At 31.8% G+C, this 57,671-nt stretch carries 50 protein-coding genes and 1 tRNA gene (2 of these 51 cut by a window edge); 41 read left to right on the top strand and 10 right to left on the bottom strand.

Going from position 1 to position 57,671, the window contains the following annotated elements; genetic code table 11:
- The 19 genes from HNQ90_RS10105 to HNQ90_RS10015 all read left to right on the top strand — a co-directional run.
- Positions 1-145, top strand: the 3' portion of a protein-coding gene (locus HNQ90_RS10105; protein WP_144115677.1) for an efflux RND transporter periplasmic adaptor subunit. 989 nt of this gene lie to the left of the window's left edge; only the last 145 of its 1,134 coding nucleotides appear in the window; the start codon falls outside the window, past its left edge; the stop codon is at positions 143-145.
- Positions 146-147: 2 nt separating this feature from the next.
- Positions 148-3,345 (top strand): efflux RND transporter permease subunit, encoded by a 3,198-nt coding sequence (locus tag HNQ90_RS10100; RefSeq protein WP_144115676.1) that lies wholly within the window; start codon positions 148-150, stop codon positions 3,343-3,345.
- A complete protein-coding gene (locus tag HNQ90_RS10095) occupies positions 3,335-4,654 on the top strand; it encodes a TolC family protein (protein ID WP_144115675.1) in 1,320 nt (439 codons plus the stop codon). Before HNQ90_RS10100 ends, HNQ90_RS10095 begins: the two co-directional genes overlap by 11 nt.
- A gap of 188 nt (positions 4,655-4,842) precedes the next feature.
- The gene (locus HNQ90_RS10090; RefSeq protein ID WP_144115674.1) at positions 4,843-5,667 is read left to right on the top strand and encodes a leucine-rich repeat domain-containing protein; all 825 of its coding nucleotides are present in this window, start codon (positions 4,843-4,845) and stop codon (positions 5,665-5,667) included.
- A gap of 66 nt (positions 5,668-5,733) precedes the next feature.
- The gene (locus tag HNQ90_RS10085) at positions 5,734-5,916 is read left to right on the top strand and encodes a CPXCG motif-containing cysteine-rich protein (RefSeq protein ID WP_144115673.1); all 183 of its coding nucleotides are present in this window, start codon (positions 5,734-5,736) and stop codon (positions 5,914-5,916) included.
- A 119-nt stretch (positions 5,917-6,035) separates the two neighbouring features.
- Positions 6,036-6,108 (top strand) — tRNA-Met (locus tag HNQ90_RS10080).
- A gap of 226 nt (positions 6,109-6,334) precedes the next feature.
- Positions 6,335-9,403 (top strand): type I restriction endonuclease subunit R, encoded by a 3,069-nt coding sequence (locus HNQ90_RS10075; protein WP_144115672.1) that lies wholly within the window; start codon positions 6,335-6,337, stop codon positions 9,401-9,403.
- Positions 9,404-9,458: 55 nt separating this feature from the next.
- Positions 9,459-10,448, top strand: a complete 990-nt coding sequence (locus HNQ90_RS10070; RefSeq protein ID WP_144115671.1) for a virulence RhuM family protein/type II toxin-antitoxin system death-on-curing family toxin — start codon at positions 9,459-9,461, stop codon at positions 10,446-10,448.
- A 33-nt stretch (positions 10,449-10,481) separates the two neighbouring features.
- Positions 10,482-10,835: a four helix bundle protein gene (locus HNQ90_RS10065; protein ID WP_144115670.1), complete on the top strand. Its 354-nt coding sequence runs from the start codon at positions 10,482-10,484 to the stop codon at positions 10,833-10,835.
- Between the two features lie 76 nt (positions 10,836-10,911).
- The gene (locus HNQ90_RS10060) at positions 10,912-12,540 is read left to right on the top strand and encodes an HsdM family class I SAM-dependent methyltransferase (RefSeq protein ID WP_144115669.1); all 1,629 of its coding nucleotides are present in this window, start codon (positions 10,912-10,914) and stop codon (positions 12,538-12,540) included.
- The gene (locus HNQ90_RS10055; protein ID WP_144115668.1) at positions 12,530-13,975 is read left to right on the top strand and encodes a restriction endonuclease subunit S; all 1,446 of its coding nucleotides are present in this window, start codon (positions 12,530-12,532) and stop codon (positions 13,973-13,975) included. Before HNQ90_RS10060 ends, HNQ90_RS10055 begins: the two co-directional genes overlap by 11 nt.
- Positions 13,972-14,649 (top strand): hypothetical protein, encoded by a 678-nt coding sequence (locus tag HNQ90_RS10050; protein WP_144115667.1) that lies wholly within the window; start codon positions 13,972-13,974, stop codon positions 14,647-14,649. The genes HNQ90_RS10055 and HNQ90_RS10050 overlap by 4 nt, the downstream gene beginning before the upstream one ends.
- Before the next feature lie 180 nt (positions 14,650-14,829).
- Complete coding sequence (locus HNQ90_RS10045) at positions 14,830-15,609, top strand: DUF4339 domain-containing protein (RefSeq protein ID WP_144115666.1); 780 nt, start codon at positions 14,830-14,832, stop codon at positions 15,607-15,609.
- Between the two features lie 219 nt (positions 15,610-15,828).
- The gene (locus HNQ90_RS10040; RefSeq protein WP_144115665.1) at positions 15,829-18,552 is read left to right on the top strand and encodes a KAP family P-loop NTPase fold protein; all 2,724 of its coding nucleotides are present in this window, start codon (positions 15,829-15,831) and stop codon (positions 18,550-18,552) included.
- A 57-nt stretch (positions 18,553-18,609) separates the two neighbouring features.
- Entirely contained in the window at positions 18,610-19,335 is a 726-nt protein-coding gene (locus HNQ90_RS10035; protein ID WP_144115664.1) for an AbiV family abortive infection protein, read from the top strand.
- A complete protein-coding gene (locus tag HNQ90_RS10030) occupies positions 19,328-19,687 on the top strand; it encodes a DUF6979 family protein (protein ID WP_144115855.1) in 360 nt (119 codons plus the stop codon). The genes HNQ90_RS10035 and HNQ90_RS10030 overlap by 8 nt, the downstream gene beginning before the upstream one ends.
- A gap of 107 nt (positions 19,688-19,794) precedes the next feature.
- Entirely contained in the window at positions 19,795-20,988 is a 1,194-nt protein-coding gene (locus HNQ90_RS10025; protein WP_144115663.1) for a PD-(D/E)XK nuclease family protein, read from the top strand.
- A gap of 48 nt (positions 20,989-21,036) precedes the next feature.
- Positions 21,037-21,309, top strand: coding sequence for a hypothetical protein (locus HNQ90_RS10020; protein WP_144115662.1), 273 nt, complete (start codon positions 21,037-21,039; stop codon positions 21,307-21,309).
- Positions 21,310-21,619: 310 nt separating this feature from the next.
- Positions 21,620-22,759 carry an SH2 domain-containing protein gene (locus tag HNQ90_RS10015; protein WP_144115661.1) on the top strand — a complete coding sequence of 380 codons (1,140 nt, stop codon included), beginning with the start codon at positions 21,620-21,622 and terminating at the stop codon, positions 22,757-22,759.
- Between the two features lie 48 nt (positions 22,760-22,807).
- Here the strand turns inward: HNQ90_RS10015 and HNQ90_RS10010 are convergent, their stop codons facing one another.
- The 8 genes from HNQ90_RS10010 to HNQ90_RS09975 form a co-directional block, all read right to left on the bottom strand.
- On the bottom strand, positions 22,808-23,446 hold the full coding sequence (locus HNQ90_RS10010) for a hypothetical protein (RefSeq protein ID WP_144115660.1): 639 nt from the start codon (positions 23,444-23,446) through the stop codon (positions 22,808-22,810).
- 398 nt (positions 23,447-23,844) lie between these two features.
- Complete coding sequence (locus tag HNQ90_RS10005; RefSeq protein ID WP_144115659.1) at positions 23,845-24,294, bottom strand: hypothetical protein; 450 nt, start codon at positions 24,292-24,294, stop codon at positions 23,845-23,847.
- A gap of 209 nt (positions 24,295-24,503) precedes the next feature.
- Entirely contained in the window at positions 24,504-25,877 is a 1,374-nt protein-coding gene (locus tag HNQ90_RS10000; RefSeq protein WP_144115658.1) for an MBL fold metallo-hydrolase RNA specificity domain-containing protein, read from the bottom strand.
- Positions 25,878-25,889: 12 nt separating this feature from the next.
- Complete coding sequence (locus HNQ90_RS09995; protein ID WP_144115657.1) at positions 25,890-26,729, bottom strand: ATP cone domain-containing protein; 840 nt, start codon at positions 26,727-26,729, stop codon at positions 25,890-25,892.
- Positions 26,730-26,858: 129 nt separating this feature from the next.
- Positions 26,859-27,707 (bottom strand): universal stress protein, encoded by an 849-nt coding sequence (locus tag HNQ90_RS09990; protein ID WP_144115656.1) that lies wholly within the window; start codon positions 27,705-27,707, stop codon positions 26,859-26,861.
- Positions 27,708-27,840: 133 nt separating this feature from the next.
- Complete coding sequence (locus tag HNQ90_RS09985; protein WP_144115655.1) at positions 27,841-28,680, bottom strand: universal stress protein; 840 nt, start codon at positions 28,678-28,680, stop codon at positions 27,841-27,843.
- 89 nt (positions 28,681-28,769) lie between these two features.
- Positions 28,770-29,822: a response regulator gene (locus tag HNQ90_RS09980; RefSeq protein WP_144115654.1), complete on the bottom strand. Its 1,053-nt coding sequence runs from the start codon at positions 29,820-29,822 to the stop codon at positions 28,770-28,772.
- Entirely contained in the window at positions 29,819-31,324 is a 1,506-nt protein-coding gene (locus HNQ90_RS09975; protein ID WP_144115653.1) for a sensor histidine kinase, read from the bottom strand. Before HNQ90_RS09975 ends, HNQ90_RS09980 begins: the two co-directional genes overlap by 4 nt.
- A 126-nt stretch (positions 31,325-31,450) precedes the next feature.
- Here HNQ90_RS09975 and HNQ90_RS09970 point away from each other — a divergent pair, with 126 nt between their 5' ends.
- The 15 genes from HNQ90_RS09970 to HNQ90_RS09900 all read left to right on the top strand — a co-directional run bounded on the left by HNQ90_RS09970 (position 31,451) and on the right by HNQ90_RS09900 (position 48,830).
- Positions 31,451-31,843: a hypothetical protein gene (locus HNQ90_RS09970; RefSeq protein ID WP_241678334.1), complete on the top strand. Its 393-nt coding sequence runs from the start codon at positions 31,451-31,453 to the stop codon at positions 31,841-31,843.
- Between the two features lie 82 nt (positions 31,844-31,925).
- Positions 31,926-32,222, top strand: a complete 297-nt coding sequence (gene trxA, locus HNQ90_RS09965; protein WP_144115651.1) for a thioredoxin — start codon at positions 31,926-31,928, stop codon at positions 32,220-32,222.
- 134 nt (positions 32,223-32,356) lie between these two features.
- The gene (locus tag HNQ90_RS09960; protein WP_144115650.1) at positions 32,357-33,439 is read left to right on the top strand and encodes an efflux RND transporter periplasmic adaptor subunit; all 1,083 of its coding nucleotides are present in this window, start codon (positions 32,357-32,359) and stop codon (positions 33,437-33,439) included.
- Positions 33,436-34,698 carry an ABC transporter permease gene (locus HNQ90_RS09955; RefSeq protein ID WP_144115649.1) on the top strand — a complete coding sequence of 421 codons (1,263 nt, stop codon included), beginning with the start codon at positions 33,436-33,438 and terminating at the stop codon, positions 34,696-34,698. The genes HNQ90_RS09960 and HNQ90_RS09955 overlap by 4 nt, the downstream gene beginning before the upstream one ends.
- A 1-nt stretch (position 34,699) precedes the next feature.
- Complete coding sequence (locus tag HNQ90_RS09950) at positions 34,700-35,374, top strand: ABC transporter ATP-binding protein (protein WP_144115648.1); 675 nt, start codon at positions 34,700-34,702, stop codon at positions 35,372-35,374.
- Positions 35,375-35,456: 82 nt separating this feature from the next.
- On the top strand, positions 35,457-35,669 hold the full coding sequence (locus HNQ90_RS09945) for a hypothetical protein (RefSeq protein WP_144115647.1): 213 nt from the start codon (positions 35,457-35,459) through the stop codon (positions 35,667-35,669).
- A complete protein-coding gene (locus HNQ90_RS09940; protein ID WP_144115646.1) occupies positions 35,669-36,553 on the top strand; it encodes a DnaJ C-terminal domain-containing protein in 885 nt (294 codons plus the stop codon). Before HNQ90_RS09945 ends, HNQ90_RS09940 begins: the two co-directional genes overlap by 1 nt.
- A gap of 1 nt (position 36,554) precedes the next feature.
- Positions 36,555-36,851 (top strand): chaperone modulator CbpM, encoded by a 297-nt coding sequence (locus HNQ90_RS09935; protein WP_144115645.1) that lies wholly within the window; start codon positions 36,555-36,557, stop codon positions 36,849-36,851.
- A gap of 9 nt (positions 36,852-36,860) precedes the next feature.
- Entirely contained in the window at positions 36,861-37,772 is a 912-nt protein-coding gene (locus tag HNQ90_RS09930; protein ID WP_144115644.1) for a mechanosensitive ion channel family protein, read from the top strand.
- Between the two features lie 125 nt (positions 37,773-37,897).
- Positions 37,898-39,865: a heavy metal translocating P-type ATPase gene (locus tag HNQ90_RS09925; protein ID WP_144115643.1), complete on the top strand. Its 1,968-nt coding sequence runs from the start codon at positions 37,898-37,900 to the stop codon at positions 39,863-39,865.
- A 152-nt stretch (positions 39,866-40,017) separates the two neighbouring features.
- On the top strand, positions 40,018-40,473 hold the full coding sequence (locus tag HNQ90_RS09920; protein ID WP_144115642.1) for a pyridoxamine 5'-phosphate oxidase family protein: 456 nt from the start codon (positions 40,018-40,020) through the stop codon (positions 40,471-40,473).
- A gap of 88 nt (positions 40,474-40,561) precedes the next feature.
- The gene (locus tag HNQ90_RS09915) at positions 40,562-41,440 is read left to right on the top strand and encodes an RsiV family protein (RefSeq protein WP_144115641.1); all 879 of its coding nucleotides are present in this window, start codon (positions 40,562-40,564) and stop codon (positions 41,438-41,440) included.
- Between the two features lie 397 nt (positions 41,441-41,837).
- Entirely contained in the window at positions 41,838-45,035 is a 3,198-nt protein-coding gene (locus tag HNQ90_RS09910; RefSeq protein ID WP_144115640.1) for a SusC/RagA family TonB-linked outer membrane protein, read from the top strand.
- Between the two features lie 19 nt (positions 45,036-45,054).
- Entirely contained in the window at positions 45,055-46,383 is a 1,329-nt protein-coding gene (locus HNQ90_RS09905) for a RagB/SusD family nutrient uptake outer membrane protein (protein WP_144115639.1), read from the top strand.
- A gap of 230 nt (positions 46,384-46,613) precedes the next feature.
- Positions 46,614-48,830 (top strand): FUSC family protein, encoded by a 2,217-nt coding sequence (locus HNQ90_RS09900; RefSeq protein ID WP_144115638.1) that lies wholly within the window; start codon positions 46,614-46,616, stop codon positions 48,828-48,830.
- 16 nt (positions 48,831-48,846) lie between these two features.
- Here the strand turns inward: HNQ90_RS09900 and HNQ90_RS09895 are convergent, their stop codons facing one another.
- The gene (locus HNQ90_RS09895; RefSeq protein WP_172625831.1) at positions 48,847-49,869 is read right to left on the bottom strand and encodes a LacI family DNA-binding transcriptional regulator; all 1,023 of its coding nucleotides are present in this window, start codon (positions 49,867-49,869) and stop codon (positions 48,847-48,849) included.
- A gap of 152 nt (positions 49,870-50,021) precedes the next feature.
- Between HNQ90_RS09895 and HNQ90_RS09890 the strand changes: the two genes are divergently transcribed.
- The 6 genes from HNQ90_RS09890 to HNQ90_RS09865 all read left to right on the top strand — a co-directional run bounded on the left by HNQ90_RS09890 (position 50,022) and on the right by HNQ90_RS09865 (position 56,586).
- Positions 50,022-51,068: a sugar kinase gene (locus HNQ90_RS09890; RefSeq protein ID WP_144115636.1), complete on the top strand. Its 1,047-nt coding sequence runs from the start codon at positions 50,022-50,024 to the stop codon at positions 51,066-51,068.
- Between the two features lie 125 nt (positions 51,069-51,193).
- Positions 51,194-52,411, top strand: a complete 1,218-nt coding sequence (locus HNQ90_RS09885; RefSeq protein WP_144115635.1) for a 6-phosphofructokinase — start codon at positions 51,194-51,196, stop codon at positions 52,409-52,411.
- Positions 52,412-52,438: 27 nt separating this feature from the next.
- Positions 52,439-53,107 (top strand): bifunctional 4-hydroxy-2-oxoglutarate aldolase/2-dehydro-3-deoxy-phosphogluconate aldolase, encoded by a 669-nt coding sequence (locus HNQ90_RS09880; RefSeq protein ID WP_144115634.1) that lies wholly within the window; start codon positions 52,439-52,441, stop codon positions 53,105-53,107.
- Positions 53,108-53,280: 173 nt separating this feature from the next.
- Positions 53,281-53,982, top strand: a complete 702-nt coding sequence (locus tag HNQ90_RS09875) for a BamJ family beta-barrel-assembly machinery protein (RefSeq protein ID WP_144115633.1) — start codon at positions 53,281-53,283, stop codon at positions 53,980-53,982.
- Positions 53,983-54,105: 123 nt separating this feature from the next.
- Entirely contained in the window at positions 54,106-54,987 is an 882-nt protein-coding gene (gene era, locus HNQ90_RS09870) for a GTPase Era (RefSeq protein WP_144115632.1), read from the top strand.
- Between the two features lie 81 nt (positions 54,988-55,068).
- The gene (locus HNQ90_RS09865) at positions 55,069-56,586 is read left to right on the top strand and encodes a choice-of-anchor I family protein (RefSeq protein ID WP_144115631.1); all 1,518 of its coding nucleotides are present in this window, start codon (positions 55,069-55,071) and stop codon (positions 56,584-56,586) included.
- Positions 56,587-56,634: 48 nt separating this feature from the next.
- Here HNQ90_RS09865 and HNQ90_RS09860 read toward each other — a convergent pair whose 3' ends face one another.
- Complete coding sequence (locus HNQ90_RS09860; RefSeq protein WP_144115630.1) at positions 56,635-57,147, bottom strand: GTP-binding protein; 513 nt, start codon at positions 57,145-57,147, stop codon at positions 56,635-56,637.
- 392 nt (positions 57,148-57,539) lie between these two features.
- On the opposite strand from HNQ90_RS09860, the gene der reads away from it, so the two are divergent.
- Positions 57,540-57,671: the beginning of a ribosome biogenesis GTPase Der gene (gene der / locus HNQ90_RS09855; protein WP_144115629.1), read on the top strand. It continues 1,173 nt past the right edge of the window; only the first 132 of its 1,305 coding nucleotides appear in the window; its start codon is at positions 57,540-57,542; its stop codon lies beyond the right edge, outside the window.

Raw genomic sequence — 57,671 nt, 5'->3', positions numbered from 1 at the left:
ACCTATTTATTTTTCGGATACTAAAGTGGTTTTGAAAAATGTGCCAAACGGAACGGTAATACTTAAAAAGCCAGTTCCTGGAGCGTATGCAGGAATGTTGGTGAAATCTTTTGAAGAACAATCTGAAGCTAAAGACCAACAATAGCCATGAGAAAACTTATAGCCTATTTTATTAAGTATCATGTAGCAGTAAATGTTTTTATTTTAGCTTTTATTGGTTTCGGAATTCTAGGAATACTATCGTTAAAATCATCATTTTTCCCTTTAGTAGATTCTAAAATAATTAATGTAAGTGTTAATTATCCGGGAGCTTCACCTCAAGAAATTGAGGAAGGTATTGTGCTTCAAATAGAAGATAATCTTAAAGGATTAAAAGGTGTAGATCGCGTTACATCTGTATCGAGAGAAAACAGTGGGTCTATTACTGTAGAAATAGAAAAAGGCGAAAATATAGACTTCATGTTACTTGAAGTTAAAAATGCGGTAGATCGTGTGCCTTCTTTTCCAACAGGAATGGAACCTTTGGTGGTTGCAAAGCAAGAAGCCGTTAGAGAAACCATTTCGTTTGCATTGAGTGGCGAAAATATTCCGCTAGCTACTTTAAAACAAATTGGTAGAGATGTTGAAAACGATTTGAGAGCTATAGATGGTATTTCTCAAATTTCTATTTCTGGATACCCTGCTGAAGAAATTGAAATCGCCGTAAACGAAACCAGTTTGTTAGCTTATAATTTAACATTTAGTGAAGTTTCGCAAGCCGTTAGCAGAACCAATATTTTAACTACAGGCGGAACTATAAAAACAGATGCCGAGGAGTATCTTATTAGAGCAAATAACCGTTCGTATTATGGAGACGAGCTTTCTAATATTGTTGTTCGTGCTTCAAGCGATGGGAAAGTAGTCCGTTTAAAAGATGTTGCTATTATTCGCGATCGCTTTTCAGAAACACCTAATGCCACGTATTTTAATCAAAAATTAGCCATAAATATTTCTATAACTAGTACCAATTCTGAAGATTTAATTTCATCTGCAGATAAAGTTAAAGAGTATATTGAAGTTTATAACCAGAAACATAATAATGTACAGTTAAATGTTGTTCGTGATTTATCTACAACATTAAATCAGCGTACAGATCTTTTAACAGAAAATGCCATAGTAGGAATGCTATTGGTATTAATATTTTTATCCTTATTCTTAAATACACGTTTAGCCTTTTGGGTTGCTTTTGGGTTGCCAATTTCATTTTTAGGAATGTTCATATTTGCAGGACAGTTTGATGTAACCATTAATGTATTATCACTTTTTGGAATGATTATCGTTATTGGGATTTTGGTAGATGATGGTATTGTTATTGCTGAAAATATTTATCAGCATTTCGAAAAAGGAAAATCTGCTATCGATGCAGCTATAGATGGAACAATGGAAGTTATTCCTCCTGTAGTTTCAGCAATTATTACAACGCTATTAGCATTTTCATTATTTCTGTTTTTAGACAGTAGGATTGGTGAGTTTTTTGGAGAAGTGTCGGTAATTGTAATACTTACTTTGGTGGTTTCTTTAGTGGAGGCATTAATTATTCTTCCGGCGCATTTAGCACATTCTAAAGCGTTAAGAAAACCAGTTGTAGAAGAGAATCCTTCAAAAATGAAGCAATTCTTCGCCAAAATGAGAATCATAAATAAAGCTGGAGATAATTTTATGAACTTTTTACGCGATAAATTTTATACACCAATAATTACTTTTGTTTTAAATTTTAAAATACTCTCTTTAAGTATTTTTGTTGCTTTACTGATTTTTACCTTTGGAGCTATTGGAGGCGGAATTATTGGAGTTACTATGTTTCCATCGGTAGCCAGTGATAGAGTGTCCATAGAACTGGATATGCCCAACGGAACCAACGAGAAAATCACAGATTCTATTATTTCTATGATAGAAGAAAAATCGTTTATTGTTAACAAAGAATTTACCGAGAAATACTTAAAAGGAACAGGTAAGGAGCTATTTGAAAATACTATTTTAACTATAAATAGTAGCTCTAGTGCACAATTACAAATTAATATGTTACCCGGAGAGGAGCGACCAGATGCTATTAAATCTTCATTAGTAACCAATAGATTAAGAGAGCTTGTAGGTCCTGTAATTGGGACAGAACGTTTAATTTATGGTTCTGGAGGAAATTTTGGAGGAAGTCCAGTTTCAGTAGCACTTTTAGGAAATAATATAGACGAATTAAAGGCAGCAAAAGTAGAATTAAAAAAGGTTTTAGAATCTAATGTTTTATTAAAGGATGTCGAAGACAATGATCCTGCAGGAATTAAAGAAATACGCATAGAACTTAAGGAAAGTGCCTATTTACTAGGTTTAAATTTAAGCACTGTAATGAGTCAAGTACGTTCTGGATTTTTTGGAACACAAGCGCAGCGTTTTCAAAGAGGACAAGACGAAATTAGAGTTTGGGTGCGTTACGATAGAAGCAATAGGGCATCGATTAACGATCTAGACGAAATGCGAATTGTAACACCAACAGGAGAGCGTGTAACCTTAAAGGATATCGCTTTTTATAGCATAGAAAGAGGAGATGTTGCCATTAATCATTTAGAGGGGCAAAGAGAAATTAAAGTGTCGGCAGATTTAAAAGATCCTAATACTAGTACAGCAGATATTCTAGAAGATTTAAAGAACATAACAATGGTAGATTTACAGTCTAAATACCCAACCATTTCTGCATCTTTCGAAGGACAAAACAGAGAAAAAGATAAATTAATGAGTTCTTTAGGTAAAGCTGGAATTCCTATTTTATTTCTTATCTATATTGTTATTGCTTTCACGTTTAGAAGTTACAGCCAACCTATTTTATTAATTTTATTGGTTCCGTTTAGTCTTACAGCTGTAGCTTGGGGACACTGGATGCTTGGTTTTTCTGTAAATATATTATCGCTTTTAGGAATCATAGCCTTAATAGGTATTATGGTTAACGATGGGTTGGTGTTAATAGGTAAATTTAATTCTAATTTAAAGGAAGGCTTAAAGTTTGATGAAGCATTATTAAACGCAGGTAAATCGCGTTTTAGAGCAATATTTTTAACCTCTTTAACAACTATTGCAGGTTTAGCACCGTTGCTTTTAGAAAAAAGTAGACAAGCACAATTTTTAAAACCTATGGCAATTTCAATATCATTTGGTATTGCATATGCAACCGTATTAACATTGTTGGTGTTACCATTGTTTTTATCTTTTAGTAATAGTTTTAAACAAAAAGGTAAATGGTTAATTACAGGAAATGATGTTACAAAAGAAGAAGTAGAACGAGCTATAAAAGAACAAAATGAAGAGAATGAACATTAAATTTGTTTGTTTTAGTTTAATAGTAATGTTGTTCCACGGTTCAATAATTGCTCAAGAACTAATTACACCCGAAAAAGCTGTTAGCTTAGCTTTAGATAATAATTATGGTATTAAGCTAGCGAAAACAGATGTGGAAATCGCTAAAAATAATGCCGATATTTTAAACTCTGGTTATTTACCAACTTTAACGGGTAACGCTGGTGCTAATTACAATTTAGATGATACGGAAGTTGGTTTTGCAGATGGAACGAATAGAGTTTTAAACGGTGCAGAAAGTTCTAGATATAATGCTTCTGTAGATTTAAATTATACCATATTTGATGGTTTAGGGCGTTCTTATAACTATAAACAGTTTAAAGAAACAAAGCAATTAACAGAGTTAGAAGCACGTGAAACTATTGAGAATACTATTGTTCAGCTATTTACAATTTATTATAAAGTAGCCGAACTTGTTGAAAATAAAGATGCTGTTTCTCAAACATTAAATATTTCAAAAGAAAGGTTATTAAGATCTCAATATCAATTTGAATACGGACAATCTAATAAGTTAGCGAGTCTTAATGCCGAGGTAGATATAAATAATGACAGTATTAGTTTAATGAATACTATACAGGAATTAAATAATGCTAAACGCGATTTAAATTTTGTTTTGGGTAATACAATTCCCGAAGATTTTAATATAAGTACCGAAGTTGATTTTAATAATCTTTACGATAAAAATGAACTTTTAAATAAAGTTAAAGATAATAATATTAGTGTTTTACAGATAAATAAAAGTATTGATATTAATACTTTAGGAGTAAAATCTGAATCGTCTGCTTATTTACCTACTGTTGGTTTAACAGGAAGTTATGGTTGGAATAAAAGTAATAATAATGCGGCTTCTTTTGCTGCCTATTCCGTTAATACCGGTCTTTCGGGAGGTTTAAGTTTAAGTTGGAACTTATTTGATGGCGGTAGAACCATTACCAATGTGAGGAATGCTAAGTTAAATTTAGAAACACAAAACATTGTAAAAGAGCAGTTATTGGTATCAGTAGTTAGAGATTTTAATAATGCTTGGGATGACTATCAAAATAAGTTAAGTGTGTACAAGCTTCAAGAGCATAATATTAAAACGGCCCAGAATAATTTCGACAGAACTCAAGAGCAATTTAAATTAGGGCAAGTTAATTCTATAGAGTTTAGGCAAGCGCAGCTTAATTTACTAAGTGCAGAGTTAAGTAGAAATCAAGCAAAGTATTTGGCAAAATTAGCCGAATTTCAGCTTCTTCAAATAAGTGGGGAGATTTTAAACGTAGAATACTAGTTTAAGTCTTGTAAAATCAATGCGTTACAGGTTTTTGGTTTTGGGTTTTATGGTGTAAAAAACATGCATTTCGTCTATTCGTCGAAAATGAAATGTTAAAATTATATGCGTTTCAGCGATAAAAATAGTTTTTAATCCGATTCGGGTCTATATTCGTACCAGAATTAACCCCCGAATTAACCGAAATTATGAAAACTCTTAAATTAATAGCAATTTGTTTTTTAGTATCAGCTTATTCTTTTGCAAACGTTTCTAGTTCAGATAAAGATGCTTTAATCGCTCTATATAACTCTACTAACGGTGCAGAATGGAATTCTTCTTGGGATTTAAGTTTAGCTATCGATACTTGGTATGGTGTTAAAATAGAAAATGAAAGAGTTGTAGAGATTAATCTTCAGTTTAATAATCTTAACGGTCCTTTACCAACAGAAATAGGAGATTTAACAGGATTAAAAATTTTAAACTTAGGTTTTAATAAACTTAACGGAACAATCCCTTCTTCAATTAAAGAATTAAAAGAATTAAAGGATTTACAATTATTTATGAATGGTTTTGAAGGAGAAATTCCTGCTGAACTTGGTGAATTAAAAAAATTAGAATCTTTAAAATTATATAGCAATAAATTTACAGGAGAGATTCCTGGTGTATTAATGGGCTTAACAAACTTAAAAGAGCTTTTATTAGGAAGTAACTTTTTAACAGGACAAATACCAACAGAGATTTATGCATTAACAAAGTTGCAAAAACTAAGTTTAATGGATAATAAAATGGATGGTGAAATTCCAGCAGAAATAGCACAATTAAAAGATTTAGAAGAGTTATTATTATCTACAAATCAATTTTCGGGAGACTTACCAAAAGAATTCATGAATTTAACCAAGTTAAATACAATGATGGTAAGTGATAATAACCTAAACCAAGAATACATTAGTGTTTCTGGTAAAAACCCTCCAACGTTAATGCATTTAGAATTACAAAATGCAACTGCAACAATGGATATAGAAAAAGAATAAAATAGTTTTTATAGTTTAGTTAGTATTAAACCATCACAATTGTGATGGTTTTTTTATTTTTATAAAATGATTGAACATTATTTTACCTGTCCATATTGTTGGGAAAACATTTCAATGCTTTTAGACGCTTCGGTAAATAAGCAAACTTATATTGAGGATTGCGAAGTTTGCTGTAACCCAATTCAGATTATTACTCAGTTTATTGATTCCGAATTAACAGTGTTTCAAGCAAATAGCATTGAGCAATAATATTTTATTAAATTATGTTTGTAGAAACGTAAAAACAGTGTATATTTGCAGTCCGAAATAATTTGGTCGGCATTATGAACCGAAAGTTAACAGCTAAGTAAATTATTTCAAGATTACATCGCGGGATAGAGCAGTAGGTAGCTCGTCGGGCTCATAACCCGAAGGTCACTGGTTCGAGTCCAGTTCCCGCTACTAAGTTAAAAGCCTTTCAAGAAATTGAAAGGCTTTTTTTATGCCGTTAAATTAAAGTAGCAGAGAGGTATTTCTCAAATCGTTAGTTTTATGTAAATTCAGCTCTATTGTTTCGAAAAGAACTGAAAATATATTTAAATATAATTACGGTAAACCTTAACCATAAATTGAAAAAGATTCATATTTTAGACTTCCCTAAGAATTATATGACATTTCTTTTACGTAAATGATTTTCAACGAAGACTCAAGAGTTAAAATACCTTCGATATTACATTTAATCCAATTGGGTTATACATACCTTTCTTTGAAAGATAATGACTGGGATGAAAACACAAATATATTCACCTCAATTTTTAAGGAGCAACTTCAATTAATAAACCCAAATTTATCAGAAAAGGACATTCAAAAGGTATACGATGATATTTCTATATCCTTGGAAAATGAAGATTTAGGAAGAGCGTTTTACAATAAGCTCATAGATCAATCAGGAGTAAAACTTATTGACTTTGAAAATTTTGATAATAATTCATTCCACGTTGTAACAGAATTACCATACAATAAAGATGACGAAAGCTTTAGGCCAGATATTATTCTTTTAATAAACGGAATGCCTTTGGTTTTTATAGAAGTTAAAAAACCGAATAATAGAAACGGTGTACAAGAGGAACATAGACGTATGCAAAGGCGTTTTCAGAATAAAAAGTTCAGAAAGTTTATCAACCTAACACAACTCATGGTGTTTTCTAACAATATGGCTTATAGTGAAGCCGATACACAAATGTTAGAAGGTGCTTTTTATAGCACAACGAATTATAAAAAACCAATCTTTAATTATTTTAGAGAAGAAAATACTTTTGATTTGGCAACGCTATTACAACCACTTTCAGAGGAAGATGAAAATGTTGTTTTAAAAGATACGAATCTACTCAGTATAAAAAGTAACAAAGAATACCAATCTAATAAAAGTCCAAATACAGCAACTAATTCCATTGCAACCTCTTTATTTCAACGAGAACGGTTAAAGTTTATTTTACGTTATGCTTTTGCTTATGTAGAAGAAGAGAAAGGCTTAGAAAAACACATTATGCGTTATCCACAACTATTTGCTACAAAGGCAATAGAAAACAAGTTGGATAACGGAATTAAAAAAGGAATCATTTGGCATACACAAGGTTCAGGTAAAACGGCTTTAGCATATTTTAATGTAAAGCACCTCACACATTATTTCCAGAAGCATAATATCATTCCAAAGTTTTACTTTATTGTAGATCGTTTAGATTTATTAACCCAAGCTGCAAAAGAATTTACTGCACGTGGTTTAGTGGTGCACAAAGTAGATTCTAGAGAAGCCTTTAGTCGAGATATCAAATCAACCAATGTAATACACAATAGCTCTGGTAAAGCAGAAATTACAGTCGTAAATATTCAGAAGTTTAAAGACGATCCTGATGTTATAAAAAATAACGATTACAATTTAAGTGTGCAACGTGTTTTCTTTTTGGACGAAGTCCACCGTAGTTATAATCCTAAAGGTAGCTTTTTAGCGAATTTAGAATTGGCAGATAAACATTCCATTAAAATTGGTTTAACAGGAACACCACTGCTAGGTTCAGAATATAATTCTAAAACCTTATTTGGCGATTATATCCATAAATACTATTACAATCTATCTATTAAAGATGGCTATACTTTGCGATTAATTCGAGAAGAAATTGAAACCAATTACAAGCTTGTATTACAAGAAGCACTCGAAAATATAAAAGTATTACAAGGTAATATTGATAAAAAGAAACTCTATGCAGACCATCGCTTTGTAGAACCTATGCTAGACTATATTGTAAAAGATATGGAACAAGCTAGAATTTCCATGAATGATAATAGTATTGGTGGTATGGTAGTTTGCGATTCTTCAGATCAGGCTAAAATGATGCAAGAGATTTTCGATACTAAATATGCTGAAAAATCAGTGTCTCTTTTTAATGAAGCAGCAGAAGAACCTGCTAGTTATGGAAGTAAGAAAAAAGAAGAAAGCAAAGTAAACAAAGCGCAGGTTATTCTGCATGATATTGGTACTAAACAAGATCGTAGAGATTGGGTGTCCGATTTTAAAGTTGGTAAGCTCGATTTACTTTTTGTTTATAATATGTTATTGACTGGTTTTGATGCCAAACGATTAAAGAAATTATACATAGGGAGAAAGATAAAATCGCATAACCTACTGCAAACATTGACTCGTGTTAATAGAACCTACAAAACCCATAAATACGGTTATGTTGTAGATTTTGCAGATATACAGAAAGAGTTCGATAAAACCAATCAAGATTACTTTAACGAGTTGCAAAGTGAGTTAGGAGATGAAATGCAACATTATTCTAATCTATTTAAAAAGCCTGAAGAAATTCAAGAAGAGATAGAAGAAATAAAGGACGTTCTTTTTAAATTCAATACAGAAAATGCCACTGTTTTTGGTGAGCAAATTTCAGAAATAAATGAGCGTTCCGAAATTCGTCAAATCGCTAAAGTCTTAAACAATTCAAAAGAATTATATAACCTCATTCGTTTGTCTGGTAATTTTGAATTACTCGAAAAATTAGATTTCAGAAAACTATCTGTTTTAGCACGATTAACTAACGATAGATTAGCATTAATAAACACCAGAATAGCTTTAGAAAACAATGTAGATACCCATAACATTTTAAACACCGCCTTAGAAGATGTCATTTTTGCTTTTACAAAAGTGAAAGAAGAAGAAATGATATTAGCAGACGAGCTTAAAAACACCTTAGGTAAAACAAGAGAAATGTTAGCAGGAAACTTCGACCAGAAAGATCCTATCTTTATTTCGTTGCGCGAGGAATTAGAGCGCTTGTTTAAAAAGAAGAATTTAAGCGAAGTCACTAAAGAAGAAATGGAGGCGAACATTAAAGCTTTAAACGAAATCTATGATAAAGCCAAAAAACTAGAGCGTGAAAACCAATTGCTGAAAGCGAAATACGATTACGATGCTAAATATGCACGTATTCATAAACGCTTAATGGAAAAAGACCCATTAACCGATAGCGAACGCAAATTGTTTGAAGCCTTAAAAGGATTAAAAACGGCAGTAGATAAAGAGATTTTACAAAATTCGAAATTATTAGAAAACGAGAGTTATGTAGAAAAAATGATGATGCGTTTAGTAGTGAGCCAATTTAAAAAAGAACAAAAGATTGACATTAATACAACAGATGTAAGGCGTATAAATAGCCTTATAGTAAAAGAATACATGAACGAATACAACGGATACGTTGCTTAATAGAAGTTAAAAAATTAATTGTCGCAAAATATGCGACAGTTCAAAAAAAAAGTAAATGAGTAAGGATAGTCAAATAGTAATCTATCAAGATAAAGATTCTGGTATTACAATAGATGTAAAACTAGAAGGAGAAACTATTTGGTTAGACCAATATCAACTTGAAGCGCTGTTTGATACCGACAGAACTTCTATTAGTCGTCATTTAAAAAATATATATAGTTCTGATGAATTAGATAAAGAGGCAACTAGTGCAAAAATTGCACAAGTTCAACAAGAAGGAGAAAGAGAAGTTAAAAGGACAATAAATGTTTATAATCTTGATGCAATTCTTTCCGTAGGTTATAGGGTAAATTCTAAAAAAGGAACTGCTTTTAGAAAATGGGCAAATGCTATTTTAAAAGACTATCTAGTTAAAGGCTATGCGCTTAATGAAAAACGTTTAGAGCAAAAAGAACAAGAAGTAAAGTTACTAAAAGACGGGATTCATATTTTAACTAGAACGGTAAGTAAAGCTATTGAAGATAAAGCTTCAGATAATATAATTTTAGAAACCTTTGCTAAAGGATTAAGCCTGTTAGATGATTATGACCATGAAGAGCTAGATGCTAAAGGATTAACAACTACAGAAGCTAATTACCCAAGTTTAGACGATTATCAGGAGATAATTAACAAAATGCTAACTGAGTTTGATTCTGATGTTTTTGGTAAAGAAAAAGATAAAAGCTTCCAGAGTTCTGTGGCACAAATAGCAAAAGGATTTGGAGACGACGATTTTTACCCAAGCATAGAAGAAAAGGCAACCATGCTTTTATATTTTGTTGTAAAAAACCATTCGTTTGTAGATGGCAATAAACGTATAGCAGCCGCATGCTTTTTGAAGTTTTTACAGCAAAACAACATGCTTTTTAATAACCAACAAGAACCCATTATTAGTAACGATACCTTAGCCAGTTTAACGCTGTTTATAGCGTCTAGCAAACCAGACGAAATGCAAACCGTAACACGTTTGGTAATTAGTGTATTAAATAGAAATAAAATCAATTAGGAATTAGAAATTACGAATTACGAATTATGAATTATGAAGGAGAATATTGTACAAACTAAGTCGTATGCTTTCGCTATTAAAATTGTGAATATTTGTAAAGTTCTTCAAGATGAAAAGAAAGAATTTATTTTAAGTAAGCAATTGTTACGTTCAGGAACATCAGTAGGTGCAAATATAGAAGAAGCTATTGGTGGCCAAAGTAGAAAAGATTTTTATGCCAAATTAACGATTTCGTATAAGGAAGCAAGAGAGACCAAGTATTGGATTAGATTACTAACCGATACTCATTATTTAACAACAGCACAAAGTGAACCACTATTAAATGATATAGAAGAATTATTAAGAATTATTGGAAGCATCCAAAAAACAATACGGAATAAGAATTAGGAATTACGAATTAGGAATTACGAATTGATAATTGAACATTCGTAATTGATAATTGATAATTGAACATTGAATATATATGACAAGCACCACACAATTTGAAACCCAAACCAAAGCACTTATAGACGACCTAAAAAGCGTCTGTGCCAATTATGGTTTAGGAAATGACGGAAACGAATTTAAAATAATCACCCAAGTATTTCTATATAAATTCTTAAACGATAAATACGTTTACGAGTTAAAACAATTAGAACCCGATTTAGCAAAAGCCGAAAATTTTGACGAAGCACTTAAAAAGTATTCTGATGATGATTTAGAAATGCTAACCATGCAAATAAGTGAAAACACAGCACGTATTGCACCTAAAAACTTATTATCACGTTTATTCGAACAACAAAATAAAGACAATTTTGCAGATATTTTTGACGAAACCTTAGTAAGCGTAGCCAAAGACAATATCGATATTTTCTCAGTACTCACACAAGGAGGCGAAAAGGTAGTCTTGTTTGAAAACCTAAGTAAATACGTTACCGATAAAAAAGATGACTTCTGCAAAGCCTTAGTGAATAAGCTAGTTGGTTTTAGTTTCGAACATATATTCACTCAAAAATTCGATTTTTTCGCCACCATTTTCGAGTATTTAATTAAAGATTACAACACCAATTCTGGTGGTAAATACGCCGAGTATTTTACACCACACGCTGTAGCCAAAATTATGGCAGCTTGTTTGGTAACTGGAGACGATGTAAACAACGTCACCTGTTACGACCCAAGTGCAGGATCGGGAACCTTGTTAATGAATATTGCCCACGCCATTGGCGAAGATAAGTGTACCATTTACTCGCAAGACATCTCGCAAAAATCGTCTGCCTTATTGCGTTTAAATCTTATTTTAAACAATCTGGTACATTCCATACAAAACATTATACAAGGTAACACCATTTTAAGTCCGTATCACAAACAAGACAACGGACAATTAGAACAGTTTGATTATATTGTGTCTAATCCACCATTTAAGTTAGATTTCAGTGATTATAGTGGAGATTTAGAGAGTAAAGCCAATGCAGCACGCTTTTTTGCAGGTATACCCAATATTCCTAAAAGTAAGAAAGACTCTATGGCTATTTACTTGCTGTTTATACAACATATCATGCACAGCTTAACAGTAAAAGGTAAAGCGGCTATTGTAGTACCTACAGGTTTTATAACCGCACAATCGGGTATCGATAAAAAAATTAGACAAAAACTAGTAGAAAGCAAAATGCTTGCAGGTGTAGTATCTATGCCTTCTAATATTTTTGCCACCACAGGAACCAACGTTAGTATTTTGTTTTTAGATAAAACCAACACGAAAGATGTGGTGTTGGTAGATGCTTCTAATTTAGGAACCAAAGTAAAAGAAGGTAAAAACCAAAAAACCGTTTTAAGCGAAGCAGAAGAACAACAAATTATTAACGTTTTTAATGCGAAAGAAGCCAAAGATGATTTATCTGTTGTGGTGTCTTATGACGATATTAAAGCCAAAAACTACAGCCTAAGTGCAGGACAATATTTTGAAGTTAAAATTGAATATACTGATATTACTGCTGAAGAATTTACTGCTAAAATGAAAGGGTTTGAAAGTAATTTAGAAAGTTTATTTTCTGAGTCTAAAGGTTTAGAAAAGGAGATTCAGAATAATTTGAAGAGTTTGAAGTATGAAAGATAATTTTGTGTCTACAATTACTAAAAGATTAGAACCTTACAAATTGCCTAGTAATTGGAAATGGTTTTTTTGGGAGGATATAATGAGATCATATCAACAAGGTATGATTCGAAGTAACAGTCAGTTAGGTGAAGGGAATGTAGAATATCTCAAAATGGGAGATATTGATATAAATGGTACTGCAAATTTAGATAATTTAAAAAGAACAGAAGCTTCTGAAAGAGAATTAAAAGAGTTTAAATTAAATAATGGGGATTTTTTAATTAATGTTAGAAATAGTCTTCAATTAGTAGGGAAAACATGTGTAGTAGATAATATAGAGGGTAGAAAAATATTATATAATCATATGTTAGTGAGAATTGATAATGGAAATTCAGAAATGAACTATTTTATAAATGCCTTTTTAAATATCCCATCTTCAAAAAAATTACTTGATAGAATCAAGGAAGGTACAACTACAGTTATTGCTCTTTATCAAAGAGAATTAAATAAATTACCAATTGCATTACCTGATACTATAACATTTACGAGTATTGTAAATGTTTATAAAAATATAAGAGTTAAAATAGAAGTCAACAACAAAATAAACCAAGAATTAGAAGCGATGGCAAAAACGCTTTACGATTATTGGTTTGTACAGTTCGAATTCCCTACAAGTGAAGCCCAAGCGAAACGGATAGGGAATCTCTCTTTAGTTGGGAAACCTTATAAATCGTCTGGTGGGTTAATGGTTTTTAATGAAGCCTTGAATCGTGAGATTCCTGAGGGATGGGAGGTTGATGAATTAGGTGATGTATTAAAAACAGAATTAGGAGGAACGCCTTCAACCAAAATACGTGAATTTTGGGATGGAGATATTCCTTGGTTAAATTCTGGTGAAATAGCAAATTTTCCAATTATAGACTCAGAAGAATATATTACGGAAGATTCCATTTCTAAATCTGCAACTTCATTAATGCCAAAGGGAACATGTGTATTATCAATTACTAGACATTTGAGACCTTCTATTTTAGGAATTGATGCTTGTGCAAATCAATCTGTCGTTGGAATTTTAGAATCAGATAAATTAAAAGCATCATTTATTTACCCTTATTTAGTAAATGAAATACCAAGATTAATGACTTTGAGAACTGGTGCACAACAACCACATATTAATAAGAAAACTGTTGACACTTCCTTAATAATAAATCCTTCATTGGAAGTTTTAAAAGATTATTATAAACTAGCAAACCCTATTTATGACCAAATAATAAACAACTCATTTCAAAACCAAAAACTCTCAGCCCTTAGGGATTGGTTGTTGCCTATGTTAATGAATGGGCAGGTGCGCGTAGCGCATTCCTATGCAGATGGGAATCTTGGTAGGGCAGAGCAGGAGTTGGGTATGGTTGCGGAGGATAATACTAAATTTGATAATGCTAAATATGGTGAGAAATGAGGTTAAGAGATAATTTTCCAACAACTAAAGAAGATGCAAAAAGCTTTGATGTTGAATTTCGTGACGAAGTAGGTGTATTTAAAATTTTTCAACCTGAAGATAACCATTCATTATCAGCAATAGAGAAAATGATACATCAAGTCAACACGTTTTTGGGTAAAAATGGTTACGATTCTATTTTGCCAATAGAGTTTGTAAAAAATGATTTTAGTTATGAATCTGATGATGAAATTGTGTCTTTAAGTAAACACGGTTATTTAGAAGAGTTTGTGCTTGTTATTGAAAGAGAGAACTACATAAACTTAAATAACGATACCATAGTTCTTTTGCAAGAGTTTTTTCAAAACTTAAAAAGCAAAGCGATAGGATACAGTCCTGCAAGACATTTATATACAGTTTTAGAAGAAGTCATTGCATTGCCAAGACAACCAAAACAGAATACTTTTGTAACATTTGAACAAGAAAACGACACGTATTATGTAGCCTTTTCAAGCTATAAAATGGAGTTTTCTAAGTATGTTGATGATTTTGGAAGTTATGAAGCGTATCGCTTTTCTTATGAATTTAGTGGTTATACCGATGTTGTGGGTGATTTTGATCAATTTAGAGAAGAGTTATTAAATGCATTAAAAAATGTAAAGGTTACAGATATATCTATTAGTGATGAAGAATAAGGAGCTTAGAGATTGGTTATTACCAATGTTAAGGAATGGGCAGGTGCGCGTAGCGCATTCCCATGCAGATGGGAATCTTGGTGAGGTAGCGCAGGAGTTTGGTTTGGTTGCGGAGGAGAGAGAAAAGTATAAAAGCTAAAAGATATTATAAAAAAAATTAACCCCAAATAAATATTGAATATGTATTATTATGAAAATGCTGGACAAAAAAATGGTCCGTTGTCTAAAGAAGCATTAAAAGGTAAAATCTCAAAAGATACACTAGTATGGCGAGAAGGTCTGGAAAACTGGATAAAAGCATCTCAGCTTCCCGAATTAAAAGATCTTTTTAAAAACGAACCACCACCGTTTCCAAGTACTGAGCCTAAAAGTACTGATGAAATTGAAAGTGTAAATATTTATGCTCTTTTATTGTTTGTTATGTTAATTATTATGGGTGTTATGGAGTATTTTGAGCTGGAAAAGAATAGAATTTATCGCTTTTTATTGCCTGCTTTAATTTTAGCAACTTATAAAGTATTTAGCAGAATAAAAAGATATCTTAACAATGTTTTAAGTTATACTGCTGCAAATAAAGACTTAATAATTATAATAGTAACTTCTGTAGTTTTAGATTTCGCAGATGGATTACTGAGAACACCGAGTTGGGAAAGAAAACTTTTAAACCTACCGGATGCCCAATCTTCAATGGTTTTTATTCTAATTCTTGTATTAATTTGTTTACATATATATTATTTATTCAGTCTAGGAAAAAAAATGTCTAAAATAGAAGATGGAGTAGCATCTAGGATTTCAAAATTTGCCTACTGGAGCTTAATAAGTTTTGCTGTAATAATTTTTATCAGCTTTATTTCAGATAATACAACAACTTTAATGTTATTATCAATTATTGAAGCGCTTCCTCTACTTTACCTAATTATTGGACTTAAGAACTCTAATAAGCAAGTTGGTTATGTTTAGATGTAGTCGTAATTAATCAATTCAATTAAGCTAAGAAAACAATACTATTATTTAGCGCTACTAGTATAGCAGCACATGTAATAGAAATATAAACATTAGATTTTCTGAAAAAAAAAACGACGAGTGCTTTGTTAGCGGGTAAGCTGTCCATGTTAACAGCTAGCCAAATAAGAAATGATTTTTAAATAATAAAAAAGAGAATGTTAAATATGGAAAGGGATGGGTTTGATAAAAGATAATTTAAAGTTTTTTGTAATTTATATAATTACAGTTTCATTGTCCTTAATTTTTATTGAACAGATAAGTGAATTGCTTTTATTCTTAGGGTATGATTTAAACTATAATAGCTCCTCGTTTAATTTAGGTTTCTTCACAATCTTAGCTCTATCAATTATCACCTATATATACCTGATTAGAAAGGCCTTTATTCATAATATACGTATTACTTTTTTTGTTTGTTATGCTGTTACAATCTATTTTTTTTTAAGAATTGTTTTTGTCGGTTATATTGAATTTTTGTGGTTAGATGATCTATTCGTTTATGCTGATTGGGTTTTTATAATAGCATCATTTCATTTTTTTAATTTAATAAGAGTTTGGATTAAAGAGTATAAAAGAAAGGCAAAGGATGATATTGCTAATAACTTTTTTATTGAAGATAAGATTTTTACTGGTGAAGAAATTGATAATGAAGCTATACTCCAAAAGTTGATTTCTGTAGTAACTCATTTTAAACCAGAGGAATCGTTTAGCATTGGCCTAAATGCAGTTTGGGGACATGGTAAAAGTAGTTTTCTTCATAAATTTAAAAGAGATTTTGAGCATAAAAACCCTAAGGAGATAGTCTTTTGGTATCGGATATGGAAAAATAAAGGATCTAATGCTATTATTGAAAACTTTTTTGAAGAATTAAAAAATCAACTTAAAACTCACTCAGGGGATATTTCTGATAATATTGATAATTATGTTAATTCTATTTTAAGTTTATCGAATAGTGAATTACATAATATAATTTCTACAGGAAAGGATTTGCTCTCAGAAAATGAAACCTTAGAAAATTTTTATACAAGTATTAATGAAAATATAAAGAAAATCGATAAACAAATAATTATTCTTTTAGATGATTTAGATCGTTTGGAGAGTTCTGAAATCTTGAATACATTAAAATTAATAAGAACTTTATCAGATTTCAATAACATCATTTTCATAGCAGGATATGATAGAAAATATGTAGTTGAGACAATAGAAAAGTCTAAAGATAATTATATAGATAAAATTTTTAATGTCGAAATTAACTTATTACCCTTTGATTCAAATTTAATTATAACAGAATTATTCAGACAAGTTGATCTTGCTTTTTCAACTGATTTAAATAAGAAAGATAGAGGAGCTATCAATGAGGCTTTTAAAAACCTATTCATAGATCTGGAACTTAGTTTTGATGATATTAGCTTAAATAATATTCTTGACGCTAGTCAAAAAAATGAATATTGTGAAACAAATTACGATTTAAAATATCAAGATTTTATCCCTACATATAGAGATGTTAAAAGATTTATTAATGAGTTTAAATTTAATTATTCGTTTTTAGAAAGCAAAAGTGATGTTGTTCCCCAAGAATATATTTTGTATAAACTTTTAATATATAAGTATAGGGATTTAAATGATTTAGTCTTTTCAAATTTAGATGAAATACTGATGAGAACTACTACAGTCGATGTGAATAATGATAATACAGTAGTTTTTGGAAGCGATCATTTAAGTAATGTTTATTTATACAATTTAAAGAGCCAAGAGAATTTAAAAGAACAATTAAAAAGTTATACAAACAAGGATATTCAAATTATTGATGCCGTTTTCTGTAGACTTTATGGAAAAAAATCAGTTAAATATTATCACTCAAATCAAAACTCCATTTCTAAGATATACTATTCAGATATTTATTTACGAAATAATATTTTGAGCGGTAATGTCTCAATAACGCAATTACAAAATGCTTACGCAAGCAATAAGTTATTTGGATTGGCTAAAAGTATTTCAAAAACAAATGAAAATATTAATTTTCATACAACAAATGAGATTAAACAATTTATTTATAATAATTCACCTGATAACGTAGAACAATATTTAGATGCTTTAAGAACCCTTAATTTTATTTTGCCTAATAGTAATTCTTATGATGATCAGATGGGTATAGATATAATGAGAAACGCTTTTCATACTTTCTATTCAAAAGATAAAAAAGCATTTATTGATGATATACAAAAAATTATAAATGTTGATTCGCTAGGCTTTCTTGACTTTATGTTAAGAGATGTGAATATGGATTTAAAAAGAAAAAAGAGTCGTCAAAATTATAGCTCTGGCATGTTAAATAGGTTTGAAAATAATGAATTTAGTGAAGAGGATCTTAAAGCTTTATTCTTAGAAAAACTAAAGCATCTTATTCGAATTAAGGCTAAGCCAGATGTTACGGCTTCGGTTTACAATCAACATGTTGAAGCTATTGTTGAAGATAAAAAAATTATAAGATCAAATGATTTAAACCTGGCTATTAGAAATGATATTCAAAATCGGTTTACGGAATATTTTAACTCACATTTATTTATGTCAATTAGAGAAATAATTAGTGATAGCGAGGTAGGGTCTGTCGGTTACGAACCAAATTTTAATTTGGCTCAAATATTCTCAAATCAAGATTCTCTTCTTGATTTAATTGAAGACCCCTTAAATATAAGTTTATATCAAAAGTTCTATCAAGAAGGTTGGGATAATTTTCATGAGTTTTTGAGTAATATTGAATTAGCAGAAGATGATAAAAAAGTAATTGATTCTGACAAACTTGAGATAGCTATAACCTTTGTTCAGGCTTATATTAGAAATGGTTATAAACCATTAAGTAAAACACAATATGATCTAATTGTAATGGAGTTACCTTTTTGAGTTGTTCAAAAAAAGAGGTAATATATAAGATACAGACTAAAAAAGTTAAACAAATAAATGAGGAAATTTATAAACCTTTCTGCGATTGAATCTAGAGGTTTAGATATAGTTATCTACAATAATGCACGCCAACTCAGAAAAGATGCTATTCTACTAGCAGAAACAAATAAATCGTATAGTAGCGCAACATCATTATTAATTTTAAGTTCAGAGGAAGTTATAAAAGCAACTTTAGTTTTTTTACATAGTCAAGGTTACAAAGTGTATTTAATTAAAGGTGCTAAAAGGTTTTTTAGTGATCATAAAATAAGGCATGAGGTAGCGCAACTCGTAGAAGTTGGTTCTAGTCTAATGGAAACAATAACTATTTGGGAAGAGCAAAGAGAAAAGCCATTATTTAAAACTAAAGTAAAATGGCTCGATTGGGGTTTAAATGGCTTGAATGATTTGGTTAAATCTGTTCAGCCACTTGTAGATTCTGGTAAACGAATAGAAAAGTTGCAAGAGTTTAATGATTTGAAAAATCAAGGCCTTTATGTTAACTACAAAGATAAGTTGCTCACTCCCCAATTTCAGATTGATGCAGATGAATATACTACGGTTAAAAATATTGTAGAAAGAACCTTTAAATTTTATAAATCATTAAGATTACTATACCATCCAAGTATTGAAAAACACCTATCAAAAAAGAAAATCATGAAAGTTAGGGAGGACTTAGAACTTTTGATTAATGATGCTTTTAAGGATTTTGAATTTAATAATAATAGAAAGAGCTATGAATAAATATGGTACAGCGGCAATAAACGCAGTTAAAGAAAGTCAAAACCCAATTGAATCATGGGAAATTGCTGTTAAAGATTTTGATTCTGAAAGCGCTAAAGTAAAAGGTTGCCCAAAAAACACTTTTTTAGGTTTATGTGAAGATGGTTACGTAAAAGGTGTTCCTAAAGGAAATTATACAAAGTCTATTAAAAATAAAGAATATGCTATAAATGCAATAAAGATTATAAAAAACAATCCAAATAAATCATTTTCACCAAAGGAATTATGGGGAGAATTAAACCTTGGAGATAAAAGGCACAATTCACAAATGGATGTTGTTTTAGCGCTTTGGGAGAATGGACTTATAAAGTAAATATTATTTGAAGTTATACAAAAGTATAAACTAGAAGTATTAGCAAAAAGACCACTGTCTAAATACACTCAAGATATTGCTAGACAATTGAAATTAATTAAATTAGAATGAAATCAGATAATTTAGAGATAACAAAAGAAATAACTTTACTTAAAGCTAAGATACCTGCCCTACCAAAGAGGCCGCGGAAGAATTTATTCGATATTTTAAAAATACAACATAGAGAAATACGTAATAGCAATATACTTGCTTACTTTTTCGACCCAAAGGAGGACCACGGTTTTGATAACTTGTTTTTTGAATCTCTTCAAGCAATAGCAATTGAAAAAATAAATGACATAAAAAAAAAGCACCCTGAAATTAAATTTAATGACATAAGTTTTTTTGATGAAATCAAGAAAGTTAAAACGGAGGAGCAAACCACAGGTGCACAAACAAAAACAAAAAGTATTGATATTGTTTTGGAAGGGGATAATTGGGTTATTGGTATCGAGAATAAAATTCATCACCATCTGGCAAACCCATTAAATACTTACTGGGCACATCTTAAAAGTAAAAAGAAAATACCATTTGGAATTTTACTCACATTATTTCCATTTAAAATCAGTAAAGGAAAGTTGAATAATGGTAATTATTTTTTAAATATTACGCATAAAGAGCTTATTCAGCGTGTCCAACAAAATATAAAGCTAACTGATGAGGTTAGCGATACTGATATTTTTTATTTACGAGAATATTTTAAAAACATTGAAAGTCATTACTTTCATTTAAAGCATACACCAGAGATGAATACCATTGTTCAAGAAATAACTGAAAACTACAGCGCGATTAATGAAATTTTAAAGAAAAAGGAAGCTGCGGAAAATCATATTGAAAGTCAAATTAATACTGTTTTTTTGGAACATGGTTATGTTAAGACAAGTAAATGGTTTAGAAGAGAAGATAAATTATATGATTTGTATTTTTTTGTTGCACCTGCTTCAGAATTAATGCGAACAAACTCATTGTGGTTATGTGTGGAAATTAGAAACCACACTAATCGTGATATCGATAGAGCTGAGTTTATGGAGTATTTTCGTGAACAGTTTGTTAACTCACAAAGTTTTCAACAGATTGATTTAGAATCAGGCAGTCAAAGAACGCATGCATTTATATACCAAGAAGATGACTTTTTTAAGAGGGAGAACCCTTTTAATGAAAAATTTAAGAAAGTTTTAGAACGATTAATAAGTACGGGTAATTCTCCAGTAAAGCAAGTGGAGAAATATCTTAAGGAACGTAATTATTTATTTTCTGAGTGATATTGTGTTATTTGTGAAAAAGGCATTTCGCAAACAGATCTCTATCAAATGTTAGCCTATGCCGTAAGATTTAAGATTAATGAGATTGTTTTGTATTATCCAAATATGTTAAGTACATCCATAGAAGGAACAACTGAAATAAATATTACGGATGAGTTTGCTAAGGATGAAAATATTCAAATAAGAGCTTGTCAATTGCCAATAATTAATAGGGAGCTTTTTAAAAAGGATATTCAAAATAAACAGACATTACAATTAGAATTTGAAGCCGTTAAAATAGAACTTATAGGCAAGATTGAAGCGTCTTTAAAATTTATATAACGTATTAGTTATACAGGATTAGTCTAAGAAAATTAAAATTCAAATAATAAGCAAAACATCTTGTTTTTAGATATTGAAGTTAACCCAAAAACTAATAAAGGATTTAAAGGTTTTTGTTGATAATGAAGTACTTGGCTTAGTGTTGAAGTCACAAGGAAACTTATTACTGAACAATATGAGCCCATGTTAAAAAAAGGCTACGAAATAGAAAGTGCTTCAGCGGAATATATTATCTATTGGTATAATAAGAATGATGATAAAGAGTATAAGATTGTATTGCCTAGATTGAGATTTGAGAAATTAAAATAAAATGGCTGAAATTCATAAAAAGGAACAAGTTTTTACAAGGAATCAATTGTATAACTTAGTTTGGTCAACACCAGTTTCAAAAATACTAGAAGAGTATGCAATTTCTAATACAGGTTTTAAAAACCTATGTAAAAAACACGATGTTCCATTACCTCCAAATGGACATTGGCAAAAATTAAAACATAACAAAGAAGTTAATGTTATTCCATTGTCTTCTTCTGATAAAAATTTTGATAATATAACTTTACCCAAAAGACTGGAAGGTGAAGAAAGTCTTAATAATGTTTCGGAATTAAATCTTCTCATAAGGGAAATAAAAAATGATAAAAATTTACCACTAACTGTTCCTGATAAATTAAATAAACCAGTTAAGGAAGTTATATCCACAAAAAAACACTTAAAGTTAACTAGAAAAGCTAAATGGCCATACGATGTGGATGAGCCTAAAGACGGTGTTTTAAGTCTTGCTGTTTCAGATGATTTAGTAGAGAGGGGGCTTATTTTCGGGGATACATTTATAAAACTATTAAGGTGTCGAGGACATGAAGTTAAGAATATAAGAAACCATAAATATTCTAACTATAATGGTTTAAGGTACATTATTCATGGTGAATATTTTGTTTTAAGATTAAGAGAAATAGATAAAAGGGTAATGGAGAAGTCTGAATATAGTTGGCAAACAGCTAAGTATTATCCAACAGGGAAATTATGCTTGAAAGATGAAAATTATCCACGACATGAATGGACTGATGTAAAAACGATAAAATTAGAAGATAGACTTGCTGCTATTGTGGCGTATCTTGAAATTTCTGCAAAACGGAAGACTAAGGAGCGGATTGAAAATGAAATTAGATGGGCAGAAAATGAAAGGCGACGCAAGATTGAAGAAGAATTAAAGCAACGAAGAGAAAAGGATCTAAATCAATTTAAAGCGGTTATTAGTAATTCAAGTAGATGGCAAAAATCTATGGATTTAAGGAATTATATTTTAGCAGTTGAAAAAAATGCAAGGGAAAGAAATCAATTCACTGATGAACTTAAAAATTGGTTACAATGGATAAAAGATAAGGCAGATTGGTATGATCCTTTAATAGAAAAGGAAGATGAGTTGTTTAAAGGCATTGATAGGGATTCTATTTAAGTGTGGACGTTATCCTAAATAAAAATTTCTTAGGCAGGAGTTTCGGGTTTAATATATATTTATACTACCAGTACCCATACATCCAAAACACACACCATTTTTAACATGTTTATATTCTGATAAATATCCAGATCCATCGCAGCGATTACAATTTTTTGACATTTCAACAAATATGCCATTGCTATCAAGTATTGGGATTTTATTTCTCATATGTTCTTTTTTATGGCAAATTCTGCATAGCGTAATTAAAGCTTCATTATCATATTCCCAAGCACTTTTCCCTTTCTGATAATATTTGTGATGTACATTTAAATCATAATAATTCTCCGATTGAGACTGGTTAAAACAGACATGAATATATTTATTGATAACAAACGGTTGCTCAACATATTTCTGTGCAAACAATAAATCTTCAATTTTAATTAAGGCTTTTGAAGTGCCAATAAATTTACAATCAGCTTCCCAATTTTTTTTATATATAACAAAGTCATTGGTGTTTTTTTTTCTTTGTAATGAAAAATCATTTTCCCTCATTTCAAAATATGATTTAACGCCAAATTTTGATGATAATCCTAATATTTCACTTCTATAGATATTACAATGTTGACATTTGCTATTATCCCTATTAATTATTTCTTCTCTTTTAGAGAGCCATTCTTTGGTAGATAGTTGTTCGTTGTATGTCATTAACTTTTTCAAGAAATTTGAACTTTATTCTATGTTTTAAATTACGAGTAAAAATAATAATTTATCAATATTTTAATGTTTATCCACGAGGTAAAAATAAAAAATCAAATTTTTATTACCGTTTTTAATTTTAAACTAATTAGTCAAAAATTAATGATTATATTAGATGTGAAATTATAAATCAGAGTACACATTCTCGTACACGATTTTATTAAAATAAAGCATAAAGGGCGATAAATTCGGGTGTTTTTTCAAACTCATAACCCGAAGGTCACTGGTTCGAGTCCAGTTCCCGCTACTAAGTTAAAAGCCTTTCAAGAAATTGAAAGGCTTTTTTTATTTCACTTAATACAGTTTAGATACACAACATTCTGCTTTTTCCTCTTTTAAGCACTATGTTAAATTTTATCGAGTAAATGTTTAGATTTATCTTCCTTCTTGATAATTTTAATAATATTAAATAACTGTGTTTTGAGAACTCTGTATTCTTTTAAAAATTTGTTTATAGAAACTATTAAATTACTATGTTCTTTAATGTAGGCTTTTTCTAAATCTAACTCATCAACGCCATCAACCATTATTTGTAACTTGTTTTCATGATTTCTAACGGCTTCTAACAGCTGGTTATTTACCTTGTCCGATCGGTTTATGGCATCAATAACTTCTTTAACACTAGAAAAATTACCAAGGGCAATTAATTGAGAAGTAAATTCGGTTACTAAATCTTCAAAAAAGAGATGCTCATCTTTAATAAAATTTAATTCAGATAGCCATTCTTTTGAAGCTTCATGCATTTCTTCAGCATTAAGCCATTCTGCGTAGCGTAAATGTTTTTGTGTGGTTTTCATGGTGTGTGTGTTTAATAAGAAAGCAAAACACAATTCCCTTAAATCATGTTCTGCTTTCTTGCGCGTTACAAAAGTGTGATAACCTGTTCAGCTTTAGGAAATCGTTTTTGTAAGTTGCTTAATAATCCAAGTTTTTGTTTTATATTTTTCTAAATTACTTTTAGTGAGGCTTTTATAAAATGATAATTATCAGTTATACTAACTTAATTTTAAACCATTAACTTACTTACATCGGTTAGCTTAGGTATGGTAGCGTCCCAATTATATAGGTCTTTCAGTTTTACTCTAAACGCGTCTAATGCTGTTGGTTCACCATGTATAAGGTATACTTTTTCTGGTGTGTTTTTAATATCGCTAACCCAATCTAATAGGTCTTGTTGATCTGCATGAGCCGATAAGCTTTCAATGTTTTTTATAGTAGCCTTTACAGGATAGTATTTTCCGTAAAACCGAATCTCGTGTGCGCCTTCTTGCAATTGTCTGCCACGAGTGCCTTCTGCTTGATAGCCAACTAATAGCACTGTAGTTGAAGGCTCATCAATAAGTTGTTGTAAATAGGTTAAAACGCGTCCTCCTGTAACCATACCACTTCCTGCAATCACAATTTTAGAGCGTTTATCGTCAATGGTTTCCCAGGTTTCTTTGTAGGATTGAATTATGTTAACATGCTCGCACATAGCAGCATATTCTTTAGGCGATAGTTTATGCCATTTAGGGAAACGTTTAAAAACATCCAACACGTTATTACCCATTGGGCTATCAACAAATATTGGGATGTTTGGAATTTTATTGTCTTGATATAGTTTCCATAAAATGAACATGAGCATTTGTAAGCGCTCTACCGCAAAACTAGGTATAATAAGATTCCCCTTTTTATTGATGGTTTCCAAAATAATTTGGGTGAGTACATCTTCAATATTTTCTGCCGGATGTAATTTGTTACCATAGGTGCTCTCAATAAATATGAAGTCGGCCTTTTCAGGTTTTTTAGGAGCGTATAGTAAGTAATCGTGTTTTCGGCCTATATCTCCAGAAAACACAAAACGCTTCCCGTTAATGTCTAATTCTATAAAGGTTGCGCCTATAATATGGCCATTGTATTGAAAGCGATAAGTTATATGCTCTGATAATTGAATCCAAGTATCTTCAATCTCTACTTCAAATTGTTTAATGGTTTTTTCGGCATCTAATTTGGAATAAAATGGTAAAGCAGGACTGTGTTTTGTGTAATTTTCCTCATTTGCCTTTTTCGCCTCTTCCTCATGTATTTTAGCGCTATCTCTTAATATTACTTCTGCTATAGCCAAAGTAGGAGCAGTGCCTTTAATTTTGCCCTTAAAGCCTTGTTTTATCAAACGTGGCAGATAGCCAACATGGTCTAAGTGGCCATGCGTTAATAAAACGACATCGATAATGCTTACATCTATAGGAAGATTTTCCCAATTAAGTTCTCTAAGTTCTTTTAAGCCTTGAAACATACCACAATCTATAAGGATGTTTTTTTCTGAAGTTTCAATTAAAAATTTAGAACCCGTAACAACTCCTGCCGCACCTAAAAAACTGATTTTTACAAATTTTTCCATGTTAATATATTTTTAGCCACATAAATGTGAAATTTCATCTAGAATTTTATTTTTCCGTGTCTCGGAAACACCAAGATGATCTAAATAAAATTTATCGTTAATTAAATCTCTGCAAAGGATTACAGATCGACTTAAAAGAAAATTTTTTTCACGCTGAGAAAGCAGTGTAGACACGGTAATTGGGTATAGACCTAAACGATCAATTCTATCTTTTAAACCATCGTTTAATGGGTAATCCCAACTTAATAAATACAGTCCGCAGCAATTACCATATTGTATGGCGTCCTTGGTGAATCTTGTGTTAGTAACGACCCAGCCTTGGGTAAGTGACTCTTCGTCTTTTTTTAGTTTTTGCCAATTGTTTTTTATGTCTTGATATCTAGAATTGATATACAGAGGAATTTTAACATTACAGTTAAGACCTTCTTCACTATGAAATTTACATTCTATAATAGTCGCTTCAGAATTTTTTCGTGCTATAACGTCAATTTCATGCGAAACACATTTGCCGTGTAAAATAGTACCAACCTCTGTTTTGTAGCCCGAATACTTTAAAATAGCGCTAACAAAACGCTCAAAAGGAAAGCCAGTTGGTCCTAACTCGTAAATGGCTTTCTTAAGTTTGTATTTTGAAGCAAAATGACTCTTGCTTTTTTTAAGTAATGCAAACGCTCTGTTATATATTTCTTTGGTTGATATACTTTGGTAGAGCTCATCACGAACCTTATCTATAATTTGATTGACAACTTGGTTATCTGCCCCAGATCGTTTTAAGGATGTTCGTAATTTTTCCAATGAAAATTTCACTTTTTCACCAGAGGACTTAATAATATCTATATTAGAAATATTCATGTTATAATAACTTTTATACTTATTCGGTTAAGCCAGTTTAGCTTAAAATGAAGCACGAATACTAATTGAGATTAAGCATCATATAAAAAAGACCTAGAAGTAATAGCATCTTTTTTATGATTTTAAATATTAAACACGTGCTGTGTTTTGCATAGCTAATAAGGGTATAGTTAACCCAAGACTCACCTTATCGATATTAGAAGGGAATAACATATCTTCTAAAAACGAATGCTGTGTATTAACCATGGTAATCATATCGAAATCTTTCTCTTCTATAAAAGTCTTGATAGTGTCGGCTATTTTTATGCTGTCTTCATGATGAAATTTTACTTCGTTTTCACTCAAGGCATCTTTTATAAATGCTTTGTTATCTTCTTGTCTTATGGAAAGTTTGTTAATTTTAGAAACATATAAAACATCGATGCAGCTTCTGTTAGGTTTGGCTAAAATGGAAAGTAGTTTTAGCTCGCGACGCTTATAAGGCATTAAAAAATTAGTAGGGAATAAAATTCGTTTAGGTCGAGTATTGGTGTAATTGGAAGGAATAGCCAAAACAGGACATGGCACATATTTTAAAACTTGAAATGTTTGGCTGCCAAATACAATATGCCTTTCGTCTGATATACCTTTAGTGCCCATAACAATCAAATCTATATTTTTTGCATTTGCAATAAGATTAGCTTCTTCTATTAAAGTGTTATAAGCCGAAATGCAGTGATAGGTAAATCTAGGATTAGGCGCTGTTTTTTTTACCTCTGTAATAAGTTGTTCTAAATTAGATTGCGACTCATTTCTAACACGAGTTAAAATATCATTAAAAACGTCTCGAGAGGCTAATTCCTCATGATCGTAAAATTCATTTTGATACGCATGCATGAAATAGAATTCTGTTTTTTGATATTTAAAAAATTCTAGCGCATAGTTAATGGCGTTCTTAGAGTTTTCTGAAAAATCCGTAGGAATTAAAATAGATAGCATAATAATTGTTTTTAGATTTCTGTTATGAAAGTATGTTTAAAAAAAACTAAAAACTATGATATATATCAGCGCTGTTGTTTTAAGGTGTTGTTTTAAAATGAGTTAGGGGCTTGTTTAAGTTAACATAAATACCCTATTCGTGTAATACTAAAAAAGGAATATCTGTATGGTATGTTATTTTTTCAACTTTAGAATGAAATAATATATTTTGAAAATAATTTAGGTTTTTGGCAACCATTGCTATCATGTCTACAGACCTGCTTTCTACAAAGCATTCAATAGCATCTTCAACATTTTTATTGGTAAGAAAATGGAAACTTGGATTAAACTCTTCAAAATAATCATTTAGTAATTCCTTATTATTAAGTTGTTCGGGATTTAATGTAGTGTCTTTATTTTGAATATGAATAACTCGTAAATTGCCTTTTGTATCTTTTAATACATTTGTTAATGGTTGTAGTATATTAAGATCGTAAGTGAGGTTAAAATCTGATGTAAATGCAACCTCTTGTAGCTTATTATATTTTGCACATTCTGGTACTACTAAGGTGGTACATTTCACTTTGGTAATAACATCGCCAGTGTTACTGCCAACAATGAATTTGCTAAGGCCAGATGCACCTTTGGTGCCCATAACAATCATGTCTATTTTCTTTTCTTCAACATGTTTTCTTATGGCTTCTAAAAAGAAATAATTTTCGGTAAGTGTATAAAAACGGTGGTTTTTGCTTACTTTATGGTTCTCTCTAACTTGTTTTAATTGCTGTCTTAATTTAGTGCGAGAAGGCTTGGTGTAAATTTCTTCAATAACGTCTTCTGTTGTAATATAATTTTCTGCACTAGCAACCATACCTTCAATTCTGTTAACATGAAGTAGGTAAAAATTACATTCCGTATTTTCAAAAAAAGCAATGGCATACGAAATAGCATTCCATGAGTTTTCTGAGAAGTCCGTAGGTAATAAAACATTCATCTTTTAAATTTCTTAGTAAATACAAATCTAAAATGATGAAGCCTATTAAAATATGATATCCATCATATTAGAAATACTTGTGTATTAGGCTAGTAGATATCCTGTAATTCTTGAAGATTAATAACTTTAATATTTCTGCCTTCCATTTCTATGAGGCCTTTCTTTTTAAAATCGGACAAGGTTCTTATTAATGTTTCTGTCGCAATTCCAGCTACACTTGCCAAATCATTACGAGAAATTTTAATAGGATCTTCAGGTTTCGAATTTATTTTTTCGGCAAATCTTATAATTGTTGATGCTGTTTTTCTTTGTACAGAACTGTAAGCCATTTGCAATAATTGGTCTTTAACTCCTGTAATGTCATCGGTTAGTAATTGAATAACTTCTAGGGCTACCTTGTGGTTTTGGTCTAGTATATCTTTTAGTTCGTTTTTAGCAACACCAACCATTTTTAACTCTCCTAAAGCTGTTGCTGTTTCTCGGTAAGGTATATTTTGAGTGAATGATGTATAGCCAAAGAGATCATCTTCTTTATGAAGGGCTGTGGTAAGTTCTTTTCCTTTTTCATCAAATTTATAACACTTTACAACACCTTTTAAAATTAAATAGACATAATTAGAGTTATTACCTTCTTTGTAAATAATGTCGCCTTTACTGTAGTTAAAAATGGTGCCATTATCGTCGAAGAAATTTTTTAGGTCGTTAATTGTTCTTAATTGTTCTTCTGGAATAGTTGAATCATTTAAAGCTAATTCGCGTTCTTCCTTTAAAATAGCAGCTTTTGCTATTCTACTTTCAATAGCGCTTAAAATTTCATCTTCATTAAAGGGTTTTGTAATATAGTCGTCTGCTCCCATATTCATGCCTTTTCTAACATCTTGTCTTTCTGTTTTGGCAGATAAAAATATAAACGGTATAAATTTGGTGCTATTATCTTTTGATAGGCCTTCTAATACACCATATCCATCTAAAATAGGCATCATGATATCACAGATTATAATATCTGGATTTTTATCTTTTGCAACTTCAAGACCAATTTGCCCGTTGGCAGCTGTAATAACTTCGTAGTCCGAAAGCTCTAATAACTCGGCTGTGTTTTCTCTTAATACGGTGTCGTCCTCTATTAATAATACTGTTTTCATTGTTGTGCTTTATTGGGTAGTTCTATAGTAAATGTTGAACCTTCGTGCTCTTTGCTTTTAAATGTTATACTGCCATTTAAGCTTTCTAAATGGTCTTTTACAATATTCAATCCAATACCTGTACCTTGTATTAGTAATGCATTTTCAGCTCTAAAATAGCGATTAAATATGTTTTTTTGATCCTTCTCCGGAATACCAATACCATTATCTTTTACTATAAAAACGGTAGTTGTTTTATTTTGAGAAATCTTTATGTCAATAATCGTGTTTTCAGAAGAGTACTTTATAGCATTATAGATTAAGTTGGATAAAGTTAGTTCTAATATTTTTTCATCTTGGTATAACGAAATATCATCTATATTCTCTGGGTAGTTAATTTTTTGTCCAGCTTTTAATAGCATATTGGCATTATAGATAACCTCGTTAAGAACTTTACTTAACTTAAAAGTGGCAAATTTATAATTGATTTTACCTTTCTCTAGTTTTTCTATCGAAAGGAAATCATTTAATATAGTATTAAGGTATTGTACTTTTTCTGTAATGGTATTAATATGTTTTTCTCGTTTATCTTGCTGTTCGGTTAATTTGTATTTATTTAATAACTTGGTTGACGTTAAAATACCGCTTAAAGGTGTTTTAAATTCATGCGAAACCATAGATAAAAACTTTGTTTTTAACTCGTTTAATTCCTTTTCGGTAGCTAAAGCTGTTTTTAGTTCTGCGGTACGCACAGCAACCGTTTTCTCCAAATTTTCAGTATAATTTTTTTGTTCCGTTATATCTAAAATAATGGCTAAAAAAACATCTTTGTCACCTAGTTTAGAACGTTGTACATGTACATTTACAGGGTAAGTGCTACCAGATTTTCGTTGATGTACAGTTTCGAACTCAATCTTTTCTTCTTTGGTATCATTAAGTAATTCTAATTTTTGTCTGAATTGTGATTCTGTAAAGTTTGGTTTTATGTCAACAGGAGTCATGGTTTTAAGCTCTTCTAAACTGTAACCTATGTTTTTTTGCGCACCATAGTTAACGTTTATAAATTTTAAATCATCGTTAGCAAATACATATATTTCATTAAGTGATTCTTGAAAAATACTAGCCAAATGGTTGCGTTCTTGTTCCATGTATTTACGCTCGCTAATGTCTATTACTAGAGCCATAACATACCCTTTTCCGTAAACAGTAAACGGATTAAGTCCTGCTTCCACAGGAAAAACACTACCATCTTTACGTGCGCCATAAAGATCGCGACCATGTCCCATTTGTCGGCGAGCTTTATCTTTCATAAAACCATTAAAATGAGCACCATGGCCAGCATGATAATTTTGAGGAATTAAAATATTTAGTGGTTGTTTTATGAGTTCGCCCTTAGCATAACCAAACATTTTGTTGGCAGAATCGTTAGTTTCAACAATGTTTTGGTGTTCATCAACTACTATAACGCCTTCGGAAACAGCATCTAAAAGCACCTTAGTTATATCTTTATCTTGCTGAAACATATAAGTTTTAATGGTTTAATTGGTAAAGTGATTAAAGATAACTGATTTATATCATTCTTTAAAACTAATATTACCTCTAAATTTGGTTTAGTTTAAAGCCCTTAACATATGGTAGTTAAAAAGAAAATGACACTACAATTTTATCAAAACCTGGGTAAGTTGTTTTATGCTATTGCAGCTATAGATGGTAAAGTAAGTGCGAAAGAATTTGAGAAACTAAAACTATTAGTAAAAAAGCAATGGTTAGAGATAGATGCTACTGAAGATGCTTTTGGTACAGATGCCGCTTACCAAATTGAAATTGTTTTCGATTGGCTTAATGAAGCTAAATCGCTTAACACGAAGGCTTGTTTTGACGATTTTATTAATTACAAAAAAAGCCAAAGTCACTTATTTACTAAAGAGATTAAAGGCCTAATATTAAAAACGGCTTCGGCAATTGCTTATGCTTTTGCGGGTATTAATAAGTCTGAACTTACTTTGTTAGCAACATTAGATATAGAGTTAAAAATACCCTAAAGTTATTCTCGTGTTTCAGCCTTTGAAACTGCAGTGTGATTGACGATTTTTAAACTTAAAAATGGGATAAATATATTAGAAAATGAAAAGTAGTTTTAACAATATTATAAATTCAGAACCATGTGTTTTAGTAGACTTTTTTGCAGATTGGTGTGGCCCTTGTAAAACGCTATCTCCAATATTAAAGGATGTTAAAAAAGAGCTTGGAGATACTGTAAAGATTGTAAAAATTAATGTTGATAAAAATGAATTGCTAGCAGCAAAGTACCAAGTACGTGGTGTGCCAACAATGTTGCTTTTTAAAAATGGAAATCAGGTTTGGAGGCAATCTGGAGTACTTCAAAAAAATGATATTATAGCAGTTATCAATTCAAATTAAAGCGTACAAATAATCTCGAAGCCATATAGCGCATTTTAATTTTGGGAATTAGGGGTTTGTTCAGGTACATGTCCTAGAGCATTAATTGTAGCTATCAAAATATATCAGTTAAAATTTAAACGGTCTTATTAGTCATGAAAGTATGTTTTTGTATCGGTATACTATTGCTTACCGTGTCTTGCTCAAATAAACAGGATAAAATTTTACCTGTAGAACAATCTTTAACGGAGTCTGTTTATGCATCGGCAACGGTTCAGCCCGATAGCCTTTATAAAGTTTATGCCGCTGTTTCAGGAATTTTAGACGACGTTCTTGTTAAAGAAGGCGACTTAGTAGCTAAAGGAAAACCCTTGTTCCAAATTATTAATAGTGCACCAAAATTGAATAGTGAAAATGCCAAATTTGCTTTAAATCTCGCTAAAGAAAATTATAATGGAAGTGCAGCTGTTTTAAGTGGTATTAGAGATGAAATTGATGCGGCTATCCTTAAACTTAAAAACGATTCGATTAATTATTTCAGACAAAAAAATCTTTGGGAACAACGTATAGGTTCCAAATTGCAATATGAAAGTAAAAAGCTTACTTACGACTTAGCTGTAAACCAATTAAAACTTTTAAAAAACAATTATAATAGAACCAAATATGAGTTGCAAACCGCAGTAAAACTAGCGGAAAATAATTTTAATACGGCTTCCATAGCAACAAGTGATTTTATGGTTACTAGTAAAATGAATGGGAAAGTTTATGCACTACTAAACGAACCAGGGGAGATTGTATCAAGCATGGAGCCTTTAGCAGTTTTAGGCAGCACAAATCGTTTTATTATTAATTTGCTGGTAGATGAGGTAGATATTGTTAGAATTGATAACAAGCAACAGGTGTTGTTAGTTTTAGAGGCGTATGCAGATACTGTTTTTGAAGCTCAGATTTCTAAAATTTATCCCAAAAAGGACGAACGAAACCAAACTTTCACCGTTGAAGCTGTTTTTATAAATCCACCAAAAATATTGTATCCAGGACTTTCTGGTGAGGCTAATATTATCATAACCAAAAAGGAAAATGTAATAACCATTCCTAAAGCTTATTTAATACACGATAATAAGGTAAAAACAGACGACGGTATTGTGTCTGTAAATATTGGTGTGCAAAATTTAGATGCCATTGAAGTGCTTTCTGGAATAACTAAAGATACATATATTTATAAGCCAGACAAATGACTAATTGGAGCATCATATTAAGTATTGCTAAAACACATTTGCTTACTAAAATAAAGCAAACATCCATTGCTGCATTAGGTGTTACATTTGGTATTGGGTCTTACATTACTTTAGTGTGTTTTATGACAGGTTTAAACACCATGTTGGATGATTTAATGCTAAATCAAACACCACACATTCACGTTTACAATGAAATTGAACCTTCAAAAAAGCAACCGGTTTCATTATACGATAATCTTAGTAATAGTTTTAACGTTATTCATTCCATTAAACCAAAATTAAGTCAGAAAAAAATACATAATGCTTTACCAATTATAAATTATTTAGAACATAATGATAAAGTATTAGGCGCACTTCCACAGGTAAAAGCACAAATTTTCTATATAGCAGGATCGATAGAGATTAGTGGGAATCTTACAGGTATCAATCCTATTGAAGAAGCTAATTATTTTAATATGAGCGATTATATTATAGAAGGTTCTGCCATGGCATTACAAAATACAGATAATGGGATTTTGTTGGGTATTGGTATTGCAAAAAAAATGGCTTTAAAAATAGGAGACCGTATTCAGGTAAGCCCAATAAACGGTTCTATTTTTCCATTAAAAATTGTAGGGTTTTATCAAAGTGGTGTAGCCGATGTAGATGCTATTCAGAGCTTTACTAATATTAAAACGGTACAGCGCATTTTAGGAGAAGCTAATAACTATATCACAGATATTAATGTGAAGTTGTATGATATAGAAACAGCCATACCACTTGCAAAAACAATAGAACAACAATTTAACCTTAAAGCTATTGATATTAAAACCGCTAACGCACAGTTTGAAACCGGAACAACAATTAGAAACTTAATTACCTACGCTGTGTCTATAACACTTCTTATTGTAGCAGGATTTGGTATATACAATATTTTAAATATGCTTATTTACGAAAAAATGAATGACATCGCTATTCTTAAGGCTACAGGGTTTTCTGGTAAAGATGTACAACTTATTTTTATGAGTCAAGCTATGATAATTGGTTTTGTTGGTGGTGTTTTAGGTTTGCTAATTGGTTTCGGGTTAACGAGTTTAATCGAAACAATTCCTTTTAAAACAGAAGCTTTACCAACCGTAGAAACATACCCTATAAATAAAGATCCGTTGTACTTTATAATAGGCTTTTCGTTTGCTATGGTATCAACGTTTCTTGCGGGGTATTTACCAGCAAAAAAAGCCAAAAAAATAGATCCAGTTAAAATTATAAGAGGCCAATAATATGAGTGTTATTTTAGAAGCTAAGCATATTAATAAATACTTTAAAAAGCCTGTGAATTTTCATGTGTTAAAGGATATCAGTTTTCAAATAAAAAAAGGGGAATTTGCATCTGTTATGGGGAAATCGGGTTGTGGGAAATCGACTTTGCTTTACATTCTTTCCACTATGGATACCGATTATGAAGGTGAGCTATATCTTAAAAACCAACTTATTACAGGTCAAGATAGCACGCATTTATCTCATTTGCGTAACAAACATATTGGTTTTGTGTTTCAGTTTCATTATTTGCTTTCGGAGTTTTCGGTGCTAGAAAACGTTATGCTTCCTGCTAAGAAATTGGCAGAAAAATCACTTCAAGAAATTGAGCATAATGCCATTCAAAAACTTAAAATTCTAAATATTGAGCATTTAGCATCTAAAAAAGCATCGCAAGTTTCTGGTGGTGAGAAACAGCGTGTAGCTATTGCTCGTGCACTTATAAACGACCCGTCTATAATTATGGGCGATGAGCCAACGGGAAACTTAGATAGCCACAATGCTGAAAATGTATTTAATATTTTTAAACAGTTGAGTGATGAGCAAGGTTTGTCGCTTTTAATCGTTACACACGATGAAGATTTTGCAAATAAAACAGATAGAATTATTCAAATGGAAGATGGAAAAATACTTCTGTAAACGCACCTTTTATTCATGATATTAATCATTTTTAATACCCTCTTTTGCAACTAACTTTATAGTGTAGTTTTAAGCAAAAGGTATGAAAACACTTCAAGACATAGAAAATCAAATAATAACGTTAACGACAAGCATAGAAGTAAATTACCCCGAGCTATATGCTACGCTAGATGAAAACCCAGTTACTATTCCTAATAATAGTCATCCGGATATGACCATAACTATTATGGAAGATTATCTAGAAGGTTTAAAACAAATATTAAAGCAATACAGTAAAACTCATAATAAAAAGTAATGGCATTTATCGATTATTATAAAATACTAGGCATTTCTAAAAGTGCTAAAGAAGGCGATATCAAAAAAGCCTATCGTAAGCTAGCGCGTAAATATCACCCAGACCTAAACCCTAATGATAAGCTTGCAGAGCAAAAATTTAAGGAGATTAACGAGGCTAATGAGGTGCTAAGTAATCTTGAAAATCGTAAAAAATACGATGAGTATGGAGAGCATTGGCAACATGCCGAAGAATACGAAAAAGCGAAACAGCAAAAGCAGTATCAGCGAAGCACACAGGGACCTCAAGGTAGTTATTCCGAAGAAGATTTTTCGGATTTTTTCGGAGATATGTTTGGAGGAAAAGCGTCTGGAAATAGTGGCAGACAAGTAAAGTTTAGAGGGCAAGATTTTAATGCGCAACTGCAGTTAGAATTAAAAGATGTTTATACCACTCAAAAAAGGACATTAGCCGTAAATAATAAAAACATACGTATTACCATTCCTGCTGGTGTTGAAAATGGACAGGTTATTAAAATTAAAGGACATGGAGGAAAAGGAGTAAATGGTGGTCCTAATGGCGATTTGTATATCGAGTTTTCAGTGGTTAATAATTCACTTTTTAGAAGAGATGGTAATAATTTATACGTTTCGGTAGATTTAGATTTGTATAAAGCGCTGTTAGGTGGCGAAATTATGGTGAATACTTTTGATGGAAAAGTAAAACTTACCGTAAAACCAGAAACCCAAAATGGCACCAAAATAAAATTAAAGGGCAAAGGGTTTCCTAAGTATAAAAAAGAAGGACAATTTGGCGATTTGTATGTAACCTATAATATAAAAACACCAGTAAACCTTTCAGAAAAAGAAAAAGAACTGTTTACAGAACTTTCAAAATTGCGATAAAATGGACACAGCACAACTTATATCAATACAACAATTTTGCACACATTACAATGTACCTGTAAAGTTTATTAACGCCTTACAAGAATACGAGTTAATTGAAATTACGATTACCAATAATCAAGATTATTTAAAAACTAACCAGCTTAATGCTATCGAAAAAATGATGCGAATGCATTATGATTTGGATATTAATTTTGAAGGTATAGATGTTATTTATAATTTATTGAAACAAGTAGAGCAGCTTCAAGAAGAAGTGCGCATTTTAAAAAATAAATTAAGCGCTTATGAAGGTTTTTAATTAGCTATTATGACAACAATAGAATACATAAAAGAATGGTTAAGTACCAATCCACTAATATGGAATGTTATTCGGTTTCTTGCCATACTATTTGTTATTTTATTAGGTGTGCAGTTGGTAAGACGCTATTTAAAAAAACACATTTCTAATACGGTTATACGTTATAAATCTCAAAAAGCCATAGAGATTATAGGCTATGGATTGTTAATTTTTTTAGCTATCACTTATTTTTCTGGTTCTATTAAGGATTTTACAATAATTATAGGACTATTTACTGCAGGGTTGGCATTTACATTACAGGAGTTAATCTTAAGTATTGCGGGATCAATCTATATATTTTTAGTGAAAGTTTATAAACCTGGAGATCGCATTGAAATTAATGGCATTAAGGGAGATGTTATAGATGTGGATAGCATTTATACAACCATGATGGAAATTGGCCAATGGGTTGAAAGTGATAACTATAGTGGGCGTATTGTAAAACTGAGTAATGCTTTTGTATTTAAAGGTCCAATCTATAACTACTCGCAAGATTTTCCTTTTATTTGGGATCAATTCAATTTGCCTATTCGTTATGGTTCAGATATGGAACTAGCAAAATCTATTGTTATTAAAATTGCTTCAGAAACACTTTCAGAATACACCAAGGCATCCAAATCGCAATGGGAAGCGGTAGTGAATAAATATTATATTGAAGATGCTATAGTTGAACCTACGCTTGCTGTTAGGCTTACCGATAATTGGGTGGAATTCAATTTAAGGTATATTGTAGATTACAAAAAAAGACGATTAACAAGGCACCTTCTTCATGATGAAATTCGAAAAGCTTTCGAGCAAACAAACGGAAAAGTGGTATTAGCATCAACAACAATAGAGCTTATTAAAATTCCTGAAATAAAGATAAATTCAGAACAAATTTAAAAGTAATAATACCCATTATAAATGGTGTTCGCTGGTTGTAAACTTATTTTTTTCTATGGATTTATTAACTTTATAAGCATCGAAATGCCAAGATATACTTTTAGTGAGTTTTAATTAAAAAACATATGGCTAATAATGAACATGACGCACACGCACATTACCAGGTTTTAGGTAAGAAAACAGAGCTTTACTTTGCAGTCTTTTGCGGTGTTTTTCTAGTTATAGGTTTTAGTATTGAAAAATTAATTGGCTTAGAAGGTTGGTTTTCTTTGTTAAGTTACATTATTTCTTATTTTTTTGGAGGGTTCTTTATTACTATCGAAGCCATAAAAAAAATTCCGAAAGGAGAGTTTGATATAGATTTTTTAATGATTGCCGCTGCCGCTGGAGCTGCTTATATTGGTAGTTGGGCAGAAGGCGCGTTACTATTGTTTCTATTTAGCTTAGGTCATGCTTTAGAGCATTATGCCATGAATAAAGCTAAAAAATCTATTGAGGCTTTAGGTCATTTATCTCCAAAAACGGCTCTTATAAAAAGGAATGGAAAACTTGAGGAAGTACCAATCGAGACTTTAAAAATAGAGGATGTTATTGTTGTTAAACCAAATACAAAAATTGCAGCCGATGGTGTTATTTTAAGAGGTAGTTCTAGTATTAATCAAGCACCAATAACAGGTGAAAGCATGCCAATTGATAAAACAAGCATTGCTAGTACAAACAATTTGCCGGAGTTTAAGGATATTAATAAAAACCATGTTGTATTTGCTGGTACAATTAATGGGGATAGTAGTATAGAAGTTTTAGTGCTTAAACTAACAGAAGATTCTACGGTTTCTCGACTAATTAAAATGGTAAGCGAGGTTGAAACTCAAAAATCGCCAACTCAGCGACTCACCAAAAAGTTTGAAAAATGGTATGTGCCCATTGTTATTATAGTTGTTTTTATATTGTGTTTTGCTTTCATTATAGTAGATGAAACTTTTAATGCTAGCTTATACCGAGCCATTACAGTATTAGTTGCTGCTAGTCCTTGCGCATTGGCAATTTCAACGCCAAGTGCTGTTTTAAGCGGGATAGCAAGAGCCGCTCAAAAAGGAGTGCTTATTAAAGGCGGAAAAGCTTTAGAGGATTTAGGCGAAATAACTACTATAGCATTCGATAAAACGGGCACATTAACCGAAGGCAAACCAAAACTCACAAATTTAATTCCTTTAAATAATTTTAATGAGAAGGATTTAGCACATTTAGTTTTGGAGGTGGAGAGTTTAAGCAATCACCCATTGGCAAAAGCTATAGCTAATGATTTAAGTGTGAAATTTAATATAGCGTCTCAAAATAAAGCATCTAATGTAAACGCTATTCAAGGTAAAGGTATTCAGGCACAATATAAAGGTGAAAAAACACGTATCGGTAATGTGAAATTAATGGAAGATTCAGGTCTAAAAGTCACTAAAACCATTCATGCTAAAATGAATCAGCTTTTACAAAATGGACATACCGTAATGTTAGTAGCGTTTAAAACTGATATTGTAGGACTAGTTAGTGTTATGGATTTACCTCGAAAAACCGCCGCTTCTACCTTAAAGCGATTGCAGGAAATAGGTGTTAAACACATGATAATGCTTACAGGCGATCATCAAAACGTAGGGGATGCCATTGCTAAACAAATAGGACTAACTGAAGCTAAAGGAAACTTGCTTCCAGAAGATAAAGTTTCGGCTATAAAAGCATTAATTAAACGCGATAAAAAAATAGCTATGGTAGGAGATGGTGTTAATGATGCACCAGCAATGGCATTAAGTACAGTAAGTATTGCTATGGGAGCAGCAGGTAGCGATGTCGCATTAGAAACAGCCGATGTAGCTCTTATGTCCGATAAAATTGAAAATTTACCTTTTGTTATTGGTTTAAGTCGAGCCTCCAAGCGTATTATTAAACAGAATATTTTTATAAGTCTTGGTGTTGTGGTGCTGCTAGTTCCTGTAACCATTTTGGGACTAACAAATATTGGTGTAGCAGTAGCTTTTCATGAAGGCTCAACCATTGTAGTGGTTTTAAATGCCTTGCGATTACTTCGTTTTAAAATGAGTTAACTTTTAAGTTTTATGAAAAATTAATTGGTCTTGGTTCCATAAATAGGTTTTTTAAAGAAGTAATCGCATTTGTTAATTGTGAGAACTGATTAATATCATAGCCTAAAGCTAACAGTATTAGTATTTTAGGCGAAACACTAGACTATAACACCATGATAAGGAATTTACAGCAAGATGAATGTGCAAATATTCTGGCATCCAATTACATTGGTAATCTATCCTATATTTATAGGGATAGGCCCTATGTAGTGCCAATAACTTATTTCTTTGATGCACCAAATAATGTTATTATTGGCTACTCTGCCGAAGGCCATAAAATTAGAGCCATGCGTAAAAACACAAGTGTTTCTTTAGGAGTTTCAGAAATCGATTCGGTAAATTCTTGGAATTCCGTGCTCGCTCAAGGCACCTTCAAAGAGCTTTCTGGAAGTAATTCCAAAGCGCAATTACATGTTTTCTCTTTAGGTGTAAAAGATTTAATTATTAATAAAGAATACAGGAAACTAGATTTTATAAGTGAGTTTTCTAGTAAAATCTACAAAGATGATTTTCCAATCGTTTTCCACATAAAAATAGATGAGCTTACTGGTAAAATTAGAAACCACTAATTTACTAAGTAAACTATAGAAGTTAAGTTGATAGGAGTTTATTCAATTCAATAAATGTCGTTTTAATTAAAGTAATAATTTCAAAAGGATGAAATATTTATATCTAGTAGGGCTATTAGTTGTGTTTTTAGCATGTAAAAACGATAAACGTGAAGAAAATACTTTGGAGAATAAGGTTTTAGACAGCGTTAAGCGGATGCCTTTAGATTCATTAAAATTAAAGGATTTTGATATTGAATCCTTAGATAAATCTGTTGCCATTGAGTTAAAGCAAAAACAGCTCATCGAAAAAAAAGATGAAAGCGAAGAGCTTGAGGCATTGATAATTGATAAACATTATCTTGTTGAAAAGAAAGATTATACCATTAATTTTAAATACCCGCTAATTAACGAATCTTATAAACCCACTAACAGAAATTTTAATGAGTTTATTAATGATTATTATGTTAATATAACCAAAACAGAATCTGATATATTAGAAAGTAAAGCCTTCTGCGATAGTATAGGAGCCAAAAAATTTAGGGAGGAGCGCTTTATAGATTATAAGATTTATAATGTTAATGATCAGCTAGTAAGCGTATTATTTTATAAAGAGAATTTTTATAATGATGCCATGCATCCTAGTTATTCTTTCGATTGTTTTAATTTCGATTTAAACAGAGGTGTTTTTATGACTTATGCCGATTTTTTTACTCAGGGTTCAGAAGAAGAGTTGGTAGATATTATAAACAAAAACATAAATAAACAAATTGGAAAAGCAGATATTTACTATGATTGCTGGGAAGTCTCTTTAGATGATTTTTCTATAAGTAAAAACAACTTTGTACTCAATGATACTTATATCGAATTTTATTTTGATGATTGTGTAATATGTCCATCCTACACAGGTACATATTCTATCGAGCTACCCTTAACTGATTTACTTTCAGTTTTAAAGAAATACGATTCTAATCCATTAGTTTTTTAATGTTTTTATAATGTAGTTGAGCGGTATAGTAATTTTTTAAAGTGTCATATTATTATAAAATCAGTGCGACTTATCAATTTATTAGTCAATGGACTCAATACTCATTTGGTGGTCATCAAAACAAATTTGGCATCTATTCTATGTACAACAAATTAGCTTTGAAATAGGTAATAAACATGAATGCAAGGCTTTTTTAAATTTTATTAACTAGTATCGCTAGTACATAATTATTAAGGATTCTTCATTTTATTAGAGGTTTTTTAGTGGAATTCTTTAAACCAGCTAAAAACTAGTAAAAAAAAATTTTGTTTTAACATAGTTTTAATATATATTTGGCAAACCAATTTGGTAAACCAATTTGGTGTACCAAAACTAATATTAAACAAAAACTAAATTAATGAAACAAACAAGAAATTTAAAAAAGACGCTCCTATTATTAATAGGGTTTTGTTTTGCATTGAATTTAAATGCACAGCAAAAGACGATAACCGGTGTGGTTACTGCTGAGGCAGATGGTATGGGACTTCCAGGTGTTAATGTTATTGTTAAAGGAACAACTACAGGGGCATCAACAGATTTTGATGGTAATTACTCTATTACTGTAAGTGGTAGCGATGCCGTTTTATCTTTCAGTTATATTGGATATGTTGCTAAAGAGATTATAGTTGGTGGTAATAATACAATTAATGTTGCCTTAGTTGAGGATTTAGCGGCATTGGATGAGGTTGTGGTTGTAGGGTATGGTACTCGAAAAAAATCACATTTAACGGGAGCAGTAGCAAAAATAGGTGGTGACGATGTTGCCGCTGTACAAACAGCTCGTGTTGATGAAGCTTTGGTAGGAAAGCTACCTGGTGTTAATATTCAAAATCAAAGTGGAGAACCTGGTTCGGACTTAAAAATACAAATTAGAGCAGGATCTTCACTTTCGAGTAATTCAGATCCTTTAATTGTTGTTGATGGATTCCCAATATCAGGAAATTTAGCAACGGTTAATCCAAACGATATTGAAAGTTTAGAGGTGTTAAAAGATGCTGCTTCTGCTGCTATTTATGGTTCTTTGGGAGCAAATGGTGTTATTTTGGTTACCACTAAAAAAGGAAAAACAGGAAAACTAAATTTTAGTTATAACGCCTATACAAGTACTTCAAGAAAGTATGTAAAAGATATTGAGATGCTTAAAACTGCTGGTGAATGGGCAGAAGACTTACAGTCAGGTGAATATGATCTTTCTTTTACTGATCCAAGGTTATTAGAATATAGACTTGATGCATACACAAATGCACCAGATGTTGTGAGTATCGAAGATTGGCTTTTTAAAAGTGGTAATTCAACAAGCCATGATTTTAGTGTGAGCGGAGGATCTGAAAATATTAAAGCGTTTGCTTCACTTGGTTATTTAAATACCGATGGTATTGTGAGAGGGCAAGGTTATGAAAGATATAACGGACGTATGAATATTGATGCTAATTTGAACGATAAGTTTAAAGCAGGCTTGAGTATGAATGGATTCTATGGTAATCAAGATATTGTTCCTTGGGAAATGAGGGATCTTCTGAGATCGTATAGCATAAGTCCCATATACCATACACAAGCGTCGATTGATTTCGTTCAGCAACTAGACCAAAAAAGACAAGCTTTATTCGATTCTGGGTTTACAGGAAATAATATAGGTCAGTCGTTCGATAGTAATTATAGAGGTGTAGGTTTAGATCCTACTAGTATCTATGATTTACAACCTGGTGATGTAGTTCACGATTGGCAATACGGTAGAAATCAAAATGGAATTGGAGGAACAGGAGATGCTGGTGTAGCTGCTAAATTTGACAATTCAAGAAGGTATAAGAAAACATATTATGGAAACGTAAGTTCTTATTTACAGTATGAGCTAATTGAAGGGTTAAACATTAAAACCATTTTTGGAGCAGATTTACGTGATGTTAATGAGTACGAATATCATGGCGTACAATCAGATGGTCAACAACGTGCTGATAGAGGTACATTGGATATAAGTGATATAAAAAAGTCTACTGTGTTAAGTACAACTACTCTAGATTATTCAACTGTACTTAATGATAAGCATGATATTAATGCAGTTGTTGGTATGGAGTTTGTCAATACTAAATTCACCGGCCTTGAATCAGATGGTAATAATGCACCTGAAGGTTATCCTTTAAATTATTCTTTTTTCAATGCTGAAGATGTCATTTCTAATAGGATTGAAGAGAAGCAATCAAGAAGAGGGATTTTTGGAAGAGTTGCTTATGCCTATGATAATAAATATTTGCTATCAGCATCTATAAGAAGAGATGGTGATTCACGTTTTGGGGCAAATGAAAGATTTGCAGTATTTCCAGCATTGTCTTTAGGTTGGAATGTACACAAGGAATCTTTTTTACAAGATAGCGAAACGCTAAGTTTGTTAAAGCTTAGATTTAGTACAGGTTCTTTAGGTACGTCTTCAGATTTAGGTTCTTATAGTTCATTGAGTATTTTAGGTACTTCACCTACAGCTTTTGGAACAGGGTTTTTAATTCCTCAAGATGTGGCAAATCCAGATTTAACTTGGCAAACCAATAAGGAGACTAACTATGGTATTGATACCGGATTTTTAAATAATCGTTTCAGATTAAGTGTAGATTATTATAACTCAGACGTTAATGATATGTTGATTCAACAAAGTGTTTCTGAAGTTCTGGGTACACCGCAAATTAGACTTAATCGTGGAGATATAACAAGTTCTGGTTTAGAGTTTGAACTAAATGCGAATATAATCCAAAAAGATGATTTTTCTTGGAGTATGAATGCCAACTTATCTACAGTTAATTCAGAAATTACTAGTCTTGGTGCTGTTGACGAACTACCACGTCAAATTTATGGTGGTCCAAGTGGAAGAGGTGCTGAGTTCAGAAATTATGTAGGTGGTGAACTAGGTGAAATGTGGGGCTATGAATCTGCAGGAATAGTTGAAAATATTTATATGGCAGACCCAACTCGAAATGTTGGTAATAATAGTGGTTTAGCATATATAGTTGATCAAAATGGAGATGGTGAAATTACTTACGAAGATGATTATGTTAAATTAGGTTCGGCTACTCCAGATTTTTATTGGGGATTGTCAAGTACAATGAACTATAAGGAATTTGATTTTTCATTTCAGTTTCAGGGTTCTCAGGGGGCAGAAGTTTATAATATTGATCCTATTTACTGGCAATCGCAATTTCGCGACTCTACAACACCTGCTTTTGATCTTGAAAGCGATGGGATAGCGGATCATAATGGTTTGCATTATCAATTAACTAGAGATGTGCATGGTTCAATGATTCAAGATGCATCTTACATTGCTTTAAGAAATATTACTCTAGGTTATACACTTAATCCGGATTTCATAAGCAAAATGGGGATAGGTTCTCTGAGAGTATATGCTGCAGCCACCAACTTATTATATATCATGGGGAAAGATTATACTTCATTTAACCCAGAAGGTGTTGAGATTGAAAATAGTAATTATGCAGGTCCTACAACATACGGTTATCAAGAAGGAGCTAGCCCGATTGTTAGAAGTTTTACTTTCGGTGTAAATGTTAATTTTTAAATAAGAAAAAATGAAAAAAATGAAATATATATATATAACATTAGTCTCTATGTTGTTAATAACAGCATGTGATAATGAACTGGACCAATCACCTTCTTTAGATTTAGAAGCAAGTAATTTGGTGGAATTTGCACCTGTTTTAAATGCAGCATACTATTACCAAACAGGAGTTGCAATGCCACAAGCGGTTTTAGGAGATTTTAGAGCAGACAATATGTTGATGTTAGAAGATCCGTTTACATCCATCGATACATATAATGCAGATTTAGCAGGTGGAGATATGACTGGGGCGTTTTTCACACCGGTTTATCGTAACTTATACAAGGCAATATTGAGTACAAATAACATTATTGAAAATTCAACAGATGCTACAGAAGTAGCAGAGGCTAAATTCTTAAGAGCATTGTCATACTTTAAATTAGTGTTGGTTTTTGGAGATGTGCCTGTAAATCTATCGGCTACACCTAGCACTTCAGATTTATCTATTTTTGAAAGACAGCCGGTGGCAGACATTTACAACAATGTAATTATTCCGGATTTCCAGGATGCTATAGCAGGTCTAGATAATTCTGATATAGCTTCAGGACGAGCATCTCAAATTGCAGCGCGTGCATTTCTAGGTAAAGTGTACATGCATAATGGTGATTTTGGCCCTGCAGCGACAGAACTTGGAGCTGTAGTAAGCAGTGCTAGTGCTGCTGGTATAACTTTAGAGCCTAACTTTGCTGATGTAGTAACTGATGTTAGTTCGGAAATTATTTTTGCAACGAAAATATCAGGTTCTATTTCAAATGCTGATGGTTCTTCGTCTTCTTCTACCTTTTCAGGATGGTTTTCTGGAGGTGATACAAAATCAAGTACGCCTTTAGATCCACGCTTAACTGCCGCTTTTGATGCTAGTGGTGCTGCTGGTGGAGGTACAGATTTAAGAAAAGCATTAACTATTGATGAGACAGCTGGAATAGGTGTGAAATACACAGGAGGTGCCGATCAAGATTTTATAGAAATGAGATTGTCTGATGTTATTTTAATGTATGCAGAAGCGTTAAATGAAAATAATACTGCTGCTAGTACAGTACTTCCTTTATTGGATCCAATAAGAACTAGAGCTGGTTTAACAAGTTTAACTGGAACTGTAAGTTCACAAGCTGATGTTAGACAAGTAATTTATGATGAAAGAAGAGTAGAGTTAGCTTTAGAAGGGCATAGATGGTTTGATTTAGTAAGAACAGGTACTGTTGATGCCGAAATGGGGCAAGCTATTAATTCAAATTATTATGTGTTTCCTATTCCAAATAGTGAGATTCTTGCTACCAACGGTGTAATTAAACAAAACGACGGTTACTAAACAAGAAACAGTTTAATTTAAATTAGTTTGATTTTTAGGTTATCCGGTCTATTTAAGATCGGATAACCTTTTTTTATACCCTGTCTTCAAGATTAAGTTCGCACACCATTTTAAGGTTGTCTGCGCTCATTAACAACTACGCTATGCCCTTTTGGTTCGGGAATAATTATTATCCTAAATAACTAGTCTTAGCTAAAAAGACTTCTTAAATTTGAGGCATAAATTTAGTTATGATTAAAAATTTAATTAGATACTTTAAAAGCATACATTTCACTAAGGCCATTTTGGTTGCTTTAGCCATGGTTACGCCGGTATTAATATCTATTTATTTTTTTAATAGTTTCGAAATAGGCTTTAGTATAGCCTTAGGCGCAATATTATGTGCTCCTTGCGATGTTCCTGGAAGTTTAAAACATAAGTTTTACGGCATATTAACATCTGTTGTGTTAGTGTTTATCATCACGTTACTAATCGGGTATTTTAGTAATACACTTCTAATAGTTATACCGTTGTTAATCGTTTTGGTTTTTGCGGTTTCTTATCTCTCGGTTTTTGGTTTTAGGGCTTCATTAATTTCATTGGCAGGTTTACTATCTTTTGTGTTAGCCTTTGCCTATGAAAGTAGTGAGATTACTGTTTTGGAACATGCCTTATATCTTGCGTTAGGAGGTGTCTGGTACTTGTTTTTAACAATTTTAACCCAATTGTCTTTACCACAAGTGCAAACGGATTACTTGTTTATAGAACTGTTATACAAAACATCAGAATTTATAAAAATAAGAGGAAAGTTATTGGTAGAAACCAATAATAGAAATGATCTTTTAGAAGCCAATTTTAAACTGCAAATAGAAATAAACGAACTCCAAGAAACCATAAGAGAGGTAATTTTAGAAAAAAGATTAAACTCTGGTTTTAGTAATAGAACAAGACGACAACAATTGTTTTTTTCTAGAGTTATGGAAATATATGAATTGGCTATTTCCAACACGATTGATTATGATAAGTTTGATACCTTATTTAAAGATCATCCCGAAAAAATAGATGAGTTTAAAGTATTAATTTTCGAAATTTCAGATAGACTAGCTTTTATTGCTAAGGTGGTTTTAAAGGAAGAGAAGCTTACATTTAATGATAATTTTAAAGTGCTTCTTAAAAAAATACAGAACCATATAGATATTTATAAGGTGAAGGTAGGTTTGCCAGAATCAAGAGAGGGCGCCATACTTCTGTTAAACTTTAAAGCCTATCAAGAGCGGCAGATTAGCAACTTAAATGACATCGCTAGGATATTAGAGAATTATTCTAAAAACAATAAAATTAGAGGCATAAAGGATGCCGAACAATTTATAACTCAACAGGATTATGATGTTAAAAAACTAAAAGCCAATTTTAGTTTTAAATCGCCAATATTTAGGCACTCGTTACGATTAACGCTTACTATGCTAATCGGTTTTTTAATTGGGTATGCTATGGAAATGCAGCAATCGTATTGGATTTTGCTAACCATAGTGGTAATAATGAGACCGAGCTACGGCTTAACTAAACAGCGAACTGTACAAAGGTTGGTAGGGACATTAATAGGCGCTGCTGTTGGTGTGGGTATTGTTTTTTTAACGCAAAACACTATGGTGTATGCCGTAATTGCAGCCTTATCTTTAATAATTGGGTTTTCAATTTTAAAACAGAATTATAGAAATGGCGCAGCGTTTATTACCTTATATGTAGTTTTTATGTATGCCTTAATTCACCCAAATGTTTTAATGGCTATTCAGTTTAGGGTTGTAGATACGCTTATAGGAGGAGTATTGGCCTATGCTGGAAATTATTTATTTTGGCCAGCATGGGAGTCGAAAAACATTAAAGAGTTTTTTGTTAATTCTATTAACGGCATTGCAGATTTTTTGAAACAAATAGATGTTTTATATCATGAAAAAGGAGAAGTGTCTACGGCCTATAAGTTAGCTAGAAAAGAGACGTTTTTACAAGTAGCGAATTTGAATGCTGCTTACCAAAGATTGGTGCAAGAGCCTAAATCGAAACAACAGAATATTGTTGTTATTTACGACTTAATTACCATTTGTAATACCTACTTGTCTTCGTTGGCATCCTTAGGTATTTATATTAGAACGAACAAAACAAGCAACGTACCAAAGCAATTTGAAATTTATGTAACCCATATTTTATCTAATCTTGAAAAAGCTGTAGATATTTTAGAAGATAAAGAATCTAATACCCATTTACTAAATGAAGATTTAGATAAGGCTACCAAGAATTACGAGGATGACTTTAAAAGTTTAGTTTCACAACGTGGAGAAGAAATTAAAAAAGGAGTTCCTATTTCTAACGAAATGAGAGCGCAGTTGCATGAAACAAAATTAATATTCGAGCAGTTAAGTTGGCTGTTTAATCTATCGGAAAGTTTAGTTAAAAAAGTAAAACGTATTTAAAAAAATGGCTTTTTTATTAATTTCTTGAGGATTCTCGTATTACCAATTCGGCATCTAAAATTATTTTATTCAAGGTTTGTTTTACTGTCTTTTTCTTGGTATAACCTAAAAATGTTAAGGCAGCTTGTTTTCCAATTTCTGCACTGTGTTGGTTAATACTACTAATAGAAGGTGTTACTACAGCTGTAAAAGGTTCGTCGCCAAAGCCAACTAAAGCGATATCTTCTGGCACCTTTATTTTTCGTCCTTTTAAAGCTTGTAAAGCACCTAATGCAGCATAATCACTGGCAACGTAAACAGCATCTGGTCTTTCTTTTAGTTGGAGTAATTGTTCCATTTTTTCTTTGCCATCTTCAATAGTTAGGCTGCTTTCAATTAAAAGCTCTGGATCTAGCGGTAAATTATGCTTCTTTACAGCATCAATATAACCTCTAATTCTATTGTTAAAAATGCGGGTACGCTTATAACCTCCTATATGGGCAATTCTTTTTCGACCTTGATTTACAAGATGCTCAATAATAACTTGACTGCTTTTGTAATCATTAATTCCTATATAATCCACATTTAAATCATTTTCACCACGATCAAATAAAATTAAAGGAATGCCTTTTGCTTTTACTTTTTCATAATAATCTAAATCTACAGTTTCATTGGCCATAGATGCGATTATACCATCAACTTGCGTGAACAATAAAGTATCAATACTATCGCACTCTTTTTTAAACGATTCGTTAGATTGTGTTATAATAATGTTATAACCTTCTTTGTTCAACACCTCCTCAATATTTTGAATAACAGAAGAAAAAAAGTTGCTATTTGTTCTGGGCACAATAACGCCAACCAATTTGCTTTTTCCTTTTCTTAAGGCACTAGCAAGATGGTTTGGTTGATAATTAAGATTTTCGGCAACTTGTTTAACAGCCTTTTTAGTTTTTTTACTAATTCTAGAGTCGTCGTTAAGTGCTTTAGAAACCGCAGCAGCAGAGATATTTAAAACATTAGCAATATCTTTTATAGTAGTTTTCTTTTTGATATTCAATTTTTTTATATATTTGCTTAAACGTTTAAGCAAATATATAGTTTTAACCGATTCAATCAAAATCTTAAGTAAATAATAGATTTTGATTTATTTTTAACCATTTGGTTAAACGTTTAACCAAAACTAATTTTTAAATAATAATACTAAATAAGATGAGTAAAGTAGTAACTTTCGGAGAGATCATGTTAAGATTAGCTCCACAAGGATTTTTAAGATTTTCGCAAGCAAATAACTTTGATGCTATTTACGGTGGTGGAGAATCAAACGTAGCTGTTTCTTTAGCTAATTATGGTGTGTCATGTGATTTCGTAACACGTTTACCAAAAAATGATATTGGTGAGTGTGCTATGATGGAAATGCGTAAAAGAGGAGTAGGTGTCGATAAAATTGTTTGGGGTGGAGATCGTTTAGGGATCTACTTTTTAGAAACTGGAGCTGTATCTAGAGGATCTAAAGTGGTTTACGATAGAGCACATTCTGCAATAGCTGAAATCGAATCAGGAATGATTGATTGGGATGCTGTTTTTGAAGGTGTTGAGTGGTTTCACTGGACAGGTATTACACCAGCAATTTCTCAAGGTGCTGCCGATGTTTGTTTAGAGGCTGTTAAAGCTGCAAGTGCTAAAGGTATTACTATTTCTACCGATTTAAATTACCGTGCTAAACTTTGGAACTATTGTAGCGATGCACATAGAGAAAAAGTTATGACTGAGATTACATCGTATTGTGATATCGTGTTAGGAAATGAAGAAGATGCAGAAATGCATTTCGGAATTAAACCTGCAGGAGCAGCAGTTCAAACAGCAGGACATGATGTAAAAGCAGAAGCTTTCTTATCTGTTTGCCAACAAATGATGGAAAAATTTCCAAGAGCTAAAAAGGTAATTACTACTTTAAGAGGTTCTATTTCTGCATCTCACAATACTTGGGCTGGAGTTTTATATGATGGAAAACAAATGTTACAAACCCGTCAATATCAAATAACAGATATCGTTGATAGAGTTGGTGGTGGAGATTCTTTCATGGGTGGATTAATCTACGGATTATTAAAATACCCAGAAAATGATCAAAATGCATTAGATTTTGCTGTTGCAGCGTCTTGTTTAAAACACACTATTAAAGGTGATGCAAACTTAGTAACTGTTGCTGAGGTTGAAAAACTAATGGGTGGTGATGCATCTGGTAGAGTTGCTAGATAATTTATATCTATAAGATTTATAAAAATAACCTACAAGGTGAAATACAGCTGTAATTGCTGTAAACACCTTGTAGTTTTGTTATTTCAATTAGTACGTTTTTCTAACCTTAAAATCATATAAATTATATGAAAAAATCTATTGCAATAATGTGTGGAGGCGGACCAGCTCCAGGCATAAATACTGTAATAAGTACTTTGGCCAAAACATTCTTGAAAGATGGATACGAGGTTATAGGTGTGCATCATGGTTATAAAGGATTGCTTTCTGATGAACCTTCATTAGTTTTTTTTGATTTTCATCATGCCGATAGAATTTTTAGTCGTGGTGGTTCAACCTTAATAATGAGCCGGTTTAAGCCAAAAGACAGCGATTTTAAAGCCGATTTTTTTAAGAAATACAACGTAAAATTACTAGTAACTATTGGTGGCGATGATACCGCGTCAACAGCCAATAGGTTAACAAAATATGTAAATACTCAGGATTTGGATGTGGCTCATGTTCATGTTCCTAAAACCATCGATAACGATTTACCGTTGCCAGATAGAAATCCAACTTTTGGTTTTCATACAGCAAAAGATGAAGGTGTGCGTATTGGTAATACGGTATATGAAGATGCTAGAACTAGCGAAAACTGGTTTGTAGTTGCCGCTATGGGGCGTTCGGCAGGACATCTTGCTTTCGGGATTGCATCGGCGTGTCATTATCAAATGATGATTATTCCTGAAATGTTTAATAAAACTAAAATAACATTCGAGAAAATTATCAATATGATTATTTCTTCGATTGTTAAATGCAAAATTCAAGGTATCGAATATGGTGTTGCTTTGGTTAGTGAAGGTGTTTTTCATTTTATGGATGAAGACGAAATCTTAAACTCAGGCATCAATTTTACTTACGACGATCACGGACATCCAGAACTAGGGAACGTAAGTAAATCTCATATATTTAATTATTTATTACAAACTAAGCTTAAAGAGGTTGGTTTAGATATAAAATCAAGGCCTGTAGAGCTTGGATACGAATTAAGGTGTTGTAACCCTATTGCATTCGATCTAACCCTATGTACTTTATTAGGTATAGGTGTTAAAAAATTATTTGACGAAGGCGTTTCTGGTTGTATTGTAAGTGCAAATTCAAAAGGCGATATTATGCCTTTATATCTAAAAGATTTTGAGGATAATGAGGGTAAAATACCACCTAGGCTGGTAGATATCAATTCAGATATGGCTCAGCTATTTATTAATAATCTGTTTTATATTAAGGAAAAAGATTATGAGTTGGCTAAACAATATTTGCCCAATCCGGAGGCATACGATTTTAAAAAAATATTAAATTGGAATTAAATTAACTAATAAAAAAAACAAAATATAATGGCACAATTTTCAAGATTAGAAGTAGCGCAAGCAATGAAAGATACAGGAATGATTCCTTTATTTTTTCATAATGATATAGAATTAAGTAAAAAAGTATTAAAAGCATGTTATGATGGTGGTGCTCGTTTAATGGAGTTTACTGCTCGTGGTGATTTTGCTCACGAAGTTTTTGGAGAATTAACTAAATATGCTATTGCCGAATTACCAGGAATGATAATGGGTGTAGGGTCCGTAACAGATGCAGGTGCTGCGTCATTATACATGGCTTTAGGAGCAAACTTTATTGTAACTCCAGTTTTAAGAGAGGACATTGCAATTGCTTGTAACCGTAAAAAAGTATTATGGTCTCCAGGATGTGGAACGTTAACAGAGATTACTAGAGCAGAGGAATTAGGATGCGAAATCGTAAAATTATTCCCTGGCGATATCTACGGACCTCAATTTGTAAAAGGTATTAAAGGTCCACAACCATGGACGTCGGTTATGCCTACAGGTGGTGTTTCGCCAACAGAAGAAAACCTTAAAGGATGGTTTGATGCTGGTGTAACTTGTGTTGGAATGGGATCTAAATTAATTTCAAAAGAAATTATTGCTAATAAAGATTACGCAAAATTAGAGAAGGATGTTAAAGCAGCCTTAGCTATTGTAAAGTCTGTTAGAAAATAATTAATAGTATAAAATGTTTTTTTAAGAGCCGCTATCTAGTGGCTCTTTTAATTTGTAATAGTTGTTTAGTAACCTGTTTTATGGTTTTTAAGAGGTAATTAAGTGTCCTTATTTTTCTTTTTTACTCTCTATAAAATTTGTTACATTTGGCGACACATTAAAAAAATATAAAAATGAAAATAATGAAAGTTTTAAGTTTGCTAGCAGTAATTATACTTGTAGCATCTTGTAATCAAAACGGAGCAACACAAAAAGCATTAACAACAGAGATTGACTCAGTAAGTTATGCTATAGGTATGGATGTTGCCAAAAATGTTAAAGCTAGTTTTGATGAATTTGATGGCGATTTATTCATGCAAGGTTTTAATAATGTATCAGATTCTACAAACATCTTACTTGATGAAGCTAAAGCACAACAAGTGGTTAGAGCTTATTTTCAAAAGAAACAACAAGCTGATGCAGCAAAATTAAAAGAAGAAGGAGAAAACAATAAAATTGAAGGTGAAAAATTCTTAGCTGAAAACAAAACTAAAGATGGTGTTGTAACAACAGATAGTGGTTTACAATACATAGTTTTAAAAGAAGGAACAGGAGCAAAACCAACAACATCTTCTAAAGTAAAAGTACACTATCATGGAACTTTAATTGACGGAACTGTATTTGATAGTTCTGTGGATAGAGGAGAGCCAACTGAGTTTGGAGTTACTCAAGTTATTAAAGGTTGGACTGAAGGTTTACAATTAATGAAAGAAGGTGCTAAGTATAAGTTTTTTATCCCTAGTGATATTGCTTACGGTGCTAATCCAAGACCAGGAGGAGCAATTAAACCGAACTCAACATTAATTTTCGATGTAGAATTATTAGAAGTAAAGTAATTTTACCTTTAATATTTTAAATATAAAAACAGGAAGCTATGCTTCCTGTTTTTTTTGTTTTTACATTTTTAGTATATTAAAATATTCAAGTTGTAACTTTGCACTATCTTAAATAAAAATATCATGAGCCATAAAGCAGGTTTTGTAAATATAATTGGTAATCCTAATGTTGGGAAATCTACATTAATGAATGCCTTTGTTGGAGAAAAACTTTCCATAATCACATCTAAAGCGCAAACTACTAGACACCGAATTTTAGGTATTGTAAATGGTGACGATTTTCAAGTCGTTTTAAGTGATACTCCAGGTATAATTAAGCCAGCTTACCAGCTTCAAGAATCGATGATGGGTTTTGTAAAATCGGCTTTCGAGGATGCCGATGTGCTTATTTACATGGTAGAAATTGGAGAAAAGGAGTTAAAAGATGAAGCTTTTTTTAATAAAATTACCAATTCGAAAATACCGGTTTTATTATTGCTTAATAAAATTGATAAATCAGATCAAGAGCAGTTAGAAAGTCAAGTGCAAACGTGGTCCGAAAAAGTACCTAATGCAGAAATTTTCCCGGTTTCAGCGCTAGAAGGCTTTAATGTAAAGGAGGTTTTTAATAGAATATTAGACTTACTTCCAGAGTCGCCACCGTTTTACCCAAAAGATCAATTAACCGATAAGCCAGAGCGTTTCTTTATAAATGAAACCATTCGCGAAAAAATCTTGATGCATTATAAAAAAGAAATTCCTTATGCTGTAGAAGTTGATACGGAAGAGTTTTTTGAAGAAGAACAAATAATTAGAGTAAGATCTGTTATTATGGTCGAACGCGAAACTCAAAAAGGTATTATTATTGGCCATAAAGGAAGTGCTTTAAAGCGTGTAGGTGTTGAGTCTAGAAAGGATTTAGAAAAGTTTTTCGGAAAGCAAATTCACATTGAATTATACGTAAAAGTGAATAAAAATTGGAGAAGCAATCAAAACCAGCTGAAACGTTTTGGTTACAATAACTAGTAAATGCTAATCATAGCTTTTTAATAAATTAACATTAGCTTAAAGTAAGGGTTTCATATTTGCCAAAACAAATAATCAAATATGAAATTTAATAAATTACTCTTCAGCGTGGTATGTATTGCTGCAATTTTCGGTTGTCAGGATGATGACGATAATACGGCTAAAACACCAATTAATACCGAAATCAATTTTCAGTATAAAACAACTATTAATATAGGAGGCGAAGGTGCTTCAGAGATTTCTGCTTTCGATGCTGTTTCAAAAAAGCTATTTACAGTTAATGTGGAATCGAATCAAATATCTGTAAATAATATTTCAAATTTAGATGCACCTGTATCAGAAACACCCATTGATTTATCCGTTTATGGTGCGCCAAATAGTGTTGCCATTTACGATGGTAAATTAGCAATAGCCGTAGAAGCAGATCCAAAACAAAATCCTGGTAAAATTTTAGTTTATAATACATCTGATAATTCATTGTTAAATGAATATACAGTTGGTGCTTTACCAGATATGGTAACCTTTTCTAAAGATGGAAAATTAATTATTTCTGCTAATGAAGGCGAGCCAAATGATGATTACACAATTGATCCTCTAGGAACAATAAGTATTATAGATTTATCTGATGATTCTGTAACCACCTTAGATTTTACGTCTTTTAACAGCGATGAAGCTGCACTTGAAGCACAAGGGTTTAGAGTGTTTGGTCCTGGCGCAACTTTAGCGCAAGATGTCGAACCAGAGTATGTTACCGTTTCAGAAGATTCTAACACAGCATGGGTGTCATTGCAAGAAAATAATGGTATTGCCAAAGTAAATTTAGCAGCAAAAACTATAGAGGCTATTTATCCTCTAGGTTATAAAGATTATAACGCTGTAGGAAACGAAATGGATGCTAGCGATAAAGATGAGGTTACCGCTCTTAAAAGCTGGCCAGTTTTAGGTATGTATCAACCAGATGCTATTACCTCAGTAAATATTGGTGGTACAGATTACATCTTTTCAGCTAACGAAGGTGATTCTAGAGATTACGATGGCTTTAGCGAAGAAGAGCGTGTTGACGATTTGACCCTAGACGAAACCGCTTATCCTTTTTCTAATGATTTTCAAAATGAAGTGAACTTAGGACGCTTAAAAACAACATCTACATTAGGCGATATAGATAATGATGGCGACGTCGATCAAATTTATAGTTATGGTGCGCGTTCATTTAGCGTATGGTCTGGCTCTGGAAGCTTGCTATACGATAGCGGTAATAGCATTGCTACTGAAACGCTTAATGAGACGCCAACTCGTTTTAACGACGAAGATGGTAGAAGTGATGATAAAGGTGCAGAACCAGAAGCTGTCGAAATTTTAAATATAGGTGATGAACGTTATATTTTATTTGTTGGTTTAGAACGTAATGACCAAGTTATGGTATATGATGTTACCAATCCAATGGCGCCAAAATATATTAGTATCCTATCGCATGCTGGAGATGAAGCACCAGAAGGCTTATTGGTTATACCTGCAGCAGATAGTCCTAACGGTAAAGATTTATTAGTAGTATCTAACGAGGATAGTGGCACAGTTAGTTTCTACGAAAATATTCAATAGTTAATTTTGTATTGAATTTGAGTTAGTTGAAGAGCGCTTTAATTATTATTAAAGCGCTTTTTCGTTTTCAATACCCAAAATCGAGTTCATAAAAGTATTAAGCAATCGCATGTCTTTTATGCTTGATGCTTTACCTATGCTACCAGCAAAATATAGAGTAACCCAAAGCAAAACCATTAATAGGGTTATGCTAGCTTGCACAGCATAACCCTGTTTTAATGTCATATTGGTATAGGTCCAAATAGCAAATGCTATAAAAAAGCCGGCAACAAGAAAATGGAGGAACATAAAAAGTGTCCAAACTGTTGGATTTGGTCCAAACAGTCCATGTAGAGAACTAGAGTTGTCGTCAGTCTTATTTACTTCTAAATGTAATTGCGGCGACCAAAAGTGTTGTTGTTCTTTAGGGAACTTAATAAAAACATGGTCATCTACCCGAGTAACTATAAAATCTTTTTGGGTAAGCTTCGCATTCTCAAAATCGCTTAAAACAGATTCATTTGGCCTTGGAATTTCTAGTGTAAACCTCGGGCGCAATACAATATCGTTATTTAAAGGCATTCGTATTTAGTTTAGTATAGTAAAATACTGTTTTTTTATTTAAAATAAATGTGGTCTTTAAAAATAATTCAATCAAAGACAGCCTTAGTGTGTAAAAGCGTATTGAAAAAGAGCTGACTTTTTTAATATAATATCTAGAGGGAATTTTACAATAACACAGTTTAAAAGATAAATTAAATGGGTATCAATAAGTTACAATTAAGTCTTGCTTCTTTACTCTAAAAGTGAAGCGGTCTTGATTCTTAAATTAAGCATTATTGATTTAAAAATTAAAATACTTTCAATCTTTATTAAAAAAGAACTTTGCGTCATCTATATTTCCTATTTTTGCAAAATGTTTCGGATAGAAATATTAAGGCATCAGATAAGGTGTAACAGATAAGATAAAGATTATGAGTAATATAGTAGCTATTGTAGGAAGGCCAAATGTTGGTAAATCAACGTTTTTTAATCGTTTAATTCAACGAAGAGAAGCCATTGTTGATGCCGTTAGTGGTGTTACAAGAGACCGCCATTATGGTAAA

It is taken from the genome of Algibacter amylolyticus, assembly GCF_014202225.1.
Taxonomy (GTDB): domain Bacteria; phylum Bacteroidota; class Bacteroidia; order Flavobacteriales; family Flavobacteriaceae; genus Algibacter_B; species Algibacter_B amylolyticus.
Note: the sequence above shows the minus strand (reverse complement) of the source record. Positions and strands in the feature narration are given on the sequence as shown.

Bases quoted from the DNA above. Each gene is read 5' to 3' on its own strand.
- HNQ90_RS10000 (WP_144115658.1), bottom strand. From the start codon at position 25,877: ATGGAAAAATTTGTAAAAATCAGTTTTTTAGGTGCGGCAGGAGTTGTT.
- HNQ90_RS09890 (WP_144115636.1), top strand. From the start codon at position 50,022: ATGAGTAAAGTAGTAACTTTCGGAGAGATCATGTTAAGATTAGCTCCA.
- HNQ90_RS09995 (WP_144115657.1), bottom strand. From the start codon at position 26,729: ATGAATATTTCTAATATAGATATTATTAAGTCCTCTGGTGAAAAAGTG.
- HNQ90_RS09990 (WP_144115656.1), bottom strand. From the start codon at position 27,707: ATGCTATCTATTTTAATTCCTACGGATTTTTCAGAAAACTCTAAGAAC.
- HNQ90_RS10015 (WP_144115661.1), top strand. From the start codon at position 21,620: ATGGCTGAAATTCATAAAAAGGAACAAGTTTTTACAAGGAATCAATTG.
- HNQ90_RS09915 (WP_144115641.1), top strand. From the start codon at position 40,562: ATGAAATATTTATATCTAGTAGGGCTATTAGTTGTGTTTTTAGCATGT.
- HNQ90_RS09975 (WP_144115653.1), bottom strand. From the start codon at position 31,324: ATGTTTCAGCAAGATAAAGATATAACTAAGGTGCTTTTAGATGCTGTT.
- HNQ90_RS10030 (WP_144115855.1), top strand. From the start codon at position 19,328: ATGAATAAATATGGTACAGCGGCAATAAACGCAGTTAAAGAAAGTCAA.
- HNQ90_RS10035 (WP_144115664.1), top strand. From the start codon at position 18,610: ATGAGGAAATTTATAAACCTTTCTGCGATTGAATCTAGAGGTTTAGAT.
- HNQ90_RS09930 (WP_144115644.1), top strand. From the start codon at position 36,861: ATGACAACAATAGAATACATAAAAGAATGGTTAAGTACCAATCCACTA.
- HNQ90_RS09985 (WP_144115655.1), bottom strand. From the start codon at position 28,680: ATGAATGTTTTATTACCTACGGACTTCTCAGAAAACTCATGGAATGCT.
- HNQ90_RS10075 (WP_144115672.1), top strand. From the start codon at position 6,335: ATGATTTTCAACGAAGACTCAAGAGTTAAAATACCTTCGATATTACAT.
- HNQ90_RS10020 (WP_144115662.1), top strand. From the start codon at position 21,037: ATGTTAGCCTATGCCGTAAGATTTAAGATTAATGAGATTGTTTTGTAT.
- HNQ90_RS09885 (WP_144115635.1), top strand. From the start codon at position 51,194: ATGAAAAAATCTATTGCAATAATGTGTGGAGGCGGACCAGCTCCAGGC.
- HNQ90_RS10050 (WP_144115667.1), top strand. From the start codon at position 13,972: ATGAGGTTAAGAGATAATTTTCCAACAACTAAAGAAGATGCAAAAAGC.
- HNQ90_RS09910 (WP_144115640.1), top strand. From the start codon at position 41,838: ATGAAACAAACAAGAAATTTAAAAAAGACGCTCCTATTATTAATAGGG.
- HNQ90_RS09905 (WP_144115639.1), top strand. From the start codon at position 45,055: ATGAAATATATATATATAACATTAGTCTCTATGTTGTTAATAACAGCA.
- HNQ90_RS09865 (WP_144115631.1), top strand. From the start codon at position 55,069: ATGAAATTTAATAAATTACTCTTCAGCGTGGTATGTATTGCTGCAATT.
- HNQ90_RS10040 (WP_144115665.1), top strand. From the start codon at position 15,829: ATGGGTTTGATAAAAGATAATTTAAAGTTTTTTGTAATTTATATAATT.
- HNQ90_RS10005 (WP_144115659.1), bottom strand. From the start codon at position 24,294: ATGAAAACCACACAAAAACATTTACGCTACGCAGAATGGCTTAATGCT.
- HNQ90_RS10090 (WP_144115674.1), top strand. From the start codon at position 4,843: ATGAAAACTCTTAAATTAATAGCAATTTGTTTTTTAGTATCAGCTTAT.
- HNQ90_RS09925 (WP_144115643.1), top strand. From the start codon at position 37,898: ATGGCTAATAATGAACATGACGCACACGCACATTACCAGGTTTTAGGT.
- HNQ90_RS09950 (WP_144115648.1), top strand. From the start codon at position 34,700: ATGAGTGTTATTTTAGAAGCTAAGCATATTAATAAATACTTTAAAAAG.
- HNQ90_RS09875 (WP_144115633.1), top strand. From the start codon at position 53,281: ATGAAAATAATGAAAGTTTTAAGTTTGCTAGCAGTAATTATACTTGTA.
- HNQ90_RS09960 (WP_144115650.1), top strand. From the start codon at position 32,357: ATGAAAGTATGTTTTTGTATCGGTATACTATTGCTTACCGTGTCTTGC.
- HNQ90_RS10100 (WP_144115676.1), top strand. From the start codon at position 148: ATGAGAAAACTTATAGCCTATTTTATTAAGTATCATGTAGCAGTAAAT.
- HNQ90_RS10010 (WP_144115660.1), bottom strand. From the start codon at position 23,446: ATGACATACAACGAACAACTATCTACCAAAGAATGGCTCTCTAAAAGA.
- HNQ90_RS09880 (WP_144115634.1), top strand. From the start codon at position 52,439: ATGGCACAATTTTCAAGATTAGAAGTAGCGCAAGCAATGAAAGATACA.
- HNQ90_RS09900 (WP_144115638.1), top strand. From the start codon at position 46,614: ATGATTAAAAATTTAATTAGATACTTTAAAAGCATACATTTCACTAAG.
- HNQ90_RS10085 (WP_144115673.1), top strand. From the start codon at position 5,734: ATGATTGAACATTATTTTACCTGTCCATATTGTTGGGAAAACATTTCA.
- HNQ90_RS09860 (WP_144115630.1), bottom strand. From the start codon at position 57,147: ATGCCTTTAAATAACGATATTGTATTGCGCCCGAGGTTTACACTAGAA.
- HNQ90_RS09935 (WP_144115645.1), top strand. From the start codon at position 36,555: ATGGACACAGCACAACTTATATCAATACAACAATTTTGCACACATTAC.
- HNQ90_RS09940 (WP_144115646.1), top strand. From the start codon at position 35,669: ATGGCATTTATCGATTATTATAAAATACTAGGCATTTCTAAAAGTGCT.
- HNQ90_RS10070 (WP_144115671.1), top strand. From the start codon at position 9,459: ATGAGTAAGGATAGTCAAATAGTAATCTATCAAGATAAAGATTCTGGT.
- HNQ90_RS10065 (WP_144115670.1), top strand. From the start codon at position 10,482: ATGAAGGAGAATATTGTACAAACTAAGTCGTATGCTTTCGCTATTAAA.
- HNQ90_RS09980 (WP_144115654.1), bottom strand. From the start codon at position 29,822: ATGAAAACAGTATTATTAATAGAGGACGACACCGTATTAAGAGAAAAC.
- HNQ90_RS09955 (WP_144115649.1), top strand. From the start codon at position 33,436: ATGACTAATTGGAGCATCATATTAAGTATTGCTAAAACACATTTGCTT.
- HNQ90_RS10025 (WP_144115663.1), top strand. From the start codon at position 19,795: ATGAAATCAGATAATTTAGAGATAACAAAAGAAATAACTTTACTTAAA.
- era (WP_144115632.1), top strand. From the start codon at position 54,106: ATGAGCCATAAAGCAGGTTTTGTAAATATAATTGGTAATCCTAATGTT.
- HNQ90_RS10060 (WP_144115669.1), top strand. From the start codon at position 10,912: ATGACAAGCACCACACAATTTGAAACCCAAACCAAAGCACTTATAGAC.
- HNQ90_RS10055 (WP_144115668.1), top strand. From the start codon at position 12,530: ATGAAAGATAATTTTGTGTCTACAATTACTAAAAGATTAGAACCTTAC.
- HNQ90_RS09920 (WP_144115642.1), top strand. From the start codon at position 40,018: ATGATAAGGAATTTACAGCAAGATGAATGTGCAAATATTCTGGCATCC.
- HNQ90_RS09945 (WP_144115647.1), top strand. From the start codon at position 35,457: ATGAAAACACTTCAAGACATAGAAAATCAAATAATAACGTTAACGACA.
- HNQ90_RS10095 (WP_144115675.1), top strand. From the start codon at position 3,335: ATGAACATTAAATTTGTTTGTTTTAGTTTAATAGTAATGTTGTTCCAC.
- trxA (WP_144115651.1), top strand. From the start codon at position 31,926: ATGAAAAGTAGTTTTAACAATATTATAAATTCAGAACCATGTGTTTTA.
- HNQ90_RS09970 (WP_241678334.1), top strand. From the start codon at position 31,451: ATGACACTACAATTTTATCAAAACCTGGGTAAGTTGTTTTATGCTATT.
- HNQ90_RS10045 (WP_144115666.1), top strand. From the start codon at position 14,830: ATGTATTATTATGAAAATGCTGGACAAAAAAATGGTCCGTTGTCTAAA.